The sequence below is a fragment of the Bacillus sp. M13(2017) genome (assembly GCF_002218325.1).
Classification (GTDB): domain Bacteria; phylum Bacillota; class Bacilli; order Bacillales; family Bacillaceae_G; genus Bacillus_A; species Bacillus_A thuringiensis_K.
In genome coordinates this window covers 230,687-288,357 of the sequence record NZ_KZ268502.1, presented here as the reverse complement: position 1 = coordinate 288,357, position 57,671 = coordinate 230,687, and the positions used below count along the sequence as shown (strand labels likewise).

Here is a 57,671-nt window from a genome sequence, read left to right as displayed (position 1 = left end):
GTACCACACCTAAAACAGGTACTGTATAACCTAATTTTAAAGAAAATACGCCGCCAAGTGACAATCCAACAACAGCAATTTTCTCAAAACCTTTATCTTTTAAAAGCTGATATGCCTCCGTTACATCTTGCCACCAATCTTCAGGCCCTGTATGAACAAGCTCTTCTGGTGGTACACCGTGCCCTTTATAAATTGGCGCATGACAAGTATAGCCTTTCTTTTCTAAGAAACGCCCTAACATACGTACATCAGCTGAGTTCCCTGTGAATCCATGTAGTAATAAAACAGCGCGGTCTCCACCCTCAAATGTAAATGGTTTCGGAGATGCTAATTTCATCATGTACTTCTCCTCTTTCTCTTCTGTAATCTAGTCGTATTCTTTCTATATCTAGTGTACCATATTTATATTTCTATAATCTAATTAGAAACATCTTTCAAATGGTAAAACAAAAAAAGAAGAACCATTAGTACATCTTACTAACGCTTCTTCTTTCAATTCTATAAGTTTAAGTACGTAACAGCAATTGTTAATACAAAGAACAATACAGCTAAAACAATTGTAATACGGTTTAATACCGCTTCAATTCCACGTGCTTTTTGCTTACCAAATAATTGCTCTGCACCGCCTGAAATTGCACCTGAAAGGCCTGAGCTATTACTAGATTGCATAAGTACCATAACAATCATTAAAATCGATACAATAATAAGTAAAACTGATAATAACGTATGCACTTGGCGTACCTCCTACAAAGATTCAGTTATTGTAACTGTAGCATAAATCCTATAGAAAAGCGAGAGCTATAGAGTCGCTCTCGCTTTTCTTCTATTACATAAACATCATTGCAAATAACGGTCCAAGTAAACATGTCAAAATTGCTGTTAATGTCATTGTTACCGATCCAATAACACCTTCATGTTCGTTATTTTTCATCGCTCTCATAACACCCATAATATGAGACGCACATCCAAATCCGATACCTTTACCAACTGAGTTTGTAACACGGCTCCATTTTAATAAAAGAGGTCCTGTAATGGTTCCAGTAATACCCGCGATAACAACGAAAGCTGCTGTTAAGGAAGGTACACCACCAACTTGTTCAGAAACGCTCATCGCAACTGGCATTGTCACCGATTTTGGTAAAGAGGATAAGATTAAGCTTTTATCTGTTCCCATAAGTGAAGCAATGGCAAAATCACTAGCGATTGCAACTGTTGTACCTACTAATACGCCACCAGCAATCGGTACAACATATTTTTGCAGAACATGACGTTGTTTATAAAGAGGAATTGCAAATGCTACAACACCGGGTCCAAGTAACTTTGCAATCCAGCCACCACCACTTTCCATATAATGTTGATATGGTATATCAAGCACGATAAATAGGAAAGCCATTAATCCTGTTGCTACAAGCATTGGGATGGTGAATGGTGTTGGAAATAATTTGTAGATTTTTTTAGATAATTGATATAATAGCACCGTAAAAAGAACCCAACCGATTCCGATTAATATTTGGCTCATCGCGACTCTCTTTCCTTCCTATTCGCAAGATATTGTCCTGTATGTCCTGCGACAATAATAATTAAAAATGTACTCGCTACAACTGTAATGAAAAGAGAAATTCCTTTACTCATAAAAAAAGCACCGTAATTCATTAGGCCAAGCGTTGGCGGAATTAATAAAAACGGCATAATAGCAACGAGTGTTTCTGCTCCTAAATCGAACCATTTCACTGGAAGAACTTTTAGGCTAAGTAAAACAAGTAAGAGGAACATTCCAATCAAACTTCCTGGAATCGGAATATTTAACATTTCTTGCACCCAAGTTCCAACCATATAAAACACGTAAAGAGCAGCAATTTGGACAAGAATCTTTGTAAATTTCATGTTCATCATCCCTCATGTTTATACGATCTTCTGTTAATATCTTTATCATAGTATAAATTGTAAAAAGCTGCAATTTATCAACTTGACAGCAAAAACAGCCTATGTTATACGCTTACAACCTTGATATGACTGCATTTCTAAACAAAAATTATGTCAAAAACATTGACCTAATATAAAAAGTTTTTATTTTCTGAATTTAAAAGACTATTATTTCAATAAAATAATCTTTTTATCCTTAAACTTACATATATATAAAGTGAAACTTTAATCATTGAGGTTTTCCTCATCCCCATTAATTATTAGCCCTCACCAAGCGGATTTGTACGGGATAAACAAGATAGGTGGTGAACATATGCCCAAAAAAGTTCTCATTTTTTGTGATCCTGGGATTGATGATACGATGGCTCTCCTCTTAGCATTGTTTATCGATGAAATAGAAATCGTCGGTATCGTTGCTGATTACGGCAATGTTCCAAAAAAAACGGCCGTAGAAAATGCTCATTTTTTTAATAACGAAACAAAGAATAGAAATATCAAGATATTCGGTGGTTCAGAACGTCCCCTTACTGGTGCCCCACCTGCGTTTTTTACGGATGTACATGGGAAACAGGGGCTCGGTCCAATTATTCCAAAGGTGAATGTGACTAACGGAGAAATGGAGAATTTTTTTGAAGTCATTCCTCTTATTGAACAGTATAAAGATGAATTAATCATTGTGAGTTTAGGAAGACTTACCTCCCTAGCAATTTTGTTTATCATGTGCAAACAGTTAATGAAACAAATTAAATCTTACTACGTAATGGGCGGTACCTTTTTACATCCTGGTAATGTTACCCCTATTTCTGAAGCAAACTTTTATGGCGATCCTACTGCCGCTAATATAGTCCTTCAATCCGCAGTTAACATGTACATATACCCATTAAACGTCACTCAATACTCCATCATTACACCAGAAATGGCAGAATACATTGAGGTAAAAGGAAAAGCTCCACTTGTCAAACCGTTATTTGATCATTATTACTACGGATATTATAAAGACGCCCTACCACATTTAAAGGGGAGCCCCTTCCATGACACAATGCCAATACTCGCTTTATTTGATAACTCTATGTTCACGTATCATAAATCACCTATTGTTGTCATGACAGAATCCTCTGCACAAGGAGCAAGCATAGGGGAATTTCGCTCTCTAGTGAACCAGAAGCCATTTATTGATTGGCCGGTTCATCAAATTGCAATTGATTTTGACTATAACCGCTTCTTCAAACATTTCATGTCACTTATGACGGGTGAACAATTTTAGCATAAAAAAACAGACCGTGATTTCTCACGGCCTGTCGTTTATTTTCTACAATTATCGTTTGATGTTATAGAAAGATTTGATACCATCGTAAACAGCGATTTCGCCTAGTTCGTCTTCGATGCGTAATAATTGGTTGTACTTAGCAATACGGTCAGTACGGCTCATAGAACCAGTTTTGATTTGGCCAGCGTTAGTTGCAACTGCGATGTCAGCGATTGTAGCATCTTCAGTTTCACCAGAACGGTGAGATACAACTGCTGTGTAACCAGCACGTTTAGCCATTTCGATAGCTTCGAAAGTCTCAGTTAAAGTACCAATTTGGTTAACTTTAATTAAGATTGAGTTAGAGATACCTTTTTCGATACCTTCAGCAAGTTTTTGAGTGTTAGTTACGAATAAGTCGTCACCAACTAATTGTACTTTATCACCGATACGCTCAGTTAATAATTTGTGACCATCCCAGTCGTTTTCGTCTAAACCATCTTCGATAGAGATGATTGGGAAGTCTTTGCAAAGCTCTTCATAGAAATCAACCATTTCTGCAGAAGTTAAGCCAGTACGGCCTTCGCCTGCAAGGTCATATTTACCAGTTTCTTTGTTGTAGAACTCAGAAGAAGCAACGTCCATTCCTAAGAATACGTTCTCGCCAGCTTTGTAACCAGCTTTTTTGATAGCTTCGATGATTACTTCTAAAGCTTCACGGTTAGAACCAAGGTTTGGAGCGAATCCACCTTCGTCACCTACTGCAGTGTTAAGACCTTTGTCATGTAATACAGCTTTAAGTGCATGGAATACTTCAGCACCCATACGGATTGATTCTTTGAATGTTGGAGCACCAACTGGTAAGATCATGAACTCTTGGAAGTCAACGTTGTTATCAGCGTGAGAACCACCGTTGATGATGTTCATCATTGGAGTTGGTAATTGTTTTGCATTGAATCCACCAAGGTAACGGTATAATGGAAGACCTACGAAGTCAGCTGCTGCGTGAGCTACTGCCATAGATACACCAAGAATAGCGTTAGCGCCTAGTTTACCTTTGTTTGGAGTGCCATCTAATTCGATCATAGCGCGGTCGATACCAGCTTGGTCAGTTACATCGAAACCAGCGATTTCTGGAGCGATAATTTCGTTAACGTTGTTTACTGCGTTAACAACACCTTTACCAAGGTAACGAGATTTGTCACCGTCACGTAATTCTACAGCTTCGTGCTCACCAGTAGATGCACCACTTGGTACGATAGCGCGTCCGAAAGCGCCGCTTTCTGTGTAAACTTCTACTTCTACAGTTGGGTTACCACGAGAGTCAAGGACTTCGCGAGCATAAACATCAATAATTGTTGACATAATAAATTCTCTCCTTTTTATATAAGCAAATTATTTAATAATTGTTTTACCTGTCATTTCTTTCGGTTGCTCAACACCAAGAAGTGTAAGCATTGTTGGAGCGATATCACCTAAGATACCATCTTCACGTAATTCTACGTCGTTCTTAGTAACGATGAAAGGAACCGGGTTAGTTGTATGAGCTGTCATTGGCTCTCCTTCAGAAGTTAATTCTTCATCCGCATTACCATGGTCAGCAGTAATAAGTGCTACACCATCTTTTGCAAGAATCGCTTCTACAACTTTTCCTAAACATTCGTCAGTTGCTTCTACTGCTTTAATTGTTGGTTCCATCATCCCAGAATGGCCAACCATATCACAGTTCGCAAAGTTAAGAATGATAACATCATGTTTATCATTTTCGATTTCATTTACTAAAGCGTCCGTTACTTCGTAAATGCTCATTTCAGGTTTCAAGTCATATGTTGCAACCTTCGGTGAGTTAATTAAGATACGCTCTTCTCCTGGGAATTCAGCCTCACGACCACCGCTAAAGAAGAATGTAACGTGCGGATACTTTTCAGTTTCCGCGATGCGAAGTTGCTTTAATCCCGCTTGCGCAACAACTTCACCTAAAGTGTTATCAAGGTTCATTGGCTTGAATGCCACGTAACCATCTACAGTTTCACTGAAGTGTGTCATACATACGAATTCTGGAATGTGAGGTACTTTTTCACCACGATCGAACTCACGGAAGTCTTCGTTTGTAAATACACGAGCAATTTGAATTGCACGGTCTGGACGGAAGTTATAGAAGATAACTGCATCATCATCATTGATTGTTGCAACTGGCGTGTTATCTTCGTTAACAATTACAGACGGCAATACGAATTCATCATAGATACCGTTCGCATAAGAGTCTTCTACACACTCTTCTGCTGATTTATAAGTAGGGCCTTCACCATTCACCATAGCACGGTAACATTTTTCTACGCGATCCCAACGCTTGTCACGGTCCATGGAGTAATAACGACCAGAGATAGTCGCGAATTGTCCTACTCCTGTTTCTTTAATTACTTCATTTGTTGCATCGATATAGCTTTGTGCTGTTTTTGGTCCAACATCGCGGCCATCTAAGAATGCATGAATGTATACTTTCTCAACGCCTTCTTTAGCTGCTAAGCGAAGAAGAGCAAACATGTGATTCATGTGACTGTGCACACCACCGTCAGAAAGTAAACCGAATAAATGAAGTGCAGTACCTTTTTCTTTTACGCTTTTAATTGCACTTTGGAACGTTTCGTTCTTATCGAACTCACCTTCACGAATTGCAACGTTAACGCGTGTTAAGCTTTGATATACAATGCGGCCAGCACCAATATTTAAGTGACCAACCTCAGAGTTACCCATTTGACCTTCTGGAAGACCTACTGCCTCGCCACAAGCTGTAAGCGTTGTGTGAGGGAATTTATTCCAGTAAACATCAAAATTAGGTTTCTTAGCTTGTGCTACAGCATTCCCGTAAGTTTCTTCACGAAGTCCGAAACCGTCAAGAATGATTAAAGCTGTTGGCTTTCTCATTTTACCGCCCCCAGAAGACCTAAGAACGAAGCAGGCTCTAAGCTAGCACCGCCAACTAAAGCGCCGTCGATGTCAGATTGTGCCATATACTCTTTAATGTTTTCTGGTTTTACGCTACCGCCGTATTGGATACGAACAGCTTCTGCAGCTTCTGGAGAAACAGCTTCTGCAACAACTTTACGGATGTGCGCACATACTTCGTTTGCATCTGCAGAAGAAGAAGATTTACCTGTACCGATAGCCCAGATTGGCTCATAAGCGATAACAGTTGCTTTAACTTGCTCTTCTGTTAAACCTGCAAGTGCTTTTGTCACTTGACCTGCTACTAGATCAAATGTTTTTCCGCTTTCGCGCTCTTCTAAAGTCTCACCACAACATACGATTGGTGTTAAACCATGTTCAAATGCTGCGATAGTCTTTTTGTTTACTGACTCATCTGTTTCAGCAAACATTTCACGACGCTCAGAGTGGCCAAGTACTACATAGCCAACTTTTAAGTCGCTAAGTGCTACTGGGCTAATTTCGCCAGTGAATGCACCATTTTTTTCGAAGTGCATGTTTTGTGCACCTACTTGTAAGTCAGTTCCTTCAGTTGCTGCTACAAGGCGCTCTAAGAATAGAGCTGGAGAGCAAACTACTGCATCAACAGCTGAAGCTGCTGGGATTTGACCTTTAACTTCCTCTACGAAGCTAACTGCTTCTGATAGAGTTTTATTCATTTTCCAGTTACCTGCGATAATTGGTTTACGCATGCTTTGCACCGTCCTTTTTCTTTGGCTGCTACTTATTTGTCGTTAAGACAAACTACACCTGGAAGCTCTTTACCTTCCATGAATTCTAATGACGCACCGCCGCCAGTAGAAATGTGGCTCATTTTATCAGCCATACCGAATTTTTCAACAGCTGCTGCAGAGTCACCACCGCCGATAACAGAGTATGTATCTTCTGCATCTGCTAATGCTTGTCCTACTGCTTTTGTACCTTCTGCGAATGGAGTCATTTCGAATACACCCATTGGTCCATTCCATACAACAAGCTTAGAATTTTTAATTACATCTGCATAAATTTCACGTGTTTTAGGACCGATGTCCACGCCTTCCCAGTTAGAAGGGATAGAGTCGATACCAACGATTTTAGTTGTTGCAGTTTCAGAGAATTCCTCAGTGATTACAACATCAACTGGCATGTAGAAGTTTACGCCTTTTTCTTTTGCAAGTTGCATAAATTCTTTAGCTAGTTCAATCTTGTCGTCTTCACATAGAGATAGACCAATTTCATGACCTAAAGCTTTAACGAATGTGTAAGCAAGTCCTCCACCGATGATTAAGTTATCTACTTTGTCTAATAGATGACGAATTACACCGATTTTGTCTTTTACTTTCGCACCACCGATGATAGCTGTAAATGGACGTTCTGGGTTAGAAAGTGCTTTACCAAGTACATCTAACTCTTTTTCCATTAATAGACCAGATACTGCTGGTAGGTAGTCTGCGATACCTGCTGTAGAAGCGTGAGCACGGTGAGCTGCACCGAATGCATCGTTTACGAAGATGTCAGCAAGTGCTGCAAATTCTTTCGCAAGTTCTGCATCGTTCTTTTCTTCGCCCGCATAGAAACGTACGTTTTCAAGAACTAATACGTCGCCTTCGTTCATTGCTGCAACCATTTCTTGTGCAACTGGTCCGAATGCTTCATCCGCTTTTTTAACGTCTTTACCAAGAAGCTCGCCTAAACGTGCTGCTACTGGAGTTAAACGCATTTCTTCTACTACTTGACCTTTTGGACGGCCTAAGTGACTTGCTAAAATAACTTTCGCACCTTGCTCTACTAAATATTGAATTGTAGGAAGAGCTGCACGGATACGAGTTTCATCTGTAATTTTGCCTTCTTTCATAGGTACGTTGAAATCAACGCGGCAAAATACACGCTTACCTTTTAAATCTACGTCACGAATTGATTTTTTGTTCATTGGATTTCCCTCCGACTACTAGTTAGGATTGACAAAACCCACTCAAAAGCTTAACACATTTGCTTTTAAAACGAAAGAAGAGAGAGAGGGAACAAACCCTCTCCCTCGTTTTGTCATTGATAACTTATATAATTAAGAATTAAAGACCTTTTGAAGTCATGTAAGCTGCTAGGTCTACTACGCGGTTAGAGTAACCAGTTTCGTTATCGTACCAAGAAAGTACTTTAACCATGTTACCTTCCATTACCATTGTAGATAATGCATCGATTGTAGAAGAAGCTGTACATCCGTTATAGTCGATAGATACTAATGGCTCTTCGCTGTATCCAAGGATACCTTTTAATTCGCCTTCAGCTGCTGCTTTGAATGCTGCATTTACTTCTTCAACTGTTACTTCTTTGTCAAGTTCAACAACTAGGTCAACTAGAGAAACGTTAGCAGTTGGAACACGTACAGCGCCACCGTTTAATTTACCTTTAAGTTCTGGTAATACTAATGCTACAGCTTTAGCTGCACCAGTAGATGTTGGGATCATGTTTTCAGCTGCTGCACGAGCACGACGTAAATCTTTGTGTGGTAAGTCTAAGATTTGTTGGTCGTTAGTGTAAGAGTGAATTGTTGTCATCATTCCGCGTTTTACGCCGAATTTTTCGTTTAATACTTTAGCGAATGGAGCTAGACAGTTTGTAGTACAAGAAGCGTTAGATACTACGTTGTGGTTAGCTGCATCGTATTGTTCGTGGTTAACACCCATAACTACAGTGATATCTTCGTCAGAAGCTGGAGCTGAGATGATAACTTTCTTAACTGATCCACCTAAGTGTTTCTCAGCGTCTGATTTTTTAGTGAAACGGCCAGTAGATTCTACTACTACTTCTACTCCGTAGTCGCTCCATGGTAATTGAGCTGGGTCACGCTCAGCGATAACTTTAATTTCTTTACCGTTAACAACGATGCTGTTTTCGTTAGCAGATACTTCTGCATTTAAAGTTCCGTGAACTGTGTCATATTTTAAAAGGTGAGCTAATGTTTTAGCATCTGTTAAATCGTTGATTGCTACTACTTCTACCTCAGAGTTGTTAAGAGCTGCGCGGAATACGTTACGTCCGATACGTCCAAATCCATTAATACCAATTTTAGTCATTTGAATTTCCTCCTTGGGGGATTATATTAAAGGGTAAAACCCTTTGTTAACTGTTTTGCTGCACCTTCATCTGTAATTAGAATTGAAGTGTGCCCTTGTTTAATTACAGCCTGTATTGCTTTTGCCTTTGAAGAACCTCCAGCGACTGCAACAACGTGAGATACATTTTGTAAGTCCTCTAGTTGCATACCAACTGTTCTTACTTTATGAACAACATTTCCTTCTTCATTAAAGTAGTAACCGAAAGCTTCGCCAACTGCTTCGCTTGCCTGAATCTTTAACCAATCTGCTTCTGAAGTACTTCTGCGACGTGCCATTGTTAACGCATCACCTATTCCATGAATGACGATATTGGAAGATCGAATCAACTCAAGAACTTCTTTCACGGAAGGCTCTGTCACAATAGACGCATATGCTTCGCTGCTAACATGGTCTGGAACATACAATAAGCGATAATTACTCATCGTATTTTGCGCCATCTTGGCACAAATGGTATTGGCTTCTAACTCGACGCCTTCTCCAATTCCACCACGTGCTGGGACAAATAGCATATGTAAATCTTTGCAATCAAGTTGCATCATGTCCGCAGCAGCAGCTAGCGTAGTTCCTCCAGCCACAGCAACGATATTATTCGCTGTCAGACGGTCTTTTATACAAGTCACACAAGCACGGCCCATCTCCAGTTTGACCCAAGGTGATTCATCACTATCGCCAGGGACAACGAAAACTTCATCCAAGTCTAATGTTTCCTTAAGTTGCTTTTCTAAAACCTTTAACCCGGAAATTTCTTTCATAAAGTCTTCCAAAGCAAGAACTAAAGCTGTTCCTTCTTCTGTCAAAGTCATTCCAGAAGAAGCGACGTGAACTAAGTTTTGTTCTTTCAAAACTTGTACTTCACTTCGCAATACTCGTTCTGTCATACCGAGACTTGCTGATAAGTTTCTTCTTCCAATCGGCTGCATGAGCCTAATGTATTGAAGAATTTGCATTCTCGTTTGCATAACAGGTAGCAGATCAGGTAATAATTTTTTTGTGTTCTGAATCCATGAGCGCATATCTTTTCTCCTCACTACATCGGTTCATTTCCCCTCGTGGTCACTTTACGTCCCGTAGTGACATTTTGTGTCCCACATAGGTTAAAAAAATAATCCCTGCTACGTGTATTATTGTAACAGGAGATAGAAACTTATTCAACTCTTAACTGCATTCTTTATATAGTTTATTATGACACCTTTGTGAATGTTACCATATTCTACTTGTTTTCCCTCCATTTCTACAACCGGAATCATTAAATGATATTTTTCTAAAAGGTCATTATCTTCATATATATCTATTTCCTCGATTTGAAAAGAATATTCACATTGTACTTCCTGTAAAACTTGTTTCGCCTTCACGCAAAGGCCACAATCTTTTTTGGTATACAGTACAACTTTCATCTTCTTCACCTATCCAATCGTTTTTCTTAATGACGAAGCTGGGATATGCATTTGCTCTCTATACTTCGCCACTGTTCTTCGAGAAATAACAATTTCATGCTCTTCTTCTAATAATTTTGAAATCTTTTGATCTGAAAGTGGCTTTTTCTTATCCTCTGCCCCAATAAGCGTTTGAATAAATTGTTTTACACGTTTTGTAGAAACTGCTTCATCTTCAGTCGTCGAAACGGCATTGCTAAAGAACGATTTCATCTCAAATAAACCGTGTGGTGTTTGCACATATTTATTTCGCGTCGCACGACTAATTGTCGATTCATGCACACTTAACTCTTCTGCTACCTCTTTTAAAGCGAGCGGTCTTAAATACTCTGGACCTTTCCAGAAGAAATCACGTTGTTTTTCCATAATAATAGTCATTACTTGCAGCAATGTCTGTTTTCTCTGCTTCAAACTGCGCATAATCCACTGCACATGCTGATACTTTTCTGATACGTAAGATGCTACTTCACTTTCACTATTATTAAGAAGCGCACTATATTCAGAATGAATTTCAATTCTCGGCATATTTCTCTCATTCATTTGTAAAACGAGGCGATCATCTTCTTTTTTTACTGCCATATCAGGCACAATATAAAGTGGCTTATCTGAAGAAAATGCAAGACCGGGTTTTGGTTGTAATGACGTTATACAATTTACCGCACTCTGCAATTCTTCATTGCTACACTTCAACACTTGAACGAGCTTTCGCCAATCTTTCTTCACAAAATAAGCGAAATGATCTTCTACAACCTCTTCTGCTAATCCATTACGTCTTTGTAAGCGCTTCAATTGTAAGGTTAAACATTCCTGAATATTACGCGCCCCTACCCCTGCTGGCTCCAGTGATTGGACAAGCTCTACAGAGCGGTCAACTACATGAATATGCGCAGAAAGGAGCTCTGCTAACTCTTCATTCGTTTCTTGTAAATACCCGTTTCCATCCATGTTCATAATAATGAAAGAAGCCACTTTCCGCTCTTCTTCATCTATTTTATAATACTGTATTTGATTTAATAAATGTTGCTGAATCGTTGTAGAATCCACACTGTAGATTTCCATCTGATTCTCGACTTGTTTGCTGGTACTTTTACTGTTGTTAGAGCTCTTTTTCTTCTCCCTCTCAAAACCACCTAACTCAATAAGGGGATTCTCTAACGATTGCTCATACAAAAACTCCGATAATTCTTGTACATTATACTGGAGCATTGTAATCGCTTGCCTTAACTCTTGTGTCATTGCCAAACGTAAGCTTTGTTCTTGTAAAAGACTTGCCTTCAAACTAATCTCCCCCTTGTTTCTATTGTACAATAAGTTTGGTAAAAGGAGAATCCTCACGCAGACACCCATTCCAAAATATTATTAATTTATATGTATTAATGAGATTTTCAACTTACAACCGAAATTTGAATAATATTGAAAGAAAATATTAAGGTAAAAAATTATTATCAAGTACTAATAGTAAATCTTATTACTAGATATAACAAGAGGGAAATAAAAAAAGTCCTAACCTACAAAACGTAAGTTAGGACTTTTTGACGCGCCCAGAGGGATTCGAACCCCCGGCAGACGTGGTACCGGAAACCACCGCTCTATCCGACTGAGCTATGGGCGCATGATTATAGAAAACACTTCATTTTCTTCTCATAATAATAGCAATAAAATCCATCTAAATCAATAAAAATATCCCCGTAATACCTTATGCATCTTAGCTAAAATCATATAAAATCTATTCCACCCCTAAATTTTCCAATCATAAATTCACCCCAACTCACAAATTATAACCTATGAATTGATATTCCAAAGGGGGCTTCATTCAATGACTGTAATTACAAAATTAAAGCAAACTGTTTCTGGATTAAAAAGTGCACAAGCTAGCTTAGAGGGATTCGCTCTTGATACGGATAACCAACAAGCTAAGCAACTTTTCCAAACAGCTGCGCAGCAAACACAAACGATTATCGATTCTTTAAACCCACGCGTTGAAGAAGTCCAACAAGAAGAACCACAATACTCACAGCAATAACGCATCCGTCTTGCTGTGAAATAGAAAAAGGATGATATGCAGTCATCCTTTTTCTATCACATTACATATTGCAATAGAAATGGAATGATAATTATGCGAAAACTCGGCCTCATAACCGCATTATTTGCACTTCTATTTAGCTCTTTTACCGGATGTAATAATAGTCCTTTAGATAAAAAAGTGAAAGAAGAAGCAAAACGAACGGAGAAAGAAAAAGGTCCAAAGTTAACAAAGACGAGTACGGAATCCTTTAATCAATCTATATCACAAGGAGCGAAGAAAAGAGCTCTCGCTATGGATGAAATTATAAAAAGCACAGCAGTGAATTCAAATTTAGATCTCTACATAGCAGTTACACCTGAGCATCACGAAAGGTTTGGATTAAAACCGCTGCGCAGCAAACTTCAAAAGCAATTAAGTGATGAATACCCCACTTTCGATGTTCGTGTAAGTACAGATAAAAAAATCTTTATGTTACTCGAAAAACTTGAAAACAAAATTAAGAAAAAAGAAGTATCTAAAGATGAAATTAATAAGCAATTAAAATTCATCGGCAAAAAAATGGAGTCTAACACTTAACGCTTTTTAAAAGAAAAGGAAGGATTGCAATGTCTAGTAAAGATAAAAACTTAACCCCTGTACAACAGGAGTATAAAAAATTCGAACAAGAACGCGAACCGAAACGACCTGTCTTAAAAAATTGTATAAAAGCCTTTTTCGTCGGTGGTTTTATTTGCTTCATAGGACAACTAATCTCTACTTTTTATATTACTTATTTCGATTTCACTGAACGTTCGGCAGGAAATCCAACCGTCGCAACTCTTATTTTTATTTCTATGTTACTAACTGGATTTGGTATATACGATCGTTTTGGGCAGTTTGCCGGTGCTGGTACAGCTGTACCTGTTACTGGATTTGGTAACTCTGTTATTGCCGCATGTATCGAACACCGAACGGAAGGATTTGTACTCGGCGTTGGTGGTAACATGTTCAAATTAGCTGGTTCTGTTATTTTATTTGGTGTATTTTCTGCTTTCGTCATCGCACTTATTAAAACGATTCTCGTTCAATGGGGAGGGCTATAAATGTTACAAGGGCACCGAACGTGGGTATTTGAAAACAAACCAGTTATTATTTCGACAGGAGTCGTTGGGGGGCCATTTGAAGCAAAAGGGAAAATCCCAGAAGACTTCGATACCCTCCATGAAGATTTATGGCTCGGACAAGATTCCTATGAAAAAGCACATAAAATTTTATTCGAAGAAGCTTGTAGTCGCGCAACTGAAAAAGCAAAACTTCGTAAAGATGATATTCAATTCGTACTTGCAGGAGATTTAATTAATCAAATTACCCCTACAAGCTTTGCTTGCCGTACACTGGGCACTCCTTATCTCGGGCTATTCGGGGCTTGTTCTACTTCTATGGAAGGTTTAGCACTTGGAGCAAGTATCGTAAATGCAAAAGGCGCAAAATATTTATTAACCGGGGCATCAAGCCATAACACCGCTGTAGAAAAACAGTTCCGCTATCCTACCGAATATGGTGGACAAAAGCCACCTACCGCACAGTGGACAGTAACCGGTGCTGGGGCCGCTATTTTAAGCGATACTGGTCACGGCCCTAGGGTAACATCTGCAACAATCGGACGAGTGGTTGATATGGGATTAACAGATCCGTTTAATATGGGAGGTGCAATGGCTCCAGCTGCCGTCGATACAATTGAAGCTCATTTACGTGAACGTCAAATTGATGCCTCTTACTACGATTTAATTGTAACAGGCGATCTCGGACATGTAGGCCGTGAAATTGCTTATGACTTACTACATAAACACGGAACAAAAGTAACGAGCGAACAGTTTCAAGATTGCGGGCTACTCATTTATAGAGAAGGACAGCCTGTCATAGCTGGTGCTAGTGGACCAGGATGTTCCGCAACAGTCGTTTATGGTCATTTATTAAACCGAATGAAAAGAGGAGAGTTCAAAAAAATACTTGTCGTTGCGACAGGCGCTTTACTATCTCCACTTACATTCCAACAAGAAGAAACGATTCCGTGTATCGCTCACGCCGTTTCGATTGAATTTGGAGGTGCAACGCAATGATTTTTTTCTGGGCTTTCGTCATTGGCGGACTCATATGTGTAATCGGACAACTTATGTTTGATGTTGTAAAACTTACACCAGCTCATACAATGGCAACACTCGTTGTTGCCGGAGCTATATTAGATGGATTCAATTTGTATGAACCATTAATTGATTTCGCTGGAGCTGGTGCAACTGTGCCTATTACAAGCTTTGGTAATGCTCTCGTTCATGGCGCAATGGAAGAAGCTGCAAAACATGGCATCGTTGGTGTTATCACAGGCATGTTTAAAGTAACGAGCGCCGGCGTATCCGCAGCTATTATTTTCGGCTTCATTGGAGCATTGTTATTCAAACCGAAAGGATAAGGAGTGTTTGTATGACTGTTATCGCTAGCGTTAAAACTTGCCTTGCTAGTGTAAGAGGAGCTCAAGCAAGCTTAAGTTCCCTTTCGCTAAATTCTACAGACGATGAAGCTAAACGCATATTTCATGAATGTATGTTAGAAATGGACAGTATCATCGCTGATTTACAAAATAGAGTTTCAGTATTGGAACGTGAAGAACCTCAATATAAAGGGTTTTAAGTAGACTGGAGGAAATGACTATGTCTCACCTGCCGGAATGGACACTTGTCATTATTCGCTCTGTATTCATATTAATCATTTTATTCACTATCACAAAGTGCTTAGGAAAAAGGCAAATTTCTCAGCTTTCCTTTTTCGAATACATAGCAGGAATGACAATCGGTGATATCGCCGCTCAAATATCTACAGGGCTTGACCAAAAGTTTTTCCATGGCGTCTTCGCTATACTTATTTTCGCCTCAGTACCTTTTTTCGTTGGCATTCTTTCCTTAAAAAACAAAACTGCTAGAGACTTTTTTGAAGGAAAATCTACAGTGTTAATAAAAGATGGCAAAGTACTTGAGGATAATTTAAAGAAAGAAAAATATACTAGTGATGAGTTACTCGAACTTCTTAGAGGAAATGGTGCATTTAGTATAGCTGAAGTCGAATTTGCTGTCTTAGAACCGAGCGGAGAATTAAATGTATTATTAAAGAAAGATTCTCAGCCACTTACTGCAAAAGACATCGGTTTAAAAGTACCAAACGAGAAAGAACCACAAACTGTTATTATGGATGGAAATGTACTAGATGAACCTCTTTCAGCAAGCGGACATAACCGCGCTTGGCTACATTCAGAATTAGAAAAACTCGGTGTTGTTATTGAAAATGTCTTTCTCGGTCAAGTGGATTCATACGGACAACTTACTATCGACATTTACAATGACAAACTCCAAATGCCTTCTCCTCAAAACAAACCTTTATTATTAGCATCTTTAAAAAAATGTCATGCTGATCTTGAACTATTTTCCTTAGAAACAAAGTCGAAATCAGCAAGCGAAATGTATAGTAAAAACGCGAAACAAATCGAAAAGATTTTAAATAAAGTAACCTATCTTTTAAAAGACTAATTATCGAAAGAACGCTTCAGTTAAAAGGCGTTCTTTTCTTTTTTTCTCCAGTTTTCATAACGTTTAAATTTATGTAATTCGGTTATGATGTTGAAGATACATAAGCAGGGAATTTCGAAAACATAGCGAATATTTCATGGTACAACTACATATTTTTTTGATTTAAAGTGGTTTCGTTTGACCTTTATTGACCATAATTGTATTATAAGACTAAGAAAGCTTTAGAAGGAGGAAATAACAGATGAATTTAATTCCTACAGTAATTGAACAAACAAATCGTGGAGAACGCGCTTACGATATTTACTCTCGACTATTAAAAGACCGCATCATTATGCTTGGTAGTGCAATTGATGACAACGTAGCTAACTCAATCGTTTCCCAGCTTTTATTCTTGGAATCTCAAGATCCAGAAAAAGATATTCACATCTACATCAACAGCCCTGGTGGTTCTATCACAGCGGGTATGGCAATCTATGATACAATGCAGTTTATTAAACCACAAGTATCAACAATCTGTATCGGTATGGCAGCATCTATGGGTGCCTTCTTACTTGCAGCAGGTGAAAAAGGAAAACGTTATGCACTTCCAAACAGTGAAGTAATGATTCACCAACCACTTGGTGGAGCACAAGGTCAAGCGACTGAAATCGAAATCGCTGCAAAACGTATCCTATTCTTACGTGAAAAACTAAATCAAATTCTTGCTGACCGCACTGGTCAACCACTTGAAGTACTACAACGCGACACAGACCGCGACAACTTCATGACAGCAGAAAAAGCTTTAGAATACGGTTTAATCGATAAGATCTTTACAAATCGTTAATACTTAAAAGCGGAAGCGGCTCGTTCAGAATCGCAGGGTGTTGGAGCTTTTACATCCGAGGCGCTTTTTGCCTCGAATGTAAAAGCGAAACAACCGGAGATTCTAGCCGCTGGAGCTAGATATACTAAATGCGAAAGCGGCTCGTTCAGCTCTGACTGGCTAAGGTTCTTTCGCATAAAAGGCGCTTTTTGCCTTCTTATGCGGAAGGTTCTTAGACACGAAGAGCTAGCCGCTGGAGCTGGATACATAAAAAAGCGCCCTATAATAGGGCGCTTTTTTTATAGTGGGACCTCCGCACTCGTATACCCCATTCAGTATCCACCTAAATATATCAGCGATTTTTCAAATATATCGACCGTAACCCCAATTATATCGGCGATTATTTTCATATATCGACGTTTCGACACAACTTATCGACTTACCGACAATTCTCGACAAACATCCCCCCCACATACCCCACCTCCACCAGCAAATAACAAAACAAAAAAGCTATCGCACATGCGCGATAGCTTTTTTACTGTACATATGCAGCTAATGCTTCTAAAGCCTCTTCTGCATCTGAACCTTCTGTTGTAATTGTTATCATGCTTCCAGTTCCAATTGCTAAGCTCATAATCCCCATTATGCTCTTTGCATTTACTGTCTTTCCATCTTTCTCGATGAAGATATCTGCATGAAAGCGATTTGCCTCTTGTACAAACAACGCAGCCGGACGTGCTTGTAAACCGTTTTTTAATGAAACCCGAACTCTTTTTTGAACCACAGCTCCATTTCCCCTTTAACCTCTTATTTTTTTACTACCGTTTCCCCCGCGCGTAATTTCTCTGCAATTTCATCGATTTTACGCAAACGATGATTAATACCCGACTTACTAATCTTCCCCCCGGATACCATCTCACCTAACTCTTTCAATGTTACATCTTGATAATCTCTTCGTAATTGCGCAATCTCTTGTAGTTTATCCGGCAATATATCAAGACCAACTGTCTCATCAATGTAACGAATATTTTCAATCTGCCTTAGTGCTGCACCAATTGTTTTATTTAAATTAGCTGTTTCGCAGTTCACTAAACGATTTACAGAATTACGCATATCACGTACGATTCGAATATCTTCAAATCTTAAAAGCGCATTATGAGCACCTATAATATTTAAAAACTCTGTAATTTTTTCTGCTTCTTTCAAATACGTAATGTACCCTTTTCTTCTTTCCAACGTCTTACTATTTAAATCAAATCCGTTCATCAGTTCACATATAGCATCATTATGTTCCTTATATAACGAAAAGATTTCTAAATGATAAGATGATGTTTCTGGGTTATTTACTGAACCACCTGCTAAAAATGCACCTCGTAAATACGATCGTTTACAACATTTCTTCTCAATCAATTCTTGTGATATATTTCGAATAAATGAAAAGTCATCTCGAACGATATGAAGATCAGCTAATATTTCACGAGACTTCTCAACAAGCCGCACAATATATACATTATTTTTCTTCAATCGCATTTTTTTACGAACAAGTAATTCTACCGTCACGTCATATCCTTTTTTCAAAAGCGTATAAATCCTTCTTGCAATTGCCGCATTTTCCGTTTGAATATCGATAGATAGACGACGGTTTGAAAAAGAAAGCGACCCGTTCATTCGAAGCAACGCTGATAATTCTGCTTTCTCACAGCATTCCTTCATCTCAAGATTCGTCAACTCTTTCTTTGTTTCTGATGCAAATGACACAGTCAACACCTCCTTATACGATTATTGCGGAACAAAAATCTTGTCCTATATGAATGAGGAGCGCTACCTCAAACGAGGCAACGCATATTTATAACAATGAATATAAAATCGAAGCTAACTTTAACGTATCATGCCTTACAACATGATCATCATACTTCGCTAATCCCTCTTGAATAACATCAATATTATTTTCAACAAAACGTTCTTCATCCACTACAACTGGTGTAGACATTTCTTCATCATATAACTTACGTAATTCACAAGGAATCTCACGGTTATTTACAATTGCAGTATTAATAAATGGTTGCCCTAAATGATCGTGTAACGCCTGCACATGATCAAAAGCAGTATATCCCATCGTTTCACCCGCTTGTGTCATAACGTTACATACATATACCTTCTTCGCCTTTGCAGCAAGAACAGCGTCTCCAATTTTGTTAACAACTAAATTGGGTAATATACTCGTATACAAACTTCCTGGGCCGAAAACAAGTAAATCAGCTCGTTTAATCTCAGCCAACGTTTCATGCAATGGCTCTACATCTTCTGGAGTCAAAAAGACGCGATTAATCTTCTTTCCGTAATAAGGAATCTTTGATTCACCTGTTACAATTTCTCCATCTTCAAGTTCCGCATGAAGTACCGCACTTTGATTCGCTGCTGGTAATACACGTCCTCTGACATTTAATACTTTACTTGTTTCCGTAATCGCATGGAAAAAGTCTCCTGTAATCGAGGTCATACCTGCCAACAATAGATTTCCTAACGCATGACCTTTCAGTCCGTCTCCTGTTGTGAAACGGTGCTGAAATAAAGCTTCCACCAGTGGCTCTACATCCGATAACGCAACAAGTACGTTACGGATGTCACCTGGAGGTGGAATTTCTAGCTCATCACGTAATCTACCTGAACTGCCACCATCATCAGCAATTGTAACAACTGCTGTAATATCAACAGGATATTGCTTTAATCCTCTTAATAAAACAGAGAGTCCAGTTCCGCCTCCCATGATGACAATTTTAGGCTTTCTCTCTTTTTTCATCCCTTAATGGCCCTTTCTCTTCTCCACATCACGATGAGATACATGAACACTATACTCTGGTTTCAAATGTTTCCCAAGGTATTCTGTAAGCGTAACAGAACGATGCTGTCCACCTGTACATCCAATTGCAATTACAAGTTGACTTTTGCCTTCTCTTTTATAATGAGGCAGCATGAAAGTAATCAGATCCGTCAACTTCTCTAAAAACTTATGTGTCTCATTAAATTTCAGTACATAGGAAGAAACTTCTTCATCTAGTCCTGTTAATGGCTTCATATGTGGAATGTAATATGGATTTGGTAAAAAACGAACATCAAATACTAAATCTGCATCAATTGGAATACCGTACTTAAATCCAAATGACATAACATTTACACGGAATGCTTGCTCAGTTTCTGTTGAGAACAAGTGAACGATTTTTTCACGTAATTCTTTCGGTTTTAAATCCGATGTATCAAGCACAATATTCGCTCGTGCCTTCATATCTGTTAATAAATTGCGCTCAGCTTCGATTCCCTTTAACGGCAAACCAGTTGGTGCAAGTGGATGCGAACGTCTCGTTTCTTTATAACGAGTTACAAGCGTACTATCTTTCGCATCTAAAAATAAAATATGAGGAATAATCCATGTACGTTCTGATAAATCATCAAGTGCTCCCCATAAATGTTCGAAAAACTCGCGGCCACGTAAATCAATACCAAGTGCCACTTTATTCATTTTCCCTTTTGAATCCGCCATAAGCTCAATAAACTTTGGCAATAACATCGGTGGCAAATTATCTACACAAAAATATCCTAAATCTTCAAAACTTTGTAAAGCTACTGTTTTTCCAGCTCCAGACATTCCTGTAATAATTACCATTTTTATATCATTATTCTCTGTCATCGTATCCTCTCCTTGACGGTTTAACTCGGATCTAATCGATATGAAAGCAACTCAAAATCTGGAGTATATACAAATGTACCGTAGATTATGCCATTTCCTTTAATTAAATAATCAATAATGTGATAATCTCCTGGCGCCATTGCTAAATCATCAATTTTATCAAATGTATGCCAACCAATGATGCCTTCTTCGCTCTCTAGTTTGTTTTCTCCTGCAAAATCTGTCGCTAAAAAGGAGAACATCATCCATTCAGAAACAACTTTATCACCTTCTTGGATGACAAAGGTGAAGACCCCCTTTAACGCTGGGTTTTTCAAATAAATACCTGTTTCTTCACGATACTCGCGAACAACGGAATCTCTTACAGTCTCCCCACGCTCCATTTTCCCGCCTGGTGCAACCCACCAATTCCGGCGAGGTTTTTGGAGTAAGAGTACTTCATTATCTCTAATTAACACACAGTTTGTCACTCTTTGCATGTTTCTTCACCTCAGCTACTTGCAGTAAAATTCCTCACTGCATACTTATTTCATTATACTATCAAAAACAGTTTGCTACAACGAAGGAGCCAGTCCTCTTTCGCTAAGCATATGCTACTCAGCAATTTTAAAAAAGCTTTCTATAACAAGCAATGTAAATGCTTAGATTTTTAATGAATAGCATGAAAAATCCCCTTAACGATTTTTATCGTCAAGGGGATTAAAGCCCTTATTTCTTACCGAAATAAGTAACAATCGCAAAGCCTAAAATAAAGGTAATAATTGAACTTATAATTGAAAATCCGCCAGTCGGAATCCCAGGGAATACAATTACAATTGAACCGATTACAAGTCCAATAATTGCCGCAAATGTCATACTTTTATAACGATCTAATAAAAAACTAATGCCTTTACTACTTACAACAAATCCAACCATAACACCAGCACCGATAACCACGATTAAAGGTAAGTTAAGTGTAGTTAAAGCGTTAATTGCTGTCGGATACACACCAATAATTAATAAAATAAACGATCCACTAATTCCAGGAAGCAGCATGGCCATACTAGCCATCCATCCTGCGAAAAATAAACCAATTGCATTTAAAATTGTTAAAGTCGTAATTGGATCTGCTGCCTTATCTGGTTTAAAGAAAGCTGTAATCGCAACAAGAATTGCTGCAACTATTAATAAAACGATGTGCTTACCTTTAAACGACGACTTTGCATCAGCTTCCCTCATTAGCATCGGTAATATACTAATAATTAAACCGAGGAAGAAAAATTGAGTCGGTTCATAATGATTTGCAAGTAAATATTTAATAACGTGACTTAACGTTAAAAATGCCGCTGCCACGCCAGCTGCAAGGGGAATTAAAAATCCTAAATGTTTTTTCCATTCACGACTAAAGAATCCACTAATTGCCGCAAGCAATTGTTCATAAATCCCTAACACAACAGCGATTGTACCGCCGCTCACACCAGGAATTAAATCACTAACGCCCATACAAAATCCACGATATATATTACGCCATTCCATACTGAATAAATTCCTCATTTCTTATAGTGATTTTTTCCGTAAAGTCCAGTATATCAATAAGAAAGCTTATAATCCTTATATTTTTTGACAAAACTTTGACATTTTCACACAAAAAAAGAAGAAAGCTCCTGTCGGTAGCTTTCTTCTCACAAGGTATATTATCCCTTATTTTTCTGATACAGTTTTTAATTCCTCTAATAATTCTTCTACGTAATGTTGTGCACTTTGCGCTGCAATACTACCGTCACCTGTTGCAGTTACAATTTGACGAAGCATTTTCTCACGAACATCACCAGCTGCGAAAATACCAGGGATTTTCGTTTCCATACGCTCGTTCGTTTCAAGGTAACCATTTTCATTTGTAATACCTAGTTCAACAAATGGTTTTGATAAAGGTAACATACCGATGTATACGAATACGCCATCAGTTTTGACTTCTTTCTCTTCTCCACTATTTACGTCCACAAGTGTTACACTTCCTACTTTACCACTTGCTTCGTTGATTTCTTTTATCGTGTGGTTCCAAATGAAATCTACTTTTTCGTTTTGGAAAGCACGGTCTTGTAAAATTTTCTGTGCACGAAGCGTGTCACGACGGTGAACGATCGTTACTTTTGATGCGAAGCGTGTTAAGAACACACCCTCTTCAACAGCAGAATCTCCGCCGCCAATTACGATAAGTTCTTTTCCTTTAAAGAATGCCCCGTCACATACTGCACAATATGATACACCGCGGCCGCCAAGTTCTGTTTCACCCGGTACACCAATTTTTTTATACTCTGCACCGCTTGCAACGATAATTGCACGTGCTTTATATTCTTTTTTACCAGCAATAATTGTTTTGTATTCCTTACCATCGATGACTTCTTTTACATCACCGTATGCATATTCGGCACCAAATTTCTTTGCATGCTCGAACATTTTATTTGATAAGTCTGGTCCTAAAATAGACTCATAACCTGGGTAGTTTTCTACATCTTCCGTGTTTGCCATTTGGCCACCTGGAATACCACGCTCAAGCATTAATGTGCTTAAATTTGCACGAGATGTATATACTGCAGCTGTCATACCAGCTGGTCCTGCACCAATAATAACGACATCATAAATTTTTTCTTCTGACACACTATTCACTCCTATCCATTCCTACACAATTAAGTTACCCTCATTATACTGTTAGCATCATTTTTTTCCCAATGATTTGCTTATCTTATGTGTGCGTACGCTTAACAGCTTGCACATACTTTCGGACAGTCGCTACAGATACATTATATACATCTCCAAGCTCCGACTGTGTCATTTTATTTCCTTGTTCGCCGCGTACAATGTATTCAATCGCAGCTGACCAGCCGTACACATTTGTAAATATGTCTCCAGATGTATATAAACGTATGAACGTACAAAACCAAAAGTGTAAACACTCTTCAATTAATTCATCATCTTTTTTCGTATAATTGTATAATGCATCCGCGATTCGTACGCACTGCTCAAATTGTTGTAAATCAGCTGGAATACTCTTATGACTATTAAGTAAAAAGAAGTACTTTGCAAGTTGCGACACGATGGGAACACCGTTCTTCGCTTGCGTTATATCAAAAAAGAATCCAACCTTCTCCGGCGTTGACAATTCATTCATTAAATATAAAGCTAGCATTTGTTCTTCTAGCGTCGCACTTTGCTGAAATGATTTTCGTAATTCTTCAAATAACACGTTTTGTCCTTCATCTGCTAAATTCAGCGCATTCCACGGTTCTTTTCCCTTTTTATCAGGATGCAATTCCACGACATGTTGCCACATTTTTTCAGCTAGTTGTTGATCTTTCACCATATACGCAGAATATGCAAACCAATAATAAAAACTAACGTCTCCCTCGTATCCTTGACGCTTTAATAGTTTGAACCATTTATATGCATGCTCGAAATAACCAATTGTTGCAAGTGTAGTTCCCAGTTTCAAACGATGTTCAAATGAAATTGGATATACTGAAACTAGCTGTCCCGCTAACGCTTCTACTTGTTTATGCTCTCCAATTGAATATAGAAAAATAAGCGTATTACAAAGCGCATGTATATTACCAGGATTTTTCTCTAAAATCATTTCTGTTAACTTCAGTGCTTTGTCTACATTACCAGATTGAAAATGTGCAATGGCTAAATTATTATGCCCTGACCAAAACTCCGGATAATCCTTAGTAACAATTTCTAATGTAGCAATTGCTTCTTCCAATTGTCCATTACGAATATAACGATTCGCTTCTTCCTGCATAACAATTAAATCATCTTCATCTTCAATCTCTTCCGCACCCATTGCTTCTTCTTCCATAATCTCAAGAAGTTCTAATGTATCTTCTACGAATTCCTTCTCTTTTGCAACTTCTAAATAACGATCTGCATATTTCTTCGCCTGTTGAAATAACCCCATATATGCATAATTATTTGCAATAAAATAATAGCACTGTTCAAGTTCTGGATTAGATCTAACTAACTTTAAGAAGATTTGATTCGATTCTTGATATTCACCAGCCTCAGATAATACTGTTGCTAATTGACATAGAATAAACGGCTCCTTCTCACTTTGTGCCGCTCTTCGAAAATATTTAATTGCATCTTGCAATTTTTGTCCTTTGTAAGCTCTCATCCCTTTTTTATAAAAGAAGTCCGCTAATTGATTAAAAGAGATAACTTGTCCGTTCTCCTTATATATCCTTTGATTTTTCCCCATATATCCTCCAGTTTTTTGTTTTCTTCGTTCACACATTCTTCTATCTATAAGTATAAACGATTCCGTAAAAAACAAAACAGTATATTATACTCAATTATTTCCTTTTTATTCATAAAAAAAGAGGAGAAATGTTACATTTTCACCATGAACCTTCTCTTGCGGTCATTTGCTCTTTCGTATAAATAATACGCATTGGATTTCCACCTACGAAAGCACCGCTCGGTACATCTCTATGAACAAGTGTGCCAGCTGAGACAGTCGCACCGTCTCCAATTTTCACACCTGGTAATATTGTTACATTCGCTCCAATCATTACTTCATTTCCAATGACGATTTCGCCAAGTCGATATTCACGAATTAAATATTCATGTGCTAAAAGCGTTGTGTTATAGCCAATAATCGAATTCTCTCCCACAGTTATCTTTTCTGGGAACATAATGTCCGGCATAACCATAAGTGCAAATGATGTTTTCTTTCCTACTTTCATCCGTAAAAAAGTACGGTACAACCAATTCTTCACAGATAAAAATGGCGTGTAACGCGCAATTTGGATAATAATAAAGTTTTTCATTACCTTCCAAAAAGACACTGTTTTATACACATTCCATAACGAATTTTCTCCTGAAACAGGATAGCGCGTTGTCCGTCGCACTTAGCTCGCTCCTCTACTAACTTACTTGGACCTTTATGAACGGTTCATATTAGACAAAATCGGTAGCAAATCACTCATTTTATCTAGCATAAAGTCCGGCTTGTAAGCCTCTAAATACGCTCTACCTTTCAACGTCCATGAAACCGCAGCTGTTTTCGTCCCCGCATTTTGACCACCGACAATATCATGATGATTATCCCCAACCATCAATGCCTCTTCTGGTTTTGCATCTAATAATTCAAGCGCTTTTTGAAGTGGCTCCGGATGTGGTTTCACATGCTCTACATCATCAATTGTCACGACAACATCAAAAAATTCATCAAGCTTTGACAACTGTAATCCCATCTCAACGGTTTGTCTCGCTTTCGTTGTAACAATACCAACTTTATAACCTTGCTTCTTCAACTCTTGAACTGTTTCATATACAGTTTCATATTCTTCTACTAATTCATCATGATGATCATGGTTAAATTGACGATAGCTTGTAATTAACTCTTCAACCTTACTTTCATCAATCTTACTGAAAGTATCATGCAAAGACGGACCGATAAATGGCAATACATCTTCACGCTTATATTGATTTGGATAATATGTATGTAAAGTATGTAAAAAAGAAGAAATAATAAGTTCATTTGTATTAATTAACGTTCCATCTAAATCAAATAACACTGTATTTATTTTCATTGCCTGAGTCCTTTCTCTTTCCTGAATATGAAAGAAGCAGCATCTTATAATAAGATGCTACTTTTCTCTAATTTTCTAAATATCTTTTATCAGCTTGCCCCATTTTTCGTCTCACAATAATGAAAATAATAGAAATAACAACAAGTCCAATTGACATTACTTGTGCAATACGAAGTGGTCCTAGCATTAAACTATCTGTACGTAAGCCTTCTACGAAGAAGCGTCCTACTGAATACCAAATTAAATATGTGAAGAATAATTCCCCGCGACGTAAATTCACTTTTCTTAATGCAAGTAGTAAAATTACACCTACAAAATTCCATAATGATTCATATAAAAACGTCGGATGATAGTACACACCCTCAATATACATTTGATTAATAATGAAATCTGGTAAATGAAGACCTTCTAAAAACTGTCTCGTTACTTCATCACCATGCGCCTCTTGGTTCATAAAGTTTCCCCATCGGCCAATTGCTTGTCCTAGTAAAATACTTGGAGCAGCAATATCAGCCAACTTCCAGAAGGAAACTCCACGTCGCTTCGCAAAAAGAATTCCGGTAATAACAGCCCCGATTAAACCACCATGAATCGCCAAACCACCTTGACGAATATTAATAATTTGACTCGGATTTTGTGCGTAGTATTCCCATTCAAAAATAACATAGTACATTCTCGCAAAAAGAATAGCGATCGGTACCGCAATTAATACAAGGTCAACAAATGTATCTTTTGGAATACCTAGCCTTTCTCCCTCGCGAGTTGCCAGCCAAAGACCTAATAGCACACCTGTACCAATAATAATCCCGTACCAATACACAGGAAACGGCCCAAGTTGGATAGCTACACGGTCAAGCTGTGGTACAGAAGCTAACAGCATATGTATATGACCTCCCTCTCCAAAGTTTACTCCTGATTTCCTAACTCAATCGCACTCATTAATCGTTCTGAGAACTGTTGTGCTGCATTGACTCCCATACGTTTTAAACGGAAGTTCATCGCTGCTACTTCAATAATAACAGCCAAGTTTCGACCAGGACGAACTGGAAGTGTAATCTTCGTAAGTTCTGTATCAATAATTTTCATCTTCTCTTCATCAAGACCTAAGCGATCATAATTTTTCTTTTGATCCCAAATTTCAAGATTAATAACAAGTGTAATACGCTTATAATTTCGTACTGCCCCTGCACCGAATAACGTCATAACGTTAATAATACCTAGACCACGAATTTCTAATAAATGCTCGATTAAATCTGGTGAGCTTCCTACTAATGTGTCTTCATCTTCTTGGCGAATTTCTACACTATCATCAGCAACAAGGCGGTGACCACGCTTTACAAGCTCAAGAGCTGTCTCACTTTTACCAACACCACTTTGACCTGTAATTAAAACACCAACACCGTAAATATCTACTAATACACCATGAACAGCAGTTGTTGGTGCTAACTTACCTTCTAAATAATTGGTTAAACGACTTGATAATCTCGTCGTCGTTTGAGAAGAACGTAATAAAGGCATGCCTGATTCACGTGATGCTTGTAATAACTCATCTGGTACATCTTGATTACGAGTTATAATAATACATGGCGTCTCCTCAGTACAAAGCGCTTTCATTCTCTCTTGTTTTTGCTCTGTTGTTAACGTATCAAAGAACGTAAGCTCCGTTTTACCAAGAAGCTGCACACGATCTGCTGGATAGTATGTAAAAAATCCTGCCATTTCAATTCCAGGTCGTGATAAATCACTTGTATCAATCGGACGATGAATGCCTTCTTCACCACTGATTAACTCCAATTGAAATTGTTCAATTAAATCTTTTGTCCTTACTTTCGGCATATGTATAAACCTCCACTCCGCTGCGGGTTCAGTCTCGTTTGATGTGAAATTCCATTCTATCGGATATTGTACCATTTTTTTCTGGAAACAAGAAATACGGTTTCTAATAAATAGAAAAAAACATTTCATACGAATAATGAAATGTTTTTCTTTTTGTCACTTTCTCTTTTTTTCATATAGAGGTTCAACAATTGCCTTTTCAATTATCATATTAAAAATTGAAATACAAATTGCCGCAACAATCGCTACACCAAATCCTGATATATTAAAAGCATCTCCTAATAATGAATCTGCTATTTTTAACGTAATCGCATTAATAACAATTAAGAAGAACCCGAAAGTTACAACCGTAATTGGTAACGTAATTAAAATTAAAAACGGTTTTACGAACACATTTAAAACAGCCAAAATAATACTCGCAATAATTGCAGTTTGTATATTTGCTACGTAAAATGCATCTGGTGCAATCCCTTTTAAAAGTCCCGATACAGCGATTAACACAACGCTATTTACAAGAAGTGATACAATCCATCTCATTTCGTTACACATCCTTTTAACCATATATATTTCATCATACGCTAATAGATAATAAACGCAAGTATCATACAAATACTTATATCAACTTATTCTACTCTTCATGCTTGTATACCTACTAACACTTCCTCGCAAAATAAGGACCACACCACCTATTTTCATGAGTTTTTACAAAGGTCCAAGTGAAATCTTTATCTACAATATAGATATCGCCTTTATACGCATCGTCTGTCTCACACAATATATCATCCATATGTAACAAACTCGCATCCTTTATTAACAGTACTTCATCACAGTGTTGGTAGAAAACATAGCACTCCTTTTTCGCTTCATTATGAAACGCTCTCTCTGCTTCTGTTCCTTCTAAACACTTCTTTTTCTCATAACTAAATATGTGCCATAGATAACCACATGCATACCTATCTCCATAAAGAAAAATATCTTCTTTTTCTTCATCACTTAAATGATTTGCAAAGTGATCCTCCCAGCGCTTGCGAAAATATATACCCCAACTTTGAAATTCTCTTACCTTCATATTTTTCTTCCTTAACATCTCTAAAAACTCCATCTTCTCCCCCTATACAATAAAAAACCGAGCGTCATTTCCACTCGGTTTTCATCAATAAACTTATTGCGATAACTCTACTTCTTTTATTTTCTCTTTCATTCTTGCTTTATCACGATTTAAGATCTCTTTTAAATACTTACCTGTGTACGAGCGCTCTTCTTTCACTACTTGCTCTGGCGTTCCAGAAGCAACGATTTGTCCACCTTTATCTCCGCCCTCTGGTCCAAGATCAACGATATAATCAGCTGTTTTAATTACATCTAGATTATGTTCAATTACAAGTACAGTTTCACCGCTCTCAACAAGACGTTGCAGCACTTCTAAAAGACGTGCAATATCATGCGCATGCAAACCAGTCGTTGGCTCATCTAAAATGTATAACGTACGACCTGTAGAACGACGGTGTAATTCAGAAGCTAATTTCACACGCTGTGCTTCCCCACCAGATAATGTTGTTGCTGGTTGACCTAATTTCATATAACCAAGCCCAACATCTACAAGCGTTTGAAGTTTACGCTTAATTTTAGGAATATTGGCGAAGAAGTCTACTCCATCTTCAATTGTCATCCCTAACACTTCAGAAATATTCTTATCTTTATATTTCACTTCTAACGTTTCACGATTATATCGTTTACCGTGACAAACTTCACACGGAACGTATACGTCTGGTAAGAAGTGCATTTCAATTTTAATAATTCCATCACCACGGCACGCTTCACAACGGCCACCTTTTACGTTAAAACTGAAACGTCCTTTTTGATATCCACGCACTTTCGCTTCATTCGTTTGTGCAAACACATCACGAATATCATCGAATACACCTGTGTACGTCGCTGGATTAGAACGTGGTGTACGACCAATTGGCGATTGATCAATATCAATTACTTTATCTAAATGTTCAAGACCTCTAATCTCTTTATGAGTACCTGGCTTCGCTTTCGCTTTATATAGCTTTTGCGCTAACGATTTATATAGTACTTCATTAATCATCGTACTTTTACCAGAACCAGATACCCCTGTTACCGCTACAAACGTACCGAGTGGAAATGACATCTTCGCATTCTTTAAGTTATTCTCTTTTGCGCCGACAATCTCCACTTTACGTCCGTCACCTTTACGTCTTTCAAGTGGAACCGGAATAAACTCTTTACCGCTTAAATACTTCCCTGTTAATGAATTCTCATCTTGCATCACTTCAGCTGGTGTACCTGCTGATACGACTTGTCCACCGTGAATACCTGCGCCAGGCCCGATATCAAGTAAATAGTCAGCTGCCATCATCGTATCTTCATCATGCTCAACAACAATTAACGTATTACCTAAATCACGCATTTCTTGCAATGTACGAATAAGACGATCGTTATCACGCTGGTGTAAACCGATAGAAGGCTCATCAAGAATGTAAAGCACGCCAGTAAGACGAGAACCAATTTGCGTCGCTAAACGAATACGCTGCGCCTCACCACCTGATAATGTTCCGGCGGCACGACTTAACGTTAAATAATCTAAACCGACGTTTACTAAGAACCCAACGCGCTCCTGAATTTCTCTTAAAATTAAATGAGCAATTTTTTGTTGTTTCTCCGTTAACTCCACATTTGAGAAGAATTCCTGTACTTCTTGAACAGAATATTTCGTTACATCAGCAATCGTTTTCCCACCAACGAAAACAGCTAAACTCTCAGGTTTTAAACGTCCACCTTTACACTTCGGACAAGCTTGTTCTGCCATATACTTTTCCATTTGCTCACGAATGTAATCAGAACTCGTTTCGCGATAACGACGTTCAATATTTGGAATAACACCTTCAAATAAAATCTCATTTTCCTTTACTTGACCAAATTCATTTACATAGCGGAAATAAACTTTCTCTTCACCGCTTCCGTACAACACTTTATCAAATAAATCTTTCGGTATATCTTTCACAGGCACATCCATATCAACGCCGTAGTGATTACATACAGATTGTAAAAGTTGTGGATAGTATTGTGAACTTGTCGGTTCCCAAGGCGCAATCGCATGTTCATTTAATGATAAATCCCAGTTCGGGATAACAAGCTCTAAATCGACCTCTAGCTTTGAACCAAGTCCATCACAAGAAGGACATGCTCCGAACGGACTGTTGAATGAGAACATACGCGGCTCTAATTCTCCGATTGAAAAACCACAATGCGGACAAGCATGATGTTCACTAAATAGAAGTTCCTCTTCTCCCATTACATCAATTAACACTCGGCCTCCGCCAAGCTTTAATGCACTTTCAAGTGAATCAGCAAGACGGCTTGCGATTCCTTCTTTTACAACAATACGGTCAATTACAACTTCAATGGAATGCTTTTTATTTTTATCTAACATAATCTCTTCAGATACATCAAGCATTTCACCATCAACACGTACACGAACATATCCTTGCTTCTTAATATCTTCAAGTACTTTCACATGTGCACCTTTACGCCCAGACACGATAGGAGCTAACACTTGTAATTTCGTACGTTCAGGATATTCAAGAACACGGTCTACCATCTGCTCTACTGTTTGTGATGTAATTTCAATCCCATGATTTGGACAAATTGGCGTACCAATTCGCGCAAATAATAAACGTAAATAATCATAAATCTCCGTTACCGTTCCGACAGTTGAACGTGGATTACGACTCGTTGTTTTTTGATCGATTGAAATCGCTGGTGACAATCCTTCAATCGTGTCCACATCCGGCTTATCCATTTGTCCTAAAAACTGGCGCGCATACGCAGATAATGACTCTACGTATCTGCGCTGCCCTTCTGCATAAATCGTATCAAATGCTAATGATGATTTCCCCGAACCAGACAATCCCGTTACAACGACAAGCTGATTTCTCGGAATGGTTACATCAATATTTTTTAAGTTATGTGCTCTAGCACCTTTTACAACGATAAAATCCTTGCTCTTACTCACTTTTTTCACCCTTCCGCTTTTAATTCTAATAGTAAATCTCTTAGTTCAGCTGCACGCTCGAAGTCTAACGCTTTTGCTGCTTCTTTCATCTCTGCTTCCATCTTCGCAATTGTCTTTTCGCGCTCTTTTTTCGTCATCTTCTTAGCTGGCGTTGCTTCATACGTTTCCGTTTCTTCAGCAGCTGTCGTTGCACGGATAACATCACGAACGCCTTTTTGAATCGTTTTCGGCGTAATACCATGCTCTTCATTGTAAGCTTCTTGTATACTACGACGACGCTTCGTTTCTTCAATCGCAATTCCCATAGATTTCGTTATACGATCTGCATACATAATAACGCGGCCGTTTTCATTACGTGCGGCACGACCGATTGTTTGAATTAATGAACGCTCTGAACGTAAGAACCCTTCCTTATCAGCATCTAAAATAGCGACAAGTGATACTTCTGGAATATCTAATCCTTCTCGTAATAAGTTAATACCGACAAGTACATCAAACTTACCAAGGCGAAGATCACGAATAATTTCAATACGTTCTAACGTTTTAATTTCAGAGTGAAGATAGTTCACTTTAATTCCTACATCTTTTAAGTAATCCGTTAAATCCTCTGACATCTTCTTCGTTAAAGTCGTAATTAATACACGCTCATTTTTTGCAATACGATCTTGAATTTCTCCTAATAAATCATCAATTTGACCTTCAATTGGTCGTATATCAATTGGTGGATCTAAAAGCCCTGTTGGACGAATAATTTGCTCTATTACTTCTGGCGACTGCTCTAACTCGTACGGTCCTGGCGTTGCTGAAACATAAATAACTTGATTTGTTTTCTCTTCAAACTCATCAAACATAAGCGGTCTATTATCTAAAGCCGATGGCAGACGGAATCCATGATCCACAAGCACTTGCTTACGTGCTTGGTCACCGTTATACATCGCTCTTACTTGCGGTACTGATACGTGCGACTCATCCATGACGATTAAGAAATCTTCAGGGAAATAATCTAATAACGTATACGGTGTTGCCCCTGCTGGTCGAAGCGTTAAATGGCGGGAATAGTTTTCAATGCCTGAACAAAAGCCCATCTCACGCATCATTTCTAAATCATAACGTGTACGCTGTTCTATACGCTGCGCTTCTAACAACTTACCATTATCATTTAATTCCTTTAAACGCTCTTCTAATTCTTTTTCGATATTTTCAATAGCGACCTTCATTTTCTCTTCACGTGTAACGAAGTGAGATGCTGGGAAGATTGCTACATGATCACGTTCTGCTAATACTTCACCTGTTAACGCATTTACTTCACGAATACGATCGATTTCATCACCGAAAAACTCAATTCGAATACAATGCTCATCAAGTGATGCTGGGAAGATTTCAACTACATCTCCGCGCACACGGAATGTACCACGCTTGAAATCAATATCATTACGTCCATACTGTACATCAACAAGTTCACGAAGCAATTGATTGCGGTCTTTTTCCATACCAACTCGAAGCGAAACAACTAACTCGCGGTATTCTTCTGGAGAACCTAAGCCATATATACACGAAACACTCGCAACGATAATTACATCGTCCCGTTCAAATAATGCAGACGTTGCCGAGTGACGCAATTTATCAATTTCATCATTAATCTGCGCATCCTTTTCAATAAACGTATCTGTTTGTGGTACATACGCTTCTGGCTGGTAATAATCGTAGTAACTAACAAAATATTCAACTGCATTATTCGGGAAAAAGTCTTTCAACTCACTATATAACTGCCCTGCTAACGTTTTATTATGAGCCATAACAAGTGTTGGCTTTTGCACTTCTTTAATGACATTTGAAATCGTAAATGTCTTACCCGTTCCTGTCGCTCCAAGCAACACTTGCTTTTTCTTTCCACTATTAATTCCCTCTACAAGCTTCTCTATAGCTACCGGCTGATCACCTTGCGGGGAATACGCTGAGACAATTTCAAATTGACGTTCCAAGAAAATCCGACCTCCTCATAAAAATCTGTATTATTATTTTACCACGAATACCTATAAAAAACCTAAAAAAACGAACAGATATTCGGTAAAATTTTCGACAATATACACGTAGAAAAAGGAAGGAGTAAATACTTCCTTCCTCTACTAATTCTATTTTTTAGGTACATATACTAAGTCATATCCATTGCGCCCATTTTCATTCACACAGTCTATTAACCTATAAGCCGTTTGCGATTCACACTGCTCTTTAACAATCCTTTTACAGCTATCTTTATATAACCTCTTATCCTCACCAGCAAATTTGTCTTGTCTACTATCTAACACATAATGTATATCTTTCCCACTATGCTCTAATGTTTGAAAAACCGGGTCATCTTCTTCGGTATACTGTACAATTCTTATTTCATCAACTTTCCCTTGTTCCACATTCCAAACGAACTGCTCGAATTTATCTAGATTGGAAATCCTGGTTCCCTTTACAATGACATCATTCTTCTTGTTAATTGTAGTGTTAGATGGTGAACATGCTACTAAACTAAAGAGAAATAGATATATATAAATGGTTCTTTTTCCTATTTTTATCCTCTCCTATAAAAATTATTTGTATACCCAAAAGCTACTTTCAACTATGAAAGTAGCTTTTCTTTTCCTTTCTCCTTCTTCGGAAAAATAACATATGAAAATGAAATTGCTGTATCAATTAAAAATACAATCGCCCACACTTGGCTGACGCGACTTGCAGCTTTATTTAAAACGATTCCCGATTCTAACCAATTACCCCATTTTTCAAATGGAATAAATCCATACGCGAAGTAAAAGAATATGTGCACACCAACGAATAAAACAAGATGTAATACCCAATTTTTTATTTCCTGCTTCGCATAAGCCATACCTGTTAATTCTACGTGCTCTTCCATAATTGGCGCTGGTTCATTCCGCCATTTCGCAACTAGCTTTTGCGCAAATATATCAAGCTTCTTCAAATCCTTTTTCCCGTAGAAAACTGCATACAATAAAATAATTACAGTAATGATCTGAAAGTTAGAGAACTTTCCTGTTTGATAATAGTCCACTACTCCTAAGGATAAAATGAACACTTCATTTACGAGTAGTACAATCCCCATAATAAAGCTTGCCTTCTTCAAACGGAATCCGTAACGGAGTAAAAAGAAACCGATAGCCGATAACCAAAATACAATCTCTGCCCCAATTAAAAAATACCAACGATATTCTGCGAGTATACTCATTTACCCTTCTCCTTTTCATCATATATACGAAAAGCTTCATCCATATATAATAAAAATTCTTCTTCAATTGGATACATGCTCATTTTCTGTGAATCTTCCTTCGATTTTCTAACTTCCCATAACTTATCTAAAAATGCTTCATCACCATTGGCCATTTCTAAACACTTCTGCATTAATCTCTTCGTTGCCCTTTGTACCTCATCACTCGCGACTTCTTTGCCGTATTTCATAAAAGTGCGTAATTGCTTTAATACATCTACCCACTCTAAAACATTCGGATCTTGTTCACTCATATTTGGCAAATTATGAAGCAATTTTTGTTCTTCCTTTGAAAACACTTCATTTTGAAATATTTCACGTATACGAGAAGACTGTTTTGAAAGCTGAATCAGTTCAAACATAACTTTCCAATCAAGTTCTCCCTCTACATCTACCGAATAAACAACAGCTTGTAAAACACGCTCCATTCGATTAAACTTCTTTTGTTCTTCCTGTACAAATCGAAGTTGTTTTTCAAGCAAATCCTTTAAATTAAGCTCACCTTTTACTAACATATTCGCAGACTCTTTTAATGAAAATCCCATTTCCTTTAAAAATAAAATTTGTTGCAAACGAATAACGTCATTTTCACTATATAACCGATGCCCGCCTTCTGTTTTCCCGCTCGGCTTTAATAAATCTATTTGATCATAATAACGTAATGTACGTACTGTTACCCCTGTTTCTTTCGTCAATTGTTGTATTGAAATCACTACCATCACCTCTTCCCCTTCATTATAAAAGATGACGTTACGTCACTTTCAAGCCTTTTGTAAAAAAATACAAAAAGCTGTTTATACTCTTCGTATAAACAGCTTTTACGGAAATAATCCTTTTTGTACAGCGCGCCCACAAAATAAAATAAGTGCTCCAACAACAACACTCGTTGCCGTTTTATGATAATGGGCTAATAATAATAATAAATAATACGATAAACCTACAGTACCAATCATAATACACATACTCGGCACTGGATTACGAGAAAAGTTTTGCATTCCCCAAAGAAGCGCAAATATAGCTGTAGCGACACATAACACCGGTAATCCCATCCCAGTTCCCCTTTTTCTATCTATTATTCCTTGTTGCCAACACGCTCGTTGATGCCGTACTAATTAAACTAATTAATAAACCAAAACCAATCCTTATATATTTAAACGTTTAATTTAATTGAAATCTCTCAAGCTTGTCAGTTATTTTCTTTCTCCTTACTCCAGCGTAAAGATTTCCTCCACCTTCACTCCAAAATATTTGGCGATTTTTAAGGATAGCTCTAGACTCGGGTTGTAATGATGATTTTCAATCGCCACGATCGTCTGCCGCGTCACCTGCATCGCCTTTGCCATTTCAACTTGTGTTATATGATTTTGCTTTCTTAATTCTTTTATTTTATTTTTCACACCCATAGAATCCACCTTCAAAAGTAAAGATATCTTTACTTGAATTATAAATATTTTCCAGTTTTAAATAAAGATATCTTTACAAATTTTAGAAAAATATTTCACTGAACATCTACTCTAACGAAGTACAAGAGTAATTCAATTTATATCAGCGATTTCCCAAATATATCAGCGCAACTTAAATTATATCGGCGATTTCCCAAATATATCAGCGCAACTCCATTTATATCGGCGATTTTTCAAATATATCGACTTACCGACAAATATCGACATCCGTAGCGCTACTATAATCATAAGAAAAAGCTGTCCCCAAATACCTTCAGGAACAGCTTTCTCCTCTACTACATAAATCCTAACGCATATACAAGAACGTATCCAAGAACCGATAAGCAAATCGAGCCAATCAGCCCTGCCACGAATGCTTTACTTCCTAATTTACGGAATGTTTTAAACTCTACATTTAAACCGAGCCCTGCCATCGCCATTGCGATTAGCATATAAGCAATGACAACAATATATCCCGCAACTACTTCTGGAATAATCCCGAGCGAATGCACTGCACTCATTGCTAAAAACCCGAAGATGAACCACGGAATTGGAAGGTCGCGCCACGATCTTTTTTCCTTGCTTCCCTCGCTCTTACCAAACCATAATCCGATTAAAATCGCTACTGGTACAAGCATTGCAACGCGCGTTAGTTTCACGATAACTGCGATGTCTACAGCCGGGCTTCCTCCTGGCGCCGCAGCTGCGATGACATGAGCGATTTCGTGAAGCGTCGCACCTGAGAATACACCGTAACCGTACGGAGATAAACCAAGCACTGGATATAATAACGTATAAATAAGCGTAAATATAGTACCTAAAATTGCGATGATTGCTGCTCCAACTGCCGTTTCGTCATCTTTTGCTTTCACTTGCGGTGCAATTGCCACGACCGCGGCTGCGCCGCAAATTGCCGTACCGCATGCAGTTAAAATTCCAAGTTTCTTTTCTACTTTAAATACTTTCGTTAATCCGTATACAACAAAAATAGTAAATGTAATAACAACCGCCGCGATGACCAATACTTTCGGTCCCGCCTTCGCAATATCAACAAGATTTAATCGCATTCCAAGTAAGATGATTCCAAAGCGCAGCAACTTCTTACTCGCAAAGTTCGTTCCTGCAATCGCATCGTGAGGAACTCCAATTGCAGCGCGCCAAATCATCCCAATTAGAATAGCAATTACTAATTGTCCCATAATATTTAAAAATGGAAGCTCTGCTAAATATTTCGCGGCAATTGCGATTAATAATGTAATCCCAATTCCTTGCGAAAATCCAAAGCCCTTCTTCTTTTGTATAACAAGTGTTTGTTCCACCTTGTACCACCCCAATAATCGTATTGGAACATGCATGTTCTTTCTACTTACATTATAAGAGAGTTTCTATAATAAGTTTAATATCAATACCAAATCTCTATCATCAGAAATACTTATGATAAGATGATAGAAAAAGAAAGGAGCAGATTATATGAACGTAGACATTTTAAAAATTTTTGTTACTGTCGTTGAACAGAAACACTTCTCCCGTGCAGCAGAATTATTAAACCTTTCACAGCCTGGCGTAAGTATGCATATACGCAACTTAGAAAACGAATTTGGCACTACGCTTATTCAACGCTCCCCGAAACACGTCCAAGTTACGGAAGCAGGAAACATATTATATATACATGCAAAGCAAATGCTCTCTCTTTACGAAGATGCTAAACAAGAAATTAACGAACTACATAACGTTGTAACAGGAACACTTCGCATTGGTGCTAGTTTTACAATTGGTGAATACTTACTTCCAAAAATATTGGCTAACTATGCGAATGAAAACCCACACGTCGAAGTTCATACTTTCATCTCAAATACAGAAGACGTTTTGCAGAGCCTTCGTTCTAATCAAATTGATATCGGCTTAGTGGAAGGGCAAGTCGTATACGCTGACGTTGACGTTGAAACATTTATGCAAGATGAAATGAAGCTCGTCGTCCCGCCAAATCATCCATTGCTCCGCACAAATGAAATAAATGAAAGCACACTCCAAGATCAAGTATGGGTATTAAGAGAAAGTGGTTCTGGTACACGCGCTTATAGTGATCGCTTTATTCATCAACACCATTTAAAAATGAAACGATTCTTTACATTCAGTAGTATCCAAAGCGTAAAGGAAGCTGTTAGTGCCGGGCTTGGCATCGCTATACTTTCTGATTGGACTGTACGGAAAGAGCTACTAGCAAAAGAACTATTCCACGTCGAAGTTCCAAATGAACAACTCATCCGTCCATTCTCCATCGTACGCGGCAAATATTTCATTCCATCTAAAGCCATTCAAGTGTTCTTAAATCATGTAGATTCTTTTGCGAAAAAACAGAGTTGACCTTCACATTAGTGTGAAGGTTTACAATACATGTAAAAGGAGTGAAACACATTGCGAATTGGAGAATTATCAAAAGAAACTGGCGTTAGCGAAAGATCAATAAGACATTACGAAGAAAAGGGACTACTCCCTTCTAAGCGCCTCGCAAATGGCTACCGTGATTTTAATGAAAGTGCCATCGAAAAAGTGGAGCTGATTCAAATGTACTTACAAATCGGCTTAAATTTAGAAGAGACGGCAAGGATGCTGCGTTGCCTTGCAATTGAACCGCACCTGTACGACAATCCGTGTAGCAGTATCCTTACGCTTTATGAAGATAAACTCAATGAAGTAACAAAACAAATCACATTGCTTTCCAACATCCAAACGAATTTGCAAAAACACGTTTCACTCCTAAAACAAGCAAAAGAAAAGGGATGATTACATGTTTGTTATACATGGCAGTTCAAGACAAAACGGAAATACAGAAGCTTTAACACATATGATGATAGAGGGCATTGAAACAGAACAAATTTACTTGCGTGATCATACCGTCTATCCTATTACAGACCAACGTCATGATGCAGAAGGATTCCAACCTGTAAATGATGACTATGAGCAGTTAACGAAACGCATGCTAGAGCACGACACAATTATCTTTGCTACACCATTATATTGGTACGGAATGAGTGGACATATGAAAAACTTTGTTGATCGCTGGTCACAAAGCTTGCGCGATACATCTCTTCATTTCAAAGAAAAAATGAAAGGCAAAAAAATGTATGTTGTCATCGTTGGCGGGGACAATCCAAAGCTAAAAGCATTACCGCTTATTGCTCAATTCCAATATATCTTTGATTTTGTTGGTTCTTCATTTGAAGGTTATGTTATTGGGGATGCGAATGGACTAAATAAAATTAAAAACGATGCTGAGGCGCTGGCAAAAGCACAATTGTATAATAATAAATTCAAAAATAGCGAACAGAAATAAGTTTGACAAACCCTTTTGTATGCGTATACAATAAAAGTAATATTATGAAAGGAAGGTACTTTGACCAATGAAGTTCTAATTCTCTTATTTATTTCATCCATCACAAATAGTGAACAAAAATGATGAAAACTAGCAGGGGATTAGTCTGTCCATTTGTCGATACTTTCTTTCGAAACGATCATGTAAAAAATCGTTTATTTATGTACGATTTTTTACATACAAGGGCGACGTTTATCCTCTCTAGTGAAACTAGGGAGGGTTTTTTATGACTATTTTATTCGCAAGTAATATTGAAAAGAGCTTTGGTGATCGCACACTATTTACATTACCATCACTGGAAATTCAAGCACAGGATCGCATAGGAATTGTCGGAGTCAACGGAGCTGGTAAATCTACGTTATTACAAATATTAAGTAAAGAAATAGAAGCTGACAGAGGCATAGTAACTCATCATAGTTCTATCGCCATCATTCCTCAGCTTAGCGAAGAACTACCGGAAACCGCTTCTTCTCTCGCAAAAGGAAAATGGAGTATTTCAAACGTTACCGACGCAATGAGCGGCGGTGAACGAATGCGGCTAAAGATTGCTCATGCTCTCGAACAAAATGCAGGCATTTTATTCGCTGATGAACCAACAAGCCACTTAGATATGGTCGGTACAGAGCAATTAGAAAAGGCACTTTCATCTTATAAAGGGGCACTTGTTTTAATATCGCATGATCGTGAATTTCTAGATAATATATGTACCAAAATTATTGAAATTGAAGACGGTATTATTCAAGAGTACAAAGGGAATTATTCAAACTATCGAAAACAAAAAGAACGTGAACGAATACAAAAACAAGCAGAATATGAGCAATATATACAAGAAAAAAATCGTTTAGAACAATCCATTCTACAAAGAAAACAACGTGCTTCTAACATGACAAAAATCCCAACACGGTTCAGTTCATCTGAATCTAGACTTTATAGGTTAAGTGGGGCTCATGGCCAAGAACAAGTTAGCAAAGCAGCGAAAGCATTAGAGACACGTCTCGAAAAACTAGAAAAGAAGGAAAAACCAAAGGATCTTTCTCAAGCTCAATTTGACGTACAATACCATACACCCATTCATAGTAAGGTGGCAGTACAATTCAATAAAGCAACAAAGAAAATAGGCGACCGCACACTATTTAAAAATATGAATGGAACTATTGCCCCTGGTGCAAAGCTTGCCGTTTTAGGGGCAAATGGAAGCGGCAAAACCACTTTGTTCAACATGCTTCTCACAAACGAGCGTGGCATGCAGCTATCGAAAAGTTGTAAAATTGGATACTTCGAACAAACATTATCTATTTTAAAAACAGATAAAACAATTTTAGAAAATGTTCTAGAAGAAACAAACTATACGGAAGCATTCGTTCGCACAATACTTGCGCGGCTTCTATTCCGCCGTGAGGATGTTCATAAACCTGTGCACATTCTAAGCGGGGGTGAACGAATGAAGGCTGCACTCGCAAAAGTATTTTTAGGAAACTATAATATGCTTCTGCTCGATGAACCGACAAACCATTTAGACTTAGCAACGCAAGAAGAATTAGAAACCATGTTACAGGAGTATCCTGGCACTATACTTTTTATTAGCCATGACCGTGCCTTTATTCGCTCTGTTGCAGACCATATTCTCCAAGTAGATGAGAGTGAACCAAGAATCTTCCACGGTAATTACGAGCAATACACAAAAAGAACCAGCGGAGATTCTGTAAATGTTACTGAACAAGAATTGTTACGATTACAAACAAAATTAACAGAAGTCATCGGCCGGATTTCCATTCCAAATCATCACGATGACATCACATCTCTCGAACAAGAATATGCAAAATTATTAACTCAAATTCAAAAATGTAAAGAAGCACTCTAATGTCTTCCCTATATATCGACGGGGCCTTCCACATTTCCCAAGGAATATTGAAACTTCGACATATAAAAGTAAAAAGCCGTGCATCAGCACGGCTTTTTACTTTTATATACGGACAGCAGTCCCGCTCACCGCAACCATTAGCATTCCTTCGCGAACTACTTCGTAATCCACGTCTATACCAACAATTGCATTCGCATTTTTTTGTCTTGCGAAAGTTTTCATTTCTTCCATTGCGATGTCGCGTGCTTCTTTTAATTTACTTTCATAAGCGCCCGCACGACCGCCGACAACGTCACGAACAGAGGCGAAAAGGTCACGAACAATATTCGCGCCCATAATCGCTTCTCCATTGACGATATCGATATACTCAATAATTTCTTTTCCTTGAATTGTAGACGTTGTTGTTACAATCATACTTTATAGCCTCCCATATGAGATTTTTACCTACTTATGGTGCACTAATTCAGTACAAATTATATTTACGAACTAAACTGAGCTTCGTATAACCTACTATATCCTCCGCCTTGCTCAATTAATTCATTATGTGAACCTTGTTCTGCAATACCATCTTTATTTACAACGACGATGCGATCTGCATTTTTAATCGTTGCAAGTCTGTGAGCGATAACTAATGTTGTACGACCAACAGATAGCTCCGCAAGCGATTTTTGAATTGCAAGTTCTGTCTCAGTATCTAATGCAGAAGTTGCTTCATCCAATATTAAAATTGGAGGGTTTTTCAAGAACATACGAGCAATAGCTAGACGCTGCTTCTGTCCACCTGAAAGTTTCACGCCGCGCTCACCGATAACAGTATCTAAACCGTCCGGCTGTGAGTAAATTAAATCTTCTAACTGCGCACGTTTTACTGCCTGCCAAATTTCAGCTTCTGATGCTTTTAAATTTCCGTAAGCAATATTTTCACGAATTGTTCCTGAGAATAAGAACACGTCTTGCTGCACAATTCCAATTTGCTTACGAAGTGAAGATAACGTCATATCTTTCGTATCAATACCATCAATTTGAATCGATCCAGATGATTGCTCATAAAAACGTGGTAATAGGCTACATAACGTCGTTTTCCCAGCTCCTGATGGTCCAACGAACGCCACTGTTTCACCTGCATGTATTTTCAAACTAATGTCATTTAAAATCGGTTCTTTGTTTTCATATCCGAACGTAATGTTGTTATATTGAATATCACCATGTACATGTTTAACTTCCATTGCATCTTTAGAGTCTACAATGTCAGGCTCTGTTTCAAGAAGCTCTACATATCTTTTAAAACCAGCAATCCCTTTCGGATAGCTTTCGATTACCGCGTTAATTTTTTCAATTGGACGGAAGAAAATATTCGTTAATAGAACGAATCCGATAAATCCGCCGTACGTTAATTCTCCTTGCAAAACAAACCATGTACCGCATATTAAGACGAAAAGCGTTACAAGACGCATAAGCATATAACTAATCGATGAATTTAACGCCATAATTTTATACGCCATTAATTTCGTTGTACGGAAACGAGCGTTGTTCACAGCAAATTGCTCTTTCTCAAACTTTTCATTTCCGAATGCTTGTACAACACGAATTCCCCCAACATTGTTCTCAATGCATGCATTAAAATCAGCAACGTCTGAGAATAAACGTCTAAATGTACCTGTCATTTTTTTATTGAAGTAAAGTGCTAACCATAATAGGAATGGAATGACGAAGAACGTTAATAACGCTAACTTCCAGTTGATCATCATCATAAATGAGAATGCCCCAACTAAAGTCATTACGGCGATAAATAAATCTTCTGGTCCATGGTGAGCAATTTCCCCAATTTCCATTAAATCGTTTGTAAGGCGTGAAATTAAATGACCTGTTTTATTATTGTCAAAAAATCTAAATGATAGCTTTTGAATATGATCAAATAATTTCTGCCTCATATCTGTTTCAATGTTAACACCAAGCATATGTCCCCAATATGTAACGACATATTGTAAGCCTGCATTTAACATATAAACTGCGAGTAAACCGAAACAGGCCCATAAAATAAGCGTCCAGTTTTGCCCTGGCAATAACTTATCAATAAATTGATTTACGATAAGCGGGAAGCCAAGTTCTAATAATCCTGCGACAACCGCACAAGAAAAGTCGAGTATAAATAAACCTTTATATGGTTTATAGTACGAGAAAAATTTACGCAGCATATCTTACCTCCATTTTCCAAAATTAAAAAGACTCACTAAATGATAACCATTATCAAATAATTATTCAAGTTATCCGTCTATGAAACTGAAAATAAGCTTTCCGACAGTTGTCTTTTTTTGCCGGAAAGTCAATATATTCGAATAATCGCCGATATATTTCGAGTTGCGCTGATATATTTGCAAAATCGCCGATATATTTCAAGTTGCACTGATATATTCGGATAATCGCCGATATAAATTTCATTTACTAACTATCCTCCCCCCAAAAAACAAAAAAAGGTACCACCACAAGGTGATACCATTCCTTCTATTACATCGCTTCCGAATCCCACTCATGCTCCTGTTCAACGAATACAATACCTAATTCGTGATGTCCACCAGCATATAATGCAGTTTGTGCAAGACGAAGCTCACCATTTGTATCTAATACTTCTAATTTACAAAATGCTCCTGTCGTCTTCGTTTGAAGCGCATCATAAAATTCCTCGGCGCTTTTTGGAATGACTCCATTTACTTTCGTAATAATTTCTCCAGGAAGTAATTTCAGCTCTGCTCCAATTGTATTTGGAATTGTATCTAGTACAACGAGCCCATCATTGCGTGCAGCAAAATACGCTGGTCTTGTTTCATCGGCAATTTTTTCTTGCATCGAAATTGTGAAACGCCCAAGCATAGCGACTCCCATCGCGATAATTGCAAGTACGTGCCACCAGTAGCTTGCGATTCCTAAAACGAGCACAAGTCCCGCTAACCCATAAACACGTCTTCCTGTAAATAATAAAGCTTCCGTCGGCTCATAACTTTTAATCTTTCTCATAAATCCAATTAAAAATGGAACGAGGAATAGAGAATATGTATTTGACCCTATTGAAACGATAGGCCACCATGAAATAAACTGCGTTACCGCATCACCCGGTACAAGAATAAAAATAGGAACGATCCATAAACGCTTTGATTCGTGTAAACCAATCTTTAATCCACGCTTCCCCTTCCTAATCTTCGGCGTCGAATATCCTACTGCGTTTTTAGAAATCAATAAGCCTTCTACAATAAGCATCACGCCTAGTAAAATAACAAGGGATACAATGGTACTCTCTTCACCTTCTCGAAGCTGTAAAAAGGAAACTGGTAGCTTAGAAGATAATAGAACACATACAATCGCAATGCTAAATGTATAAGCTGCCGATAAATATCGATACATAGCCGTTAATCCAAATAGTAACGTCCAAATTAAAATGGCCCATAAGCTTGCTTTAGAAACAACAAGTCCAAGCCCAATCGTAACAATAGACACTACTAATCCATATCCAATCCCTGCAAATAGAGAGGTTCGCAGTTCAAACCAAATATCATAAACTTTAAAAGAAAAATCTTTTCGTTCTCTTAACATACGTAAGTATCCAACGAAGATACTACTTATTACAAATATATAGACAGCAGGGTGTAAGAAAAAACGTCCAACTGCCCGCATTATTTCAAAAATCCACGCCTCCATGAACTCATTCACCACCATTTATATCATTCTTTCTTTTTATATTATCATAACTAAACAAACGTTTGTTTAACACAAAAAAATACAGGCAGCAAACTGCCTGTATTTCTTCTTATTTTGCCATTAATTTTAATGCTGACTGTAATTGTAGATCATTTTCTCCAGAACGGATTTTTTCGATAATTTTAGTTTGAATCGCTTCAGCTGTCTTTTTATCAAGCTGTCCTGTCGCTTCCATCTCATTTGCATTTTGGAATGCTTTCAGAGCCGATTCTGTCTCTTTACTAAAGTATCCATCTTCACGACCTGGTACATACCCTAAGCTCTTAAGCATTTCTTGAGCATGTTTTACTTGTACATCATTTGAATTGTATGAAAGTGTTTTTTCAATTTGAATTGGTGTCGCATGATAATAATTTGGTTGCTTCACTTCTACTGTTGGCGCGATTCCTTTTTTATGAATCCAGTTCCCATCCGGTGTTAACCATTTAAACATCGTTAATTTAATGTTGCTGCCGTCTTTAAATGGAACAGCTTGCTGGACAGTACCTTTACCAAATGTCTTTTCACCAATTAAATCGTATCCTTCTCCTTCTTTTAGCGCACCCGCTAAAATCTCTGAAGCAGAAGCACTTCCATTATCAATTAATACTGAAATTGGATATGGTTTTCTCTCTTTCAGTTCTGTAGAGAATTTCTTCTTCTCACCATTTCGCTGCTCTACTTGTAGCATCGGCTTTTTATTCGTCATAATTTCTCCTAGTATATCTTCTACACTATTTAAATAACCACCAGGATTACCACGCACGTCAATAACTAAGCCTTTTATATTTTTCTTCTCTAACTCTTTTAACTGATCCTTAAATTCTTTCGCTGTATTTTCAGCAAAAGAAGTGATTTGCATATAACCGATATCTTTTCCACTCTCTTGCTTCACAGAACTAAATACTGTAAAGATTGGAATCTTTTCACGCTTAATTTTAAATACGATCGGATCAGTTACTCCCGCACGTTTAATTTCAATTGCGACAGTCGTTCCCTTTTTACCACGAATTTTTAATACTGCTTCTTCACGTGATAAGTCTTTCACACTGTTTCCATCTACAGATAAAATTTGGTCATTCGGTTTAATTCCTATCTTTTCTGCTGGTGAACCTTTAATTGGCGATACGATAATAAGCTTACCGTCCGTCTTGTTCACCTCAGCCCCAATCCCCTCTAATTCGGGATCAAGCGATTCACTAAACTGTTTGGCTGTTTCTTTATCCATATACGTGGAATAAGGGTCCTTCAGCGTAGACAACATACCTTGTATTGCACCTTCAACTAACTTTTCATCTTTCACGTCTTCCACATAACGTGAATCAATTAGTGCATACGCCTCATTAATTTTTGCCAAATTCCCTTGCGCAGTGCTAGCATTCCCACTCGAAATTGTTTGCGTTACTTCTGATGGGTTAACCCCAAATACAGACATGCCTGCAAACATTCCGCCAGCACCAATTAAAAATGCAACAACCATTCCAATAATTGCAACTCTCCGTTTCAATGCGGAATTCCCCTTTCCAAAACACACAGGTGGTGTAGCAAAAGGCATCACACAGTGTGTGATGCCTTTACCTATTTCTACTATATGATAAGCTTGTACGAATTATGTTTGCAACTTTTTATACTTTTAAGAAGCGACGAATTGACATTACACTTCCCCACATACCGATTAAAGCACCGATTAACACTAGTAAACCAGCTAATTGGAATACGAACGGACTGTATGGTAGAAGCTCGAAAATTGTTCCGCCAAGTTTTTCATTAAACACACCTTGCAACGAATTATACGTAATTAGAATTAGGCCAATTGGAATAATTGATCCTAATACTCCTAAGAATAATCCCTCTAGCAAGAATGGCCAACGAATAAACCAGTTTGTTGCACCAACAAGTTTCATAATTTCAATTTCTGTACTACGAGCATAAATTGTAATTTTAATTGTATTAGAGATTAAGAACATCGCTGTGAATAAAAGACCAGCAATTAACGCAATCCCAATGTTACGACCAGTTTTTACAGTATCAAATAATCGTTCAACTTGCCCTTTTCCGTACTGAACATTACTAACAAACTGCATTTTTTCAACCTTCTTCGCGATTGTCGCTGTATCGGTTGGTTCTTTTGCTTTTACAACGAATACGTTTTTAAGTGGGTTATCTTGTTCAAATAACTCAAACGTTTTTCCACTATCACCTAAGCTTTTAATTAAACGTTTTAACTCTTCTTCTTTAGAAGAATATTTAATAGAATCTACTTTTGCAATCTTACTCATATCTTCTTCTAATTTCTTTTGATCCGCTTCTTTTGCAGCTGGATCAATGTGTACACGAATCTCTACATCTTGCTCTACTTTAGTCGCAAAATGGTTCATATTCATAATCGCTGTTAAAAAGACACCTACAAGTAATAATGTAACTGTTACTGCACTAACAGAAGCAAATGTCATCCATCCGTTACGTGATAGATTCTTTACACCTTCTCGCAAATGTCGACTAAGGGTCTTAGCCTTCATATCCGTATCCTCCCTCAATCTCATCTCGAACAATTTTTCCGCCTTCAATCGCGATTACACGATGACGGATTGTATTTACGATATCTGCATTATGCGTCGCCATAACGATCGTTGTGCCGCGCTCATTAATGCGAGTAAAAATATTCATAATATCAAGAGCTGTTTCAATATCTAAGTTACCTGTTGGCTCATCGGCAATTACAACCTTTGGTCTATTTACAATTGCTCTTGCAATAGCCACACGTTGTTGCTCCCCGCCCGAAAGCTCACTTGGAAGTGCGTCTGCACGATCTTCAAGGCCTACAAGACCTAACACTTCTGTTACACGCTCACGAATTGCATCTGGTTCTTCTTCAATTACTTCTAAAGCAAACGAAACATTCTCATATACCGTTAATTTAGGTAGCAATTTGAAATCTTGGAAAATTACGCCTAATTGGCGACGGAAATACGGAACGTCTCTTTCTGCCAATGTTTCGATAGTAAGTCCATTTACATTAATAGATCCTGTAGATGGTTTCTCTTCACGATACATCATTTTAATAAATGTAGATTTCCCGGCTCCACTCGGTCCAACTACGTATACGAATTCACCTTGTTTAATGTTAACTGTAAGACCAGCAATGGCTTTCATACCATTCGGGTACTCCTTATAAACATTCGTCATTTTTATCATTATTTATCACCCAATACTTAATGATTTTTTTCGAAATACTTTTCTGTACATCTGAAAATAAAAGACATCCTTCATTTTCATTTAGTCATCCTTGTTGAAGGTAGTTTACTTATGCTTTCTCATAAGCAATACCACTCTATGTAATATATTTCAGCAAAATTCTACAAACCCCATTGTAACATCAAACGGTTTCCAATTTGGATACATTTTTGTTACAGTTATGTTACATACCAGAAAAAAGGAAAACGAGCTGACTATATTATCAACTCGCCCATTTCACCTTTTTATTTATGTTCAGCTAACCATTCAGATACTTTTTTGGCATCTTCACCTTGAATAAGTCCTGGTGACATTGAACCACGGCCTTTTTTAATAATCTCTTCGATATCTGCAGCGTCGTACTTACCGCCTACTTTTCTTAAATCAGGTCCAGTTGCCCCTGATAAATCTGTTGCGTGACATCCCGCACAACTTCTTTGGAAAATTTGTTCTGCGCTGTCTGTGCTTGCAGACTGTTTCGAAGACTTACTCTCTTCTTTATTTCCGCATGCTCCTAAAGCAAAAACAACCGATGTCCCTAGCGCAATAGCCAACAATTTCTTTTTCACTTCTATCGCTCCCCATTGTTGATATTCTTTTTATTCCTAACACATTCATTTTCATTATAAGCATTATCTTTATATAGAAAAACTAAGGTGTATTTCATATTCCTCAAAAATACAGTGAGAACCTTGATAAAATAAAGCTTTCATAAGTTGTTTCAATTCTGTGAACAACTTAAAAAACTTCTATAAAGTATCCTTTTTAAAAGGAAAATTAGAAAAGTTCTATATAAATCTTTACCCTATTACCGCTCTATTTTACTATTCTCTACTTTTTACAAAACAATATACAGCATTGTAATCTACATATAATCCCATCAAAAAGAGAAGTTGTCGTTTCCAACTTCTCTTCCTCTTTACTTCATCTATAAAAATAGAATCAAATTCTTTATATCCTCTATTGTCCTCAGCATGCGCCAACAATTTCGTTGGCTTTTTTTCGCTTATTAGATGCGAGAACGTAAGTAAGCATCAATAAATGGATCAATCTCTCCATCCATAACAGCTTGTACGTTACCAACCTCCGTATTTGTACGATGGTCTTTTACAAGAGAATACGGGTGGAATACGTAAGAACGGATTTGGCTACCCCATCCGATTTCTTTTTGCTCTCCGCGAATTTCATCTAATTCTGCTTGTTGCTCTTCTAGTTTCTTTTGATATAATTTCGCTTTTAACATTTTCATCGCATGCTCACGGTTTTTAATTTGAGAACGCTCCGACTGACATGTTACAACCGTATTTGTCGGTGTATGTGTAATACGAACTGCTGAATCTGTCGTATTTACGTGCTGCCCACCAGCTCCACTTGCTCGGTACGTATCAATTTTTAAGTCTTCTGTACGTACTTCGATTTCAACTTCATCATTGAACTCTGGTACAACTTCACAAGATACGAACGATGTATGACGGCGCCCTGAAGAATCGAATGGTGAAATACGTACAAGACGATGTACACCTTTCTCTGCTTTTAAGTAACCGTAAGCGTTATGACCTTTAATTAATAAAGTTACACTCTTAATACCAGCTTCATCACCTGGTAAATAATCAACCGTTTCTACTTTGAATCCGCGTTTTTCAGCCCAGCGTGTGTACATACGTAATAACATAGAACCCCAGTCTTGTGACTCAGTTCCACCTGCACCTGGATGTAATTCTAAAATCGCATTATTTTTATCATAAGGATCACTTAATAGTAACTGAAGCTCATACTCATTCATTTCTTGAATTAAGCCTTTTACTTCTGATTCTAATTCCTCATGTAAATCTTCATCATACTCTTCTTTTAAAAGCTCATGCGTGATTTCTAAATTTTCGAACGTCTCATCTAACTGACGGAACTTTCCAACCATATCTTTTAACGCATTCGCTTCATTAATTACAGCTTGTGCGCCTTGTTGGTCATCCCAAAATCCTGCGCCCATCATTTTCTCTTCTAATTCTGCAATTTGTTTCTCCTTAGTAGGGAGGTCAAAGAGACCCCCTAAAAGCCGCTAATCGCTTAGCCATTTTCTCTAATTCCTGTCTAATTTCTACTAATTCCATTTCCTTCACCTCTATGTAATTGCTGTTACTTTCGTATGAAAACAAGGGAAACTCTCTCCACTTATTACGGAGAGAGTTTAATCCTTCTTAATTATACATTTTTGATATAAAAGTTTGCAAAACAGCCAAAGCTACCGTCCTATATTACTGAACGATACCACAGCAGTTTTTATATTTTTTACCGCTACCACATTTACATAAATCGTTGCGGCCCACTTGGTCACCTTTTACAACTGGCTTTTTCTTTGCTTCTTCGCCATCGCTAGAAGGATGAACAGCTTCACCTTGAACAACTTCTTGACGTTCTAAGTTTTGTTCAATTTCAGCTTTCATAATGTAACGAGAAATTTCCTCTTCAATAGAAGCAACCATTGACTCGAACATCGCGAACCCTTCCATTTGGTACTCACGAAGTGGATCGATTTGACCGTAAGCACGTAAATGAATACCTTCACGAAGGTGATCCATCGCATCAATATGCTCTGTCCATTTCGTATCTACAACGCGGAATACAACAACTTTCTCAAACTCACGCATTTGCTCTTCTGGCATAAGCTTTTCTTTGTCATTGTAACGCTCTATTAATTTCGCCATAATCGGTTCGCTCATTTCCTCAGGAGCAAGGCGACGTAATTCTTCTTCTTTTACATCTCCGTCTTGAAGAAGGTTTGTATTTAAGTAGTCAACAAGACCTTTAATGTTCCAATCTTCTTCAATTTCCTCTTGTGTATGAAGCGCAACAGCACGTTCTACTGTAGATTTCATCATACCTTCAATAATGCCACGTAAGTTTTCCGATTCCATAACCTCTTGACGTTGCTTATAAATAACTTCACGTTGCTGACGAAGTACATCATCGTATTGTAATAACTGCTTACGTGCATCATAGTTATTTCCTTCAACACGTTTTTGTGCAGATTCTACCGCACGAGAAACCATTTTACTTTCAATCGGCTGTGAATCATCCATACCAAGGCGGTCCATCATTGCTTTCATATTATCTGAACCAAATCTGCGCATTAATTCATCTTCCATTGATAAGTAGAACTGCGTCACACCAGGGTCCCCTTGACGACCGGCACGACCACGTAACTGATTATCAATACGACGGCTTTCATGTCGTTCTGTACCGATAACTGCTAGACCGAAGATTTTTACATCATCTCCAAGCTTAATATCTGTACCACGACCAGCCATATTCGTTGCAATCGTTACAGCACCTTTCATACCTGCTTCCGCAATAATATCAGCTTCACGTGCATGGTTTTTCGCATTTAAGATGTTATGACGTACACCTTTACGCGTTAACATTTTTGAAATAAGCTCTGAAGTTTCAATTGCAACTGTACCTACAAGAACAGGTTGCCCTTGTTTATGACGATTTACAATATCCTCAACAACAGCATTGAATTTACCTTCCATTGATTTAAAGATTAAATCGGCACGATCATCACGAATAATCGGTTTGTTTGTCGGAATTACAATAACGTTCATATTGTAAATGTTACGGAATTCCTCTTCCTCTGTTTTCGCTGTACCAGTCATACCAGATAATTTTTCATACATACGGAAGTAGTTCTGGAATGTAATTGTTGCAAGCGTCATGCTTTCATTTTGAATTTCTACACCTTCTTTTGCTTCAATCGCTTGGTGTAATCCTTCGCTATAACGACGACCTTTCATAAGACGACCAGTGAATTGGTCTACAATTACGATTTCGCCTTCTTGTACAACATAATCTGTATCACGATGCATAACAACGTGTGCACGAAGCCCCTGATTAATATGGTGAAGAAGTGCTACATGTTTTAAATCGAATAAGTTTTCAATATGGAAAGCTTTCTCTGCTTTCGTAATACCATCTTCTGTTAGCATTACATTTTTCGTTTTCACATCAAATGAATAATCTTTTTCATTTTCTAACGTACGAACAAATGCATTTGCAAACATGTATAGCTCTGTTGATTTTTGAGCTTGTCCTGAAATAATAAGCGGCGTACGTGCTTCATCGACTAAAATAGAATCGACTTCATCGATAATAGCAAAGTGAAGTGGACGTTGAACGCACTGCTCTTTATATAAAACCATGTTATCACGTAAGTAATCGAATCCAAGCTCATTATTTGTGCTATACGTAATATCAGCAGCATAAGCCTCTTGTTTCTCTTCGCGTGACATACTATTTAAGTTAATTCCTACTGTTAAGCCTAGGAACTCATGAAGTTGTCCCATTTCATTCGCATCACGTTGTGCTAAGTATTCATTGACTGTAACAACGTGAACACCTTTTCCTGTTAAAGCATTTAAATATACAGGTAATGTAGACGTTAACGTTTTACCTTCACCCGTTTTCATCTCAGAAATATTCCCTTCATGTAAGGCAATACCACCCATTAACTGTACGCCATATGGACGCATTCCAAGAACACGAGTTGCCGCTTCGCGAACAACCGCGAAAGCTTCAGGTAGTAGATCATCTACTGTTTCACCTTTTGTTAGACGTTCTTTAAATTCAAGCGTCTTTCCTTTTAATTGTTCATCAGTTAGTGGCTTAATAGATGACTCTAATGCATCAATTTGCTCAACTGTTTTCTGCATACGTTTAATTTGGCGTTGGTTTACATCAAACACCTTTTTTAAAATACCGATCATAGGAAATACGCTCCTCTTTTTATTAAAATAAAACTTCCGATTGTTTTCTTTTTCTCTATTACAATCAGTCGTTATAACAATCAAATGTATGTTATGCCAATTTTTCTCCTAATTAAAAAAACTAAAATGTATATACCTAATGATAATTGTAACACTTGTCTTATAACTATGACAACAATCGGCCGAATGTCTCGTTCTAAATTAAGAAAAGTTTTTTAAAAATCTATTTTCAGCAAAAAAAGCGCAGCCATTTCGGCTGCGCTTTCGAATTATTATTTAGTTTCGATTAAACCGTATTTCCCATCTTTACGGCCATATACAACATTAGTTTCATTTGTATCAGCATTTGTGAAGACGAAGAAATTATGTCCTAGCATATCCATTTGTAGGATTGCCTCTTCAACGTCCATCGGTTTTAAGTCGAATCGTTTTGTACGTACAAGTTCTAATTCATCTTCTTCTACCTCATCCAAAACAGCTACTGCTTCTGGAAGGATAAAGTTCGTTTTCATAGAACCTTTCTCACGTAACTTACGATTTACTTTTGTTTTATGTTTACGAATTTGTCTCTCAATTTTATCAACTACTAAATCGATAGCAGCGTACATATCGCTATTAGTTTCTTCTGCACGAAGTAATAAATCAGTAAATGGTATTGTTACCTCGACACGTTGCTTGTCAGAGTATACTTTTAAATTAACTTTAATCTCTGGGAATGTATCAAAATAACGCTCTAACTTACTTAGTTTTTTCTCTACATATTCCTTTAATGCTGGAGTTACTTCAATATTTTCACCACGAATGTTGAATTTCATAGATGAATTCCTCCTTTCAAGCCTATGTACTATAATTTCGACATTGGCTTAAAAACTCCTTCTAACTTTTTTAAAAAAATTAGTGGAATTGCGATTTTTTTATCGTTTTTTGTTGAAATGAAAAGATGCATCGTTTCTATCTTTATTTTATCCTATTAACATCGTGAATAACGAATATAACTGTGGACAATTCGTTACAGAAAAGAAACAACTTTTTGACAACTTACCCTATAACAAAAACCCCTTGCGAAAAACAAGAGGTTCTACTACATATATATAACGTTGCCACAAACGCAGCTTTCTCTTCCAAAAACAATATCCCCTACAGTTTCACAACATTAGCTGCTTGTGGTCCACGTGCTCCATCTACAATGTCAAACTCTACTTGTTGCCCTTCTTCTAATGACTTAAACCCATCTTGTTGAATAGCAGAAAAATGGACAAATACATCGTCACCATCTTCACGCTCAATAAACCCAAATCCCTTTTCTGCATTGAACCATTTCACTCTTCCTTGCATGTTCATTCCATTCCCTTCACTCTAAAAATCAGGGCATTCGCCCCATATTTTGACTATAACGAATGACAACATATGAAGTCAAAGAAGACTTGTCGCCTTTTTATTATCCCTTTCGACACTGCCATATTAACTTCTACAAAGTGTCAAACTAGATACTTCCGTTGCCCCTCTCTCATATAACAAACTTCCGATTTGCCTAACTGTAATTCCTGTCGTATACACGTCATCAACGAGTAAAATATGTTGTCCAGAAAACATCTCTTCTCCCTGAAAATAAAAAGGATTGCTTCCTGACACCCTTTCTTTACGTGTCTTCTTACTTTGCTTTTCTGTTTCCCTTCTTCTTAATGATGGATAAGAAATTTTGACAGGCAAACAAGTTGCTAATAACTCAGCTTGATTAAAACCACGTTCAACTTCCCTTTCCTTACTAAGCGGAACAGCTATAACGGTTGAAACATTGGCAAAATAATTTTGAAATAAATTTCGAAACGGGCGATAAAAAATGCGAACTAACTCTGCATCCCCCCGAAACTTAAACTGCGCTACTATTTCTTTCATCCCATCATCATACATGTATAACGAACGGTTTTTAAAAGAACGATACTTCTCCTCTTTCATCCACCTTATACAATCTATACAAATACCGTCTTCTTGAAATGAGGTAGAAACAAATTCTAAAGGTCGCCCACATTCCATGCAAATTTCTCCTATAATATAAGAAAGTTTCTGTTCACATCTATCACATATATATTTTCTATGACACTTTACAAAAAAATTGTACCAACTAACCTTTTCTACAAAACACTCATCACAAAGTAAACAATGCATTAATCAATCAATCCTTGTTCTTCCGCATTTTTATTCATACCTTGAATATGTTTTTTCGCGCGTACCATCGCTTCTGTCTTACCATAGTGAAAATAAATAACCTCTCCATACGGTGCTTCAGAGCTCCGCCCTGCTCGACCCGCAATTTGTACGAGTGCACTTTCTGAGAATATTTCTTCTTCCGCCCCTAAAACTGCGACTTGCAAATTTTTCAACGTTACGCCTCGCTCTAAAATTGTCGTTGTAACTAATAATGGGATTTCTCCCTTTCTGAAAGCCGCTATTTTTTCTTTTCTCCCCGGATCTTCTGCATGTACACCTTCAATTCGATTGTTTAATGGTTTTAACAACAAGCTTATTTCTTCTATATATCGCACATGGGGGACAAATAAAAAAATGGGGAATTTTTTATTTAAGTATGTTTGTAACCACTGTAGTAAAACTCGAGGAATTCTTTTATGAATGAGGTTTTTTTTCCAATTCCCGCACCAACAAAATAAAGGAACTGGCAAGGGATGACGGTGATATCGTCCAGAAACAATAACACCTTTTTGTTTACCTTTTCTAAGTTTTCGCTTCCACGTTTCATCTGGAGTCGCAGTTAAATAAATACGCGCCGCTCTTTCTTTCATCGCTTGTTTTACCGCGTACTGTAACATTTGATCTACACAATATGGAAAAGCATCTATTTCATCTACAACCATGACATGAAATGCCCTATAATAACGTAATAACTGATGCGTAGTCGCAACCACTAGTACTGCATCTTTTTCTTTATCCACACTCCCTCCATATAAAGCCGCTACCTTTATATATGGAAATACTTCTTGCAATCTCGGTGCTAATTCTAGAACAACATCCGTTCTCGGCGTTGCGATACAAACTCTTTCCCCTTTTTGAAGCGCTTCGTTAATTCCGTAAAACAACATCTCTGTTTTTCCAGCACCGCAAGTAGCTAGTCTTGAATACCGAAAAAATTCGAGACAAAACAAAAGAGCACAGCCTGTATATAAAGTGCGACCAACACTCTATATACCGTCCACCTGATTACGCCAGGTAAACACTTGCTATACTCTCATGAATTATTTTACATCATGTAGGGTTTATTCAGCAACGTTTACCAAATTGGTGACGTTGCTTTTTTGTTTCCACAAAGGAGACATATAATATGGAAAGAAAACGTATCGATGTTATCGCAACTAAAGAATCCTTCCACAATCTTTCTACATTTAAGGAAGTAGAAGAACTAAATAAAACTATACGTGCATACAGAGACACTATCCGTATGTCTATTAAACGTACTGACGTAAAATCTAAACTTATTACGTTACTTGAAATTTTAAAGCGCCACAGTTGTAAATATGTAGGTGTTAGTTTTCTATGCAAAAATAGAATTGCTGAAAAGATGGAAGTTTCATATAAGACTGTACAACGTTTAATTAAGAAACTTGTGGATCTAGGGATGGTTAAACAAGTAGCAATGAAACGCACAAAAGATATGCTTCAAACTTCTAATGCCGTTATCATTCAACCAATTGTGGAAGAAGTGTCCAACAAGGTAGATACAAAAAGTCCTATAAAGTGTCCTACCATTAAAACAACCCCTGTTTCCTTAAAACAAAATATAAAAGATATAAACAAACG

General features: G+C 37.7%; 60 protein-coding genes, 1 tRNA gene and 1 pseudogene (2 of these 62 running past the window's edge). 14 read left to right on the top strand and 48 right to left on the bottom strand.

What is annotated here, in order from left to right; translation table 11 throughout:
* From estA to CGQ22_RS10610, 4 genes are all read right to left on the bottom strand, one after another.
* Positions 1-337, bottom strand: partial view of a carboxylesterase gene (estA, locus tag CGQ22_RS10625; protein WP_000761974.1) — the start only. It extends 404 nt beyond the left edge of the window; the window shows 337 of its 741 coding nt (coding positions 1-337); its start codon is at positions 335-337; the stop codon falls past the left edge of the window.
* 161 nt (positions 338-498) lie between these two features.
* Positions 499-732 (bottom strand): preprotein translocase subunit SecG, encoded by a 234-nt coding sequence (gene secG, locus CGQ22_RS10620; RefSeq protein ID WP_000557263.1) that lies wholly within the window; start codon positions 730-732, stop codon positions 499-501.
* Between the two features lie 94 nt (positions 733-826).
* Complete coding sequence (locus CGQ22_RS10615; protein ID WP_000078304.1) at positions 827-1,519, bottom strand: LrgB family protein; 693 nt, start codon at positions 1,517-1,519, stop codon at positions 827-829.
* Positions 1,516-1,884 (bottom strand): CidA/LrgA family holin-like protein, encoded by a 369-nt coding sequence (locus tag CGQ22_RS10610; RefSeq protein ID WP_000673222.1) that lies wholly within the window; start codon positions 1,882-1,884, stop codon positions 1,516-1,518. Before CGQ22_RS10610 ends, CGQ22_RS10615 begins: the two co-directional genes overlap by 4 nt.
* Positions 1,885-2,236: 352 nt before the next feature.
* Here CGQ22_RS10610 and CGQ22_RS10605 point away from each other — a divergent pair, with 352 nt between their 5' ends.
* On the top strand, positions 2,237-3,187 hold the full coding sequence (locus CGQ22_RS10605) for a nucleoside hydrolase (protein ID WP_089148682.1): 951 nt from the start codon (positions 2,237-2,239) through the stop codon (positions 3,185-3,187).
* Positions 3,188-3,238: 51 nt separating this feature from the next.
* Here CGQ22_RS10605 and eno read toward each other — a convergent pair whose 3' ends face one another.
* From eno to CGQ22_RS10560, 9 genes are all read right to left on the bottom strand, one after another.
* Positions 3,239-4,534 (bottom strand): phosphopyruvate hydratase, encoded by a 1,296-nt coding sequence (gene eno / locus CGQ22_RS10600; protein WP_089148681.1) that lies wholly within the window; start codon positions 4,532-4,534, stop codon positions 3,239-3,241.
* Positions 4,535-4,564: 30 nt separating this feature from the next.
* Positions 4,565-6,094 carry a 2,3-bisphosphoglycerate-independent phosphoglycerate mutase gene (gpmI, locus tag CGQ22_RS10595; protein WP_089148680.1) on the bottom strand — a complete coding sequence of 510 codons (1,530 nt, stop codon included), beginning with the start codon at positions 6,092-6,094 and terminating at the stop codon, positions 4,565-4,567.
* The gene (tpiA, locus tag CGQ22_RS10590; RefSeq protein ID WP_001231038.1) at positions 6,091-6,846 is read right to left on the bottom strand and encodes a triose-phosphate isomerase; all 756 of its coding nucleotides are present in this window, start codon (positions 6,844-6,846) and stop codon (positions 6,091-6,093) included. The genes gpmI and tpiA overlap by 4 nt, the downstream gene beginning before the upstream one ends.
* Before the next feature lie 32 nt (positions 6,847-6,878).
* Complete coding sequence (locus CGQ22_RS10585) at positions 6,879-8,063, bottom strand: phosphoglycerate kinase (protein ID WP_001036350.1); 1,185 nt, start codon at positions 8,061-8,063, stop codon at positions 6,879-6,881.
* A 139-nt stretch (positions 8,064-8,202) separates the two neighbouring features.
* Positions 8,203-9,207: a type I glyceraldehyde-3-phosphate dehydrogenase gene (gap, locus tag CGQ22_RS10580; protein WP_000161236.1), complete on the bottom strand. Its 1,005-nt coding sequence runs from the start codon at positions 9,205-9,207 to the stop codon at positions 8,203-8,205.
* 26 nt (positions 9,208-9,233) lie between these two features.
* On the bottom strand, positions 9,234-10,262 hold the full coding sequence (cggR, locus tag CGQ22_RS10575; protein ID WP_001258185.1) for a gapA transcriptional regulator CggR: 1,029 nt from the start codon (positions 10,260-10,262) through the stop codon (positions 9,234-9,236).
* Positions 10,263-10,397: 135 nt separating this feature from the next.
* Positions 10,398-10,643: a glutaredoxin family protein gene (locus CGQ22_RS10570; protein ID WP_089148679.1), complete on the bottom strand. Its 246-nt coding sequence runs from the start codon at positions 10,641-10,643 to the stop codon at positions 10,398-10,400.
* Between the two features lie 9 nt (positions 10,644-10,652).
* A complete protein-coding gene (rpoN, locus tag CGQ22_RS10565) occupies positions 10,653-11,960 on the bottom strand; it encodes an RNA polymerase factor sigma-54 (RefSeq protein WP_089148678.1) in 1,308 nt (435 codons plus the stop codon).
* 258 nt (positions 11,961-12,218) lie between these two features.
* Positions 12,219-12,294, bottom strand: a tRNA-Arg gene (locus CGQ22_RS10560).
* Positions 12,295-12,498: 204 nt separating this feature from the next.
* On the opposite strand from CGQ22_RS10560, the gene CGQ22_RS10555 reads away from it, so the two are divergent.
* The 8 genes from CGQ22_RS10555 to clpP all read left to right on the top strand — a co-directional run bounded on the left by CGQ22_RS10555 (position 12,499) and on the right by clpP (position 17,085).
* On the top strand, positions 12,499-12,705 hold the full coding sequence (locus tag CGQ22_RS10555; protein WP_000216166.1) for a DUF1657 domain-containing protein: 207 nt from the start codon (positions 12,499-12,501) through the stop codon (positions 12,703-12,705).
* A 93-nt stretch (positions 12,706-12,798) separates the two neighbouring features.
* Positions 12,799-13,284 carry a YhcN/YlaJ family sporulation lipoprotein gene (locus CGQ22_RS10550; RefSeq protein ID WP_001228550.1) on the top strand — a complete coding sequence of 162 codons (486 nt, stop codon included), beginning with the start codon at positions 12,799-12,801 and terminating at the stop codon, positions 13,282-13,284.
* A gap of 29 nt (positions 13,285-13,313) precedes the next feature.
* The gene (spoVAC, locus tag CGQ22_RS10545; protein ID WP_000095399.1) at positions 13,314-13,790 is read left to right on the top strand and encodes a stage V sporulation protein AC; all 477 of its coding nucleotides are present in this window, start codon (positions 13,314-13,316) and stop codon (positions 13,788-13,790) included.
* The gene (spoVAD, locus tag CGQ22_RS10540; RefSeq protein ID WP_000938963.1) at positions 13,791-14,807 is read left to right on the top strand and encodes a stage V sporulation protein AD; all 1,017 of its coding nucleotides are present in this window, start codon (positions 13,791-13,793) and stop codon (positions 14,805-14,807) included.
* On the top strand, positions 14,804-15,154 hold the full coding sequence (spoVAE, locus tag CGQ22_RS10535; protein ID WP_000575924.1) for a stage V sporulation protein AE: 351 nt from the start codon (positions 14,804-14,806) through the stop codon (positions 15,152-15,154). The genes spoVAD and spoVAE overlap by 4 nt, the downstream gene beginning before the upstream one ends.
* An 11-nt stretch (positions 15,155-15,165) precedes the next feature.
* On the top strand, positions 15,166-15,372 hold the full coding sequence (locus CGQ22_RS10530; protein ID WP_000215912.1) for a DUF1657 domain-containing protein: 207 nt from the start codon (positions 15,166-15,168) through the stop codon (positions 15,370-15,372).
* Positions 15,373-15,392: 20 nt separating this feature from the next.
* On the top strand, positions 15,393-16,262 hold the full coding sequence (locus CGQ22_RS10525) for a DUF421 domain-containing protein (RefSeq protein ID WP_000018892.1): 870 nt from the start codon (positions 15,393-15,395) through the stop codon (positions 16,260-16,262).
* A gap of 241 nt (positions 16,263-16,503) precedes the next feature.
* Entirely contained in the window at positions 16,504-17,085 is a 582-nt protein-coding gene (gene clpP, locus CGQ22_RS10520; RefSeq protein WP_001049162.1) for an ATP-dependent Clp endopeptidase proteolytic subunit ClpP, read from the top strand.
* 514 nt (positions 17,086-17,599) lie between these two features.
* Here the strand turns inward: clpP and CGQ22_RS10510 are convergent.
* From CGQ22_RS10510 to CGQ22_RS10405, 22 genes are all read right to left on the bottom strand, one after another.
* Positions 17,600-17,848, bottom strand: coding sequence for an HPr family phosphocarrier protein (locus tag CGQ22_RS10510; RefSeq protein WP_000250310.1), 249 nt, complete (start codon positions 17,846-17,848; stop codon positions 17,600-17,602).
* Between the two features lie 23 nt (positions 17,849-17,871).
* Complete coding sequence (gene whiA, locus CGQ22_RS10505) at positions 17,872-18,822, bottom strand: DNA-binding protein WhiA (protein ID WP_089148677.1); 951 nt, start codon at positions 18,820-18,822, stop codon at positions 17,872-17,874.
* Between the two features lie 88 nt (positions 18,823-18,910).
* Positions 18,911-19,864, bottom strand: coding sequence for a gluconeogenesis factor YvcK family protein (locus CGQ22_RS10500; protein ID WP_000712186.1), 954 nt, complete (start codon positions 19,862-19,864; stop codon positions 18,911-18,913).
* A gap of 3 nt (positions 19,865-19,867) precedes the next feature.
* Positions 19,868-20,749, bottom strand: a complete 882-nt coding sequence (rapZ, locus tag CGQ22_RS10495) for an RNase adapter RapZ (RefSeq protein ID WP_000138459.1) — start codon at positions 20,747-20,749, stop codon at positions 19,868-19,870.
* Between the two features lie 20 nt (positions 20,750-20,769).
* Complete coding sequence (locus CGQ22_RS10490) at positions 20,770-21,228, bottom strand: NUDIX hydrolase (RefSeq protein WP_001190080.1); 459 nt, start codon at positions 21,226-21,228, stop codon at positions 20,770-20,772.
* 229 nt (positions 21,229-21,457) lie between these two features.
* Positions 21,458-22,264, bottom strand: coding sequence for a DUF368 domain-containing protein (locus CGQ22_RS10485; protein WP_000455196.1), 807 nt, complete (start codon positions 22,262-22,264; stop codon positions 21,458-21,460).
* 165 nt (positions 22,265-22,429) lie between these two features.
* Positions 22,430-23,386 (bottom strand): thioredoxin-disulfide reductase, encoded by a 957-nt coding sequence (trxB, locus tag CGQ22_RS10480; RefSeq protein ID WP_001288078.1) that lies wholly within the window; start codon positions 23,384-23,386, stop codon positions 22,430-22,432.
* Between the two features lie 85 nt (positions 23,387-23,471).
* On the bottom strand, positions 23,472-24,983 hold the full coding sequence (locus tag CGQ22_RS10475; protein ID WP_000517724.1) for a tetratricopeptide repeat protein: 1,512 nt from the start codon (positions 24,981-24,983) through the stop codon (positions 23,472-23,474).
* Between the two features lie 139 nt (positions 24,984-25,122).
* Complete coding sequence (locus CGQ22_RS10470; protein WP_001255070.1) at positions 25,123-25,635, bottom strand: acyltransferase; 513 nt, start codon at positions 25,633-25,635, stop codon at positions 25,123-25,125.
* 33 nt (positions 25,636-25,668) lie between these two features.
* Positions 25,669-26,319, bottom strand: a complete 651-nt coding sequence (ppaX, locus tag CGQ22_RS10465) for a pyrophosphatase PpaX (protein ID WP_000700960.1) — start codon at positions 26,317-26,319, stop codon at positions 25,669-25,671.
* A 67-nt stretch (positions 26,320-26,386) separates the two neighbouring features.
* Positions 26,387-27,199, bottom strand: coding sequence for a prolipoprotein diacylglyceryl transferase (gene lgt, locus CGQ22_RS10460; protein ID WP_046946629.1), 813 nt, complete (start codon positions 27,197-27,199; stop codon positions 26,387-26,389).
* Positions 27,200-27,225: 26 nt separating this feature from the next.
* On the bottom strand, positions 27,226-28,155 hold the full coding sequence (gene hprK / locus CGQ22_RS10455) for an HPr(Ser) kinase/phosphatase (protein ID WP_001127251.1): 930 nt from the start codon (positions 28,153-28,155) through the stop codon (positions 27,226-27,228).
* A 156-nt stretch (positions 28,156-28,311) separates the two neighbouring features.
* Complete coding sequence (locus CGQ22_RS10450; RefSeq protein ID WP_001267308.1) at positions 28,312-28,692, bottom strand: phage holin family protein; 381 nt, start codon at positions 28,690-28,692, stop codon at positions 28,312-28,314.
* A gap of 115 nt (positions 28,693-28,807) precedes the next feature.
* Positions 28,808-29,257, bottom strand: coding sequence for a DUF4275 family protein (locus CGQ22_RS10445; RefSeq protein ID WP_000394732.1), 450 nt, complete (start codon positions 29,255-29,257; stop codon positions 28,808-28,810).
* A 60-nt stretch (positions 29,258-29,317) separates the two neighbouring features.
* Complete coding sequence (gene uvrA / locus CGQ22_RS10440; RefSeq protein ID WP_089148676.1) at positions 29,318-32,194, bottom strand: excinuclease ABC subunit UvrA; 2,877 nt, start codon at positions 32,192-32,194, stop codon at positions 29,318-29,320.
* A gap of 5 nt (positions 32,195-32,199) precedes the next feature.
* Positions 32,200-34,176, bottom strand: a complete 1,977-nt coding sequence (gene uvrB, locus CGQ22_RS10435; protein ID WP_061884745.1) for an excinuclease ABC subunit B — start codon at positions 34,174-34,176, stop codon at positions 32,200-32,202.
* A 150-nt stretch (positions 34,177-34,326) separates the two neighbouring features.
* The gene (locus CGQ22_RS10430; protein WP_033690032.1) at positions 34,327-34,758 is read right to left on the bottom strand and encodes a DUF4362 domain-containing protein; all 432 of its coding nucleotides are present in this window, start codon (positions 34,756-34,758) and stop codon (positions 34,327-34,329) included.
* A 44-nt stretch (positions 34,759-34,802) separates the two neighbouring features.
* On the bottom strand, positions 34,803-35,423 hold the full coding sequence (locus CGQ22_RS10425; protein ID WP_000025199.1) for a hypothetical protein: 621 nt from the start codon (positions 35,421-35,423) through the stop codon (positions 34,803-34,805).
* A complete protein-coding gene (locus tag CGQ22_RS10420; RefSeq protein WP_000260359.1) occupies positions 35,420-36,181 on the bottom strand; it encodes a MerR family transcriptional regulator in 762 nt (253 codons plus the stop codon). The genes CGQ22_RS10425 and CGQ22_RS10420 overlap by 4 nt, the downstream gene beginning before the upstream one ends.
* Positions 36,182-36,280: 99 nt before the next feature.
* Positions 36,281-36,511, bottom strand: coding sequence for a hypothetical protein (locus CGQ22_RS10415; protein WP_089148675.1), 231 nt, complete (start codon positions 36,509-36,511; stop codon positions 36,281-36,283).
* A gap of 156 nt (positions 36,512-36,667) precedes the next feature.
* Positions 36,668-36,865 (bottom strand): helix-turn-helix transcriptional regulator, encoded by a 198-nt coding sequence (locus tag CGQ22_RS10410; protein WP_000538364.1) that lies wholly within the window; start codon positions 36,863-36,865, stop codon positions 36,668-36,670.
* Positions 36,866-37,200: 335 nt separating this feature from the next.
* On the bottom strand, positions 37,201-38,223 hold the full coding sequence (locus CGQ22_RS10405) for a YeiH family protein (protein ID WP_000438406.1): 1,023 nt from the start codon (positions 38,221-38,223) through the stop codon (positions 37,201-37,203).
* Positions 38,224-38,374: 151 nt separating this feature from the next.
* Between CGQ22_RS10405 and CGQ22_RS10400 the strand changes: the two genes are divergently transcribed.
* From CGQ22_RS10400 to abc-f, 4 genes are all read left to right on the top strand, one after another.
* Complete coding sequence (locus CGQ22_RS10400; RefSeq protein ID WP_001099987.1) at positions 38,375-39,268, top strand: LysR family transcriptional regulator; 894 nt, start codon at positions 38,375-38,377, stop codon at positions 39,266-39,268.
* A 51-nt stretch (positions 39,269-39,319) separates the two neighbouring features.
* Positions 39,320-39,688, top strand: a complete 369-nt coding sequence (locus CGQ22_RS10395; RefSeq protein WP_001219187.1) for a MerR family transcriptional regulator — start codon at positions 39,320-39,322, stop codon at positions 39,686-39,688.
* Positions 39,689-39,692: 4 nt separating this feature from the next.
* Positions 39,693-40,238, top strand: a complete 546-nt coding sequence (locus CGQ22_RS10390) for a flavodoxin family protein (protein WP_089148674.1) — start codon at positions 39,693-39,695, stop codon at positions 40,236-40,238.
* Positions 40,239-40,503: 265 nt separating this feature from the next.
* A complete protein-coding gene (gene abc-f / locus CGQ22_RS10385; protein ID WP_061884750.1) occupies positions 40,504-42,138 on the top strand; it encodes a ribosomal protection-like ABC-F family protein in 1,635 nt (544 codons plus the stop codon).
* A 102-nt stretch (positions 42,139-42,240) separates the two neighbouring features.
* On the opposite strand, the gene CGQ22_RS10380 is transcribed toward abc-f, so the two are convergent.
* The 13 genes and pseudogenes from CGQ22_RS10380 to comFA form a co-directional block, all read right to left on the bottom strand.
* A complete protein-coding gene (locus CGQ22_RS10380) occupies positions 42,241-42,552 on the bottom strand; it encodes a heavy metal-binding domain-containing protein (protein WP_000637523.1) in 312 nt (103 codons plus the stop codon).
* Positions 42,553-42,617: 65 nt separating this feature from the next.
* The gene (locus tag CGQ22_RS10375) at positions 42,618-44,333 is read right to left on the bottom strand and encodes an ABC transporter ATP-binding protein (RefSeq protein WP_000944620.1); all 1,716 of its coding nucleotides are present in this window, start codon (positions 44,331-44,333) and stop codon (positions 42,618-42,620) included.
* A 310-nt stretch (positions 44,334-44,643) separates the two neighbouring features.
* Complete coding sequence (locus CGQ22_RS10365; RefSeq protein WP_000388611.1) at positions 44,644-45,828, bottom strand: PDZ domain-containing protein; 1,185 nt, start codon at positions 45,826-45,828, stop codon at positions 44,644-44,646.
* Between the two features lie 109 nt (positions 45,829-45,937).
* Positions 45,938-47,374, bottom strand: a complete 1,437-nt coding sequence (locus tag CGQ22_RS10360) for a S41 family peptidase (protein WP_000830313.1) — start codon at positions 47,372-47,374, stop codon at positions 45,938-45,940.
* A gap of 118 nt (positions 47,375-47,492) precedes the next feature.
* Positions 47,493-48,386, bottom strand: a complete 894-nt coding sequence (gene ftsX / locus CGQ22_RS10355; protein WP_000645027.1) for a permease-like cell division protein FtsX — start codon at positions 48,384-48,386, stop codon at positions 47,493-47,495.
* Complete coding sequence (gene ftsE / locus CGQ22_RS10350; RefSeq protein ID WP_000594321.1) at positions 48,376-49,062, bottom strand: cell division ATP-binding protein FtsE; 687 nt, start codon at positions 49,060-49,062, stop codon at positions 48,376-48,378. The genes ftsX and ftsE overlap by 11 nt, the downstream gene beginning before the upstream one ends.
* 284 nt (positions 49,063-49,346) lie before the next feature.
* Positions 49,347-49,670, bottom strand: a complete 324-nt coding sequence (gene cccB / locus CGQ22_RS10340) for a cytochrome c551 (RefSeq protein ID WP_000727971.1) — start codon at positions 49,668-49,670, stop codon at positions 49,347-49,349.
* 440 nt (positions 49,671-50,110) lie between these two features.
* A protein-coding gene (prfB, locus tag CGQ22_RS10330) for a peptide chain release factor 2 (RefSeq protein ID WP_096001716.1) occupies positions 50,111-51,209 on the bottom strand; the annotation gives its coding sequence in 2 pieces (ribosomal slippage) (positions 50,111-51,136 and positions 51,138-51,209; 1,098 coding nt in all).
* Between the two features lie 144 nt (positions 51,210-51,353).
* The gene (gene secA / locus CGQ22_RS10320; protein ID WP_000579370.1) at positions 51,354-53,861 is read right to left on the bottom strand and encodes a preprotein translocase subunit SecA; all 2,508 of its coding nucleotides are present in this window, start codon (positions 53,859-53,861) and stop codon (positions 51,354-51,356) included.
* Between the two features lie 272 nt (positions 53,862-54,133).
* Positions 54,134-54,676, bottom strand: a complete 543-nt coding sequence (gene hpf, locus CGQ22_RS10315; protein ID WP_000671186.1) for a ribosome hibernation-promoting factor, HPF/YfiA family — start codon at positions 54,674-54,676, stop codon at positions 54,134-54,136.
* A gap of 322 nt (positions 54,677-54,998) precedes the next feature.
* On the bottom strand, positions 54,999-55,196 hold the full coding sequence (gene cspC, locus CGQ22_RS10310; RefSeq protein WP_003303412.1) for a cold shock protein CspC: 198 nt from the start codon (positions 55,194-55,196) through the stop codon (positions 54,999-55,001).
* A 126-nt stretch (positions 55,197-55,322) separates the two neighbouring features.
* A complete protein-coding gene (locus CGQ22_RS10305; protein WP_089148673.1) occupies positions 55,323-56,027 on the bottom strand; it encodes a ComF family protein in 705 nt (234 codons plus the stop codon).
* Positions 56,027-56,983, bottom strand: a pseudogene (gene comFA / locus CGQ22_RS10300) (ATP-dependent helicase ComFA); the annotation flags it as partial. The gene CGQ22_RS10305 and the pseudogene comFA, both read right to left, overlap by 1 nt.
* A gap of 212 nt (positions 56,984-57,195) precedes the next feature.
* Here comFA and CGQ22_RS10295 point away from each other — a divergent pair.
* Positions 57,196-57,671 carry the 5' portion of a helix-turn-helix domain-containing protein gene (locus CGQ22_RS10295; RefSeq protein WP_089148671.1) on the top strand. Its footprint extends 358 nt past the window's final position, so only the first 476 of its 834 coding nucleotides appear in the window; it begins with the start codon at positions 57,196-57,198; its stop codon lies off the right edge, out of view.

What these genes read in the sequence shown, in the direction of transcription:
- ftsE (WP_000594321.1), bottom strand. Translation starts at nt 49,062, where the DNA reads ATGATAAAAATGACGAATGTTTATAAGGAGTACCCGAATGGTATGAAA.
- cspC (WP_003303412.1), bottom strand. Translation starts at nt 55,196, where the DNA reads ATGCAAGGAAGAGTGAAATGGTTCAATGCAGAAAAGGGATTTGGGTTT.
- abc-f (WP_061884750.1), top strand. Translation starts at nt 40,504, where the DNA reads ATGACTATTTTATTCGCAAGTAATATTGAAAAGAGCTTTGGTGATCGC.
- CGQ22_RS10605 (WP_089148682.1), top strand. Translation starts at nt 2,237, where the DNA reads ATGCCCAAAAAAGTTCTCATTTTTTGTGATCCTGGGATTGATGATACG.
- CGQ22_RS10550 (WP_001228550.1), top strand. Translation starts at nt 12,799, where the DNA reads ATGCGAAAACTCGGCCTCATAACCGCATTATTTGCACTTCTATTTAGC.
- gpmI (WP_089148680.1), bottom strand. Translation starts at nt 6,094, where the DNA reads ATGAGAAAGCCAACAGCTTTAATCATTCTTGACGGTTTCGGACTTCGT.
- CGQ22_RS10490 (WP_001190080.1), bottom strand. Translation starts at nt 21,228, where the DNA reads ATGCAAAGAGTGACAAACTGTGTGTTAATTAGAGATAATGAAGTACTC.
- spoVAC (WP_000095399.1), top strand. Translation starts at nt 13,314, where the DNA reads ATGTCTAGTAAAGATAAAAACTTAACCCCTGTACAACAGGAGTATAAA.
- CGQ22_RS10380 (WP_000637523.1), bottom strand. Translation starts at nt 42,552, where the DNA reads ATGATTGTAACAACAACGTCTACAATTCAAGGAAAAGAAATTATTGAG.
- spoVAD (WP_000938963.1), top strand. Translation starts at nt 13,791, where the DNA reads ATGTTACAAGGGCACCGAACGTGGGTATTTGAAAACAAACCAGTTATT.
- spoVAE (WP_000575924.1), top strand. Translation starts at nt 14,804, where the DNA reads ATGATTTTTTTCTGGGCTTTCGTCATTGGCGGACTCATATGTGTAATC.
- CGQ22_RS10555 (WP_000216166.1), top strand. Translation starts at nt 12,499, where the DNA reads ATGACTGTAATTACAAAATTAAAGCAAACTGTTTCTGGATTAAAAAGT.
- CGQ22_RS10500 (WP_000712186.1), bottom strand. Translation starts at nt 19,864, where the DNA reads ATGAAAAAAGAGAGAAAGCCTAAAATTGTCATCATGGGAGGCGGAACT.
- CGQ22_RS10615 (WP_000078304.1), bottom strand. Translation starts at nt 1,519, where the DNA reads ATGAGCCAAATATTAATCGGAATCGGTTGGGTTCTTTTTACGGTGCTA.
- CGQ22_RS10530 (WP_000215912.1), top strand. Translation starts at nt 15,166, where the DNA reads ATGACTGTTATCGCTAGCGTTAAAACTTGCCTTGCTAGTGTAAGAGGA.
- CGQ22_RS10390 (WP_089148674.1), top strand. Translation starts at nt 39,693, where the DNA reads ATGTTTGTTATACATGGCAGTTCAAGACAAAACGGAAATACAGAAGCT.
- CGQ22_RS10305 (WP_089148673.1), bottom strand. Translation starts at nt 56,027, where the DNA reads ATGCATTGTTTACTTTGTGATGAGTGTTTTGTAGAAAAGGTTAGTTGG.
- eno (WP_089148681.1), bottom strand. Translation starts at nt 4,534, where the DNA reads ATGTCAACAATTATTGATGTTTATGCTCGCGAAGTCCTTGACTCTCGT.
- CGQ22_RS10610 (WP_000673222.1), bottom strand. Translation starts at nt 1,884, where the DNA reads ATGAAATTTACAAAGATTCTTGTCCAAATTGCTGCTCTTTACGTGTTT.
- CGQ22_RS10410 (WP_000538364.1), bottom strand. Translation starts at nt 36,865, where the DNA reads ATGGGTGTGAAAAATAAAATAAAAGAATTAAGAAAGCAAAATCATATA.
- CGQ22_RS10485 (WP_000455196.1), bottom strand. Translation starts at nt 22,264, where the DNA reads ATGGAATGGCGTAATATATATCGTGGATTTTGTATGGGCGTTAGTGAT.
- ftsX (WP_000645027.1), bottom strand. Translation starts at nt 48,386, where the DNA reads ATGAAGGCTAAGACCCTTAGTCGACATTTGCGAGAAGGTGTAAAGAAT.
- CGQ22_RS10415 (WP_089148675.1), bottom strand. Translation starts at nt 36,511, where the DNA reads ATGGGATTACCGGTGTTATGTGTCGCTACAGCTATATTTGCGCTTCTT.
- tpiA (WP_001231038.1), bottom strand. Translation starts at nt 6,846, where the DNA reads ATGCGTAAACCAATTATCGCAGGTAACTGGAAAATGAATAAAACTCTA.
- CGQ22_RS10585 (WP_001036350.1), bottom strand. Translation starts at nt 8,063, where the DNA reads ATGAACAAAAAATCAATTCGTGACGTAGATTTAAAAGGTAAGCGTGTA.
- CGQ22_RS10375 (WP_000944620.1), bottom strand. Translation starts at nt 44,333, where the DNA reads ATGCTGCGTAAATTTTTCTCGTACTATAAACCATATAAAGGTTTATTT.
- CGQ22_RS10400 (WP_001099987.1), top strand. Translation starts at nt 38,375, where the DNA reads ATGAACGTAGACATTTTAAAAATTTTTGTTACTGTCGTTGAACAGAAA.
- cggR (WP_001258185.1), bottom strand. Translation starts at nt 10,262, where the DNA reads ATGCGCTCATGGATTCAGAACACAAAAAAATTATTACCTGATCTGCTA.
- hpf (WP_000671186.1), bottom strand. Translation starts at nt 54,676, where the DNA reads ATGAAATTCAACATTCGTGGTGAAAATATTGAAGTAACTCCAGCATTA.
- rapZ (WP_000138459.1), bottom strand. Translation starts at nt 20,749, where the DNA reads ATGACAGAGAATAATGATATAAAAATGGTAATTATTACAGGAATGTCT.
- clpP (WP_001049162.1), top strand. Translation starts at nt 16,504, where the DNA reads ATGAATTTAATTCCTACAGTAATTGAACAAACAAATCGTGGAGAACGC.
- CGQ22_RS10570 (WP_089148679.1), bottom strand. Translation starts at nt 10,643, where the DNA reads ATGAAAGTTGTACTGTATACCAAAAAAGATTGTGGCCTTTGCGTGAAG.
- secA (WP_000579370.1), bottom strand. Translation starts at nt 53,861, where the DNA reads ATGATCGGTATTTTAAAAAAGGTGTTTGATGTAAACCAACGCCAAATT.
- CGQ22_RS10420 (WP_000260359.1), bottom strand. Translation starts at nt 36,181, where the DNA reads ATGGTAGTGATTTCAATACAACAATTGACGAAAGAAACAGGGGTAACA.
- CGQ22_RS10525 (WP_000018892.1), top strand. Translation starts at nt 15,393, where the DNA reads ATGTCTCACCTGCCGGAATGGACACTTGTCATTATTCGCTCTGTATTC.
- CGQ22_RS10450 (WP_001267308.1), bottom strand. Translation starts at nt 28,692, where the DNA reads ATGAGATGGATTGTATCACTTCTTGTAAATAGCGTTGTGTTAATCGCT.
- CGQ22_RS10425 (WP_000025199.1), bottom strand. Translation starts at nt 35,423, where the DNA reads ATGAGTATACTCGCAGAATATCGTTGGTATTTTTTAATTGGGGCAGAG.
- ppaX (WP_000700960.1), bottom strand. Translation starts at nt 26,319, where the DNA reads ATGAAAATAAATACAGTGTTATTTGATTTAGATGGAACGTTAATTAAT.
- hprK (WP_001127251.1), bottom strand. Translation starts at nt 28,155, where the DNA reads ATGCCGAAAGTAAGGACAAAAGATTTAATTGAACAATTTCAATTGGAG.
- CGQ22_RS10475 (WP_000517724.1), bottom strand. Translation starts at nt 24,983, where the DNA reads ATGGGGAAAAATCAAAGGATATATAAGGAGAACGGACAAGTTATCTCT.
- CGQ22_RS10445 (WP_000394732.1), bottom strand. Translation starts at nt 29,257, where the DNA reads ATGGAGTTTTTAGAGATGTTAAGGAAGAAAAATATGAAGGTAAGAGAA.
- gap (WP_000161236.1), bottom strand. Translation starts at nt 9,207, where the DNA reads ATGACTAAAATTGGTATTAATGGATTTGGACGTATCGGACGTAACGTA.
- lgt (WP_046946629.1), bottom strand. Translation starts at nt 27,199, where the DNA reads ATGCTGTTAGCTTCTGTACCACAGCTTGACCGTGTAGCTATCCAACTT.
- CGQ22_RS10365 (WP_000388611.1), bottom strand. Translation starts at nt 45,828, where the DNA reads ATGGAGGCGTGGATTTTTGAAATAATGCGGGCAGTTGGACGTTTTTTC.